A 56,124-nucleotide genomic window follows, 5' to 3' on the forward strand; every position below is an offset into this window, starting at 1 on the left:
CCACCGCATCGCGCTTGAACTCGTCGCTGAAATTAGCCTTACCCATCGTCGCCTCCTGTCCTCAAAATTAGGAAAGAAAGCGTCCACAAATCTAGGGGCTATTCAAACTCAGCCCGATCAAACGGCTCCGAGGCGAGTTGGGTGACGGCTTCTTCGATCTCGACGGGGTTCATACGGACAGGGATAGTCCGCGCTTTCCGAACCGCCAAGAGATGATTGTGGCGACAGGCTGGGCTGGAAATTGATTGTTTCTTAGGCTGTTTTGACGATTGTTCTGCCTGCGTGGTTGACGGAGGGATGGTCTTGTCGCGGTTAGATTGGTCTCGCGCATCACAGAGGTTGCTTGATCCTGCTCGATATCAGCGGGTGACCGACTTTGTTACGCCCGATGAGGTTATGACTTTGGGGGTCAAGAAGCGAAAGCGCACCAGATCAGCCAATGCCGAACGGGCTGCGGCTGCTGCACACAATAAGGCTCTCATAAAGCGAAGACGTCAAAAACAACCTGAGGTCACAACGGTCCTCAAGAAGGCTAAGCGTCGCAGTCCAGAGGAGCGGAGGGCGCTGGCCCGCCAGCAGAAAGCGGCAGCGGCTGAGAAGCAGCGCCGGAAAGGGATTGAGCAGAAGGAAAGGGAGAAAGCCCGCCGCGCTGCCTTTGCGGCATATAGCAGGTCACCCGAATATGCTGAAAAGCTGGCCCTTGAGAAAGCCGCTATCGCCGCCAAAAAGAAGTCGCACCTTCAAGCATGGGTCGAGGAAGAGACTGGGCTGGACACCGATCGGGAAACGCTGCGCCAAAGGTGGCGGGTTCGGCTTTTGAGGCGGTCAACGCAAAGTTGATCCCAACGATCGTCGCCATGATCTCCTCACTGATTTTGAACAAGCCGCCGTCCCTCGCACGCCGTCGCATGATAGGTGGTGATTACCTGAGTAGGAATCTGAGGAACGAGCCTCGCGTCACTCTTTCTCCTGTTTCCGCAGGCGATTGCTCTACCGATAATCGTCAATCGAGAATGGTGAGAGCCTCATGTCCTCGTTGGTGTATGGCTTAATATCTCCTGCCTTCTCGCCGTCGGCGCGGGCCTTCTTGGCCATCATGACCTTCAACTTGATCGCTTGGAACCGCTCACGGCCAAGGGCTGTGCGTGCCTTCTCTATCATCGCGTTGCCGACTTCCCCGCGCAACCGTTCCAGACCGTCCCACGGCGCGATGGCAGGTGGCCGCGTGCGAGGATCAGAAATATCAAGCTGCCTGAGTGTGTATTCCTGCTTGCCGAAATTGCACAACGCACAGCTTACGACGATGTTCTCCTCGTCCGAGCGACCCCCGTGACTGTGAGGGACAACGTGGTCATATTGGAGCCACATGCACGAAAATGCTGAGTGTTGTTGCTCGGGCGCGCTGCTTACCCAAGGCACGGCGTCAGGATAATTCTGATGGACGATCTTGCGGATGTCCGCGTCGATGACAGGGATGCCGCAGTAACGGCAGCAATATCCGTCCCGCGCCAGCACTTGCTGCTTCATCGCCTTGGTCGGTGCCCGCACCAGATCACGATCAGCTTTTGGAATCGAAACAGTGTCATTCTCTGGCTTGGGGAATCTGATGTTCAGGCTAGGCCTTTTCCAGTCAGCCCATGCCCAGTCGTAAACCTCGGGCATGTTGGCTCTGGCAAAGAGGGCACGCGCTGCCGCATATTGGCCGTGAAGGTGTGCGTCGGCTGCTGCTGAGAGCAGATACCATGCTTCGAAGATTTCTGGGATTGGCTCACGGATCGATAGCCGTTCGATAGCTTGGGCATTCTCCACCATCTAAGTCGTCCCTCGGTTAATTGCGTAACATGCTGATCAGTAGCGAAAATAGGTTAACATGTCCGACTTGGCGCAATGGTCGCCGAGGCTTCGCTGAAACGGCCTACTAAGAACGTCGCAGCAGCTTCCGCTTCCCCCGCGCTGTTGCATGATAGGCATTGAGGAGCCGCCCATTCGCCAATGATCCGCACAGGCTGGGACGATAATCAGGCGGGGGTCACGGAAATCGCGCCATGAGCCTGACTGAGACGGACACTGCGTTGGCGATCCTACAGCAGCCTGCCAGATGCTCAGGTTGCGCGCCGAATTCGGTTTTTTGCCTAAATACGACATGACCAATCACCCAACCGACGATCTCCGCAATCGGACCTTCACGCCTTCAAACTCAGTCACACTCACCATCGGACGGAACGAATGCCCTGAGGAATTGGGTGATGAACTTCGCCTTTGGTGCCGCCGCAAATGCAAAGCTCAGTGGAAGCAGACGGTGCGAGGAATCCGGGGCATCATCGTCATGGGGTTTGAGTCAGCGCTCGATGCCGCCATGTTTCGCGCTTCTGCTCTCAGTCATTGCCGCGCCGTGATCGCCGCAAACAATGCGCGCCGCCGCGCTCAGCGCTGAGCAACCCTCCTGTTGCAGACATGAAGGGCCTCAGAATGGGGCCGTGTCCGAACCATTTCTTGACGGATTCCCGAACTCTGACAGTCCACTAGATGGCGGGCACGGTGGGCAATTCCACGGTGTCATCAGCTATTGACCTGCACACTCAGCCGAGGAGGATCGATGATCTATCGCGTCGAATACATGCGCTCGAACAGCACGAACTGGACGCTTTCATCGGACACTGAATCGAAGGATGTCGCAATCCAAAGCGCGCGATCCGTCGCGCGCCAGCCAAACCGCGAGCGGGTGCGCGTCGTTGATGCGAACGGCTCACTGATCTGGATGAGCTAGCACTGAGCAGCGCTCAATCCGTTTCTGAGACCAAGGCTGGCATCATCGAAATCGCTCTCGATGGTGAGTTGATCGTAATCACCTTCAAGCCCGAGGCTGAGCCCTCAGTCGCGTCCCGCATTTCACCTCAGGATGCTGTGGCTCTCGGTTGTTTGATGCTGCGATCATGCACGCTGCGCGAGACCGTCAACATCGAAGTCGCGAACATGGCATTGATGGTCGAGGGCGGAAAGCGTTCGCTGGGCTGGTTCACAATGATGCGTGTCGGCAAGCCCCACGTCATCGCACGCCTCGACGCCACATCGATCCGCGATTTGGGGCGTTGCATCCATAATCAGTATCTTCGCGCAATCGAAGCGACCGGTGATGGCCCAGAGCGATCAATCTTCGTGCGGAAGGTTGCATATCGCCATGGCGTAGCTTGATGTCGTGCCTCCATCAGAATTGACGTTAAATTGATCTAATCCCTGACAAGGTAAGGGGTCGGACGGCAAGCTGGGCAACGACTTCGTTGAGGTGAAGACGATCACCCCGTTCAAACGAAGCGATGTCGTCGAGATCAACCTCGACCGCCATTTCAGCAAGGTCTTCGTTGTCAGGATCAATGAGGATTTTGAGATCAGCGGCAAGCTCATTGATCGGAAGGATTTGCCGAAATCGGCGGGCAAGAAGCTCAAGATATCATGGGCAGCGATCAACGGGAAATAGGGCTGGATGTGGATCACCAAAGTGGCGCGATAGGCGAAGTCCTCGATTAGGCGATGGGGCACCTTCGACCGATGCCCCAGCACCTTACGCAGCCTGATCGATCTGCGTGGTTGTGGCTTCGCGCTCCTGTTTTTTGCGAGCCCGATACCGTCGCTTCCGTTCCCTGTCCTTCGCTGTCTTGATCGCTTTGCGCTCATCAATCTCGTGTGGAGCAAACACCTTCGCTTGCCGACCGCCCTTTTGCTTGGCGGGGATAGCAGGGCCGTCCGTAGCCAGCGACATCGTTGCCGAGGCAAAGCCCAACCCGTCGAAGTATCTCTTGAGGTAAAGCGCCTGATCGCGATCAAAGACCCACAGGCGCACTGGTGAGCAATTGTCGGGGTCACGGACGCTCGTCCGAGTAACAAACTGCAAGATCGCCTCATGCTCGATGCTTCGCTCCCAAGCCCGACGGTTAATGTCGAGCACATCGAGCAAAGCGATCAGATTGGGGGATGCTTTCGCCGAGTAGATTGCCGCCGCATGGCTCACATGGCTGTGGTTGTTGGTGCCTGCCTGTCGCGGGGTGAGATACTTCCCGATATTCATGCCCGCGCCTTCGAGCAGAGCCTTTGGGGTCGGAGCCTTCGCCGAGCCCCGCTTCCGCCCATTCGCTGTCCATATGTGATCCGTCCCGCGTAATTCCTTCGCCAACCGCTTGCCGATCTCACTCAGCATGGCCTGGCCCTCTTTAGATTCGAACAGGTAACGGCTCGCCGGGCGACTTTCCGAGAAGTAGCTGATGTGAACGGGACGAAACTGGAAATGCCGACCCTGTGGTGGAGGTGGCAGCGCCTCCCACTCAATATCATCTTGGCTCAACCGCTGAGAAATGAGCGAACCCACATCCGCTCGAAACCTGTTGCCGAGAAGCGTGACGGAATCGAAGGGTTCAAGCTCCCTGAGCGAAAACGCGCTTGCCCAGCACCATTTAAGCAACCGATCCGACATTTTATCCCAGCTTGGAAGGTTGACCAGCACGCAGCGGTTCGAACTCTCGGGCGTTGCTTCAAGAACTCGGCGATGAAAGACCGCAAGGTGATCGTGAGATTGATCGGCGAGGACATCAGCGACAGATAACGCTGACCTCGTGTCGGTTGCCTTGACGAAGCTCCACCCATCCGCCGCCACTTCCAATTTATAATGAGCTTGGAAGAACGCAGCGTCGAGGTGAGTTCGCTTTTCCTCGAAGTCCAAGAACGGCGGCACCTCATCGACAATGATGTGCCAGCCCCAGAAGCCCGAAAAAGCGCTTCGCAGCATTCCTGCGTGGGTAGCGAGGACGATGACATGATCGTTGAACTGGTGCCGCTCGGGAAGGGCTTCGATCTGCCGTGAGACCGAACCCACGCGGTCGGTCTGGGCGCAATTCACCTTGTCGATGATAGGCGCAGTGCCATATTTGCCCGCACCAAGGTTGATCCGATTTTCAAGTTCTGCGAAGCTTTCGATCCGCTCCGTAATGAATAGAACTTTGCACTGCGATTTTACGATCTCCCGAATGGCTCTTTCGGTTTTTCCTGAGCCCATATGTGAATCATCATAATAGATTTTCATGTTACTCCTTATTTATTGAACACTCCTTCATTCTAACTGATTCGTTTTCGTGATGCATTATTTAACCGTCCTTTGCCCGACTGTCCTGGATTGTCCCACTTATACTTCTATGGAGATATAGGTGATTAGGTGGGACGCAAACTGATCGCGAGGACTGGGTCGAATGGGCGCTTGCGTCCATTGAAGCAGTTCGAAGCGAGCCATGGCTTGCGCGGTGGCGCGAGCCCATGCTGATGGTGCAGCAATATTAAGCGCTGAGCGCCATCGCGATGTCTTCCCCTTCATGTGGTTCGCCGTTTTGGGCTCAGGTCGGGCTTGGGACACGCCAGTGATGATGGCGGGCGTATCGGTATCGCACAGCGATCCCTCCTCGCCCTGCTGAACTGGATCGACGGCGCGACATCGAGATGTCTCGCCTTCTCCCAGTTCGTCAATTAGAGCACGAGATGAGATGACTCGGGGCAATGAACCATTCTCCCCCCCCGCCCCCTCACCCTGCCCAGACGGTCCCCTACCTCAATAGTCGGGCCGTGGACGCGTCTTCCAAAACCTACCCCGAAATCGGGCTCATGGATTTGGCTCAAAGCCTTGGTTTGGAGATGTCGAGTTCGGCTGTTCGCAAACCCGATGAAAATGGATGGGGCATGAGCGTCATGCATCGTTGTTCAAGGTTGTCGGATTATCCGACAACGTATTCCTGCCGATATGCTGTGTGATTATGTGAGAAATTGCTGCTTTTGACTTAATAAAAAGCATGCATATTATGAGAAGCCATCAATGGAGAATCAACCATGCATGGCTTTAATAGGACAAGACACTTCGAGCGGCGTTACCAACAGCGAGGTTTAAACCCTATCGTAGTTGAAACGCTCTTGAGATACGGATCGGCTCGAAGGGTCCGTGGTAAAGCCGAGAGTCTGACCTTTACCAAAGACGTGTTGGCTGAGATCAAAACTGATCTCGGGGATCATGTATTCAAAGCATGCGAACGCCTCAGGAATACTTACATCGTCACATCCGATGATGGCGCTTTGGTCACGGTAGCTCGCAGCTATCGAAAGGTGGCGCAGTGATGGACACCATCAGAATCGAACTTGAGGGCGAGCGGATCGTCCTCAGCTTCCGTCGTGAGGTCGGGGACATCCGCAAGGTGAGATGCCTATCGCGCGAAGAGGCTACGGGACTCGGTCTGTTACTTACAGCGGACCCGCCAGAATGCCGCGCGATCAATCTGGATGTGACGTCAGATGTATCAGTGCAGATCGTCAACGCGCCATATGAAGAGGCATTCTTGTTCCTTCGTGACTTGCGCGGCGGCAGAACCTTAATCGTCTGCATCGAAGGCAGGGTGCTCAAGCAGGTCGGGCAAAGACTATTGCATCTCGGACAATCCACCCCCCGCTCACCAAGGGCGTCGAGCGGTGCCTTCGTTCGCCACGTCTCGCACTGCTATTTTGAAGATGCTGGCGCAGAACAATAATGCGGCCAGGACCGCACCTTTGGTAGAATGGGACATCACCAATGACCAAAGGACATCATGGAATATCCCCCCGACCAGTTCATCTACCACGCCTGCCAAACGATCTACGTCAGCATCATCGGAGACCTGCCCCCATCGCGCCGGGTGGTTGCTTCGTTTAGTCGCCGCGATGCCCTCGATGACCTGATCGCCTATCTCAACATGATGATGACGGAGACAGTCCTCCTCAACGATGCCACCGAGGATCAGATCAAAGATGCTTACGACGAGCATCTCGCCCAACCTGTTGAGATCGTCGAATGCGACTGATCCTGCGCATCATGGATCAGGAAAAAGGTGAACTAAAAGAACTGCTTGACGCATTCCAGAACTGTGAGAATCTTCTGGAATGAGCAAACGAGCAGCCTTATATCTTCGGGTATCTCAGGACACCCAAACAACCGAAAACCAGCGCCGCGAACTCATCGCAGTTGCTGAGCGCAATGGATGGGAGATCGTCGCCGAGTTCTGCGACGAGGGAATCTCAGGTGCCAAAGGTCGGGATCAGCGTCCCGCCTACGATGCATTGCTCAAAGCCGTTGCCCGTCGTGAGATCGATCTGGTCGCAAGCTGGGCAGTGGATCGCCTCGGACGCTCGCTGCAAGACCTTGTTGGCTTCCTCAATGAGATCAACTCAAAGGGCGTAGACCTCTATCTCCACCAACAGGCGCTCGACACCTCAACTCCATCAGGGCGTGCGATGTTCGGCATGCTGAGCGTGTTCGCCGATTTTGAGCGTGAGATGATCCGCAGCCGCATCATGGCTGGGCTCGCCCGCTCGAACAAGAAGGCAGGACGCCCAGCGTTGCCCCCGATCATGGTCGAGAAAATCCAGAAGACGCTCGCCCAAGGGCTCAGCATCAACGCCACCGCCAAGCGTCTCAAGGTCGGCGTCGGCACCGTCCATCGGATCAAGGTGAAGATGGCCAATGCCGCATGAGCAAGACCGTGGAGGTGCGGTTCCTCTTCTGGGACTCGAACCTACCACCACTGAAAACATTGAAGAACTCGACCCCAAACCCGAAGCGGACAGCTTCGAGTCCTCGCTCAATCCTCTTCTGGGCACCAACATACTCAAAACAAACACAAAATCGTCTCAAACACGGTCCTCGGATCGTGTTTGCTACGGTTCACTGCTACGGTTTGGTGCCCAGAGTTCAGGCATAAGTCTCAGAGATAATGAGAGAAACAGTCCGCGCGGCTGCTACGGTTTCAGTCAAAAATCGAGGTCATCATCCTCTTCTTCCTGAGCCTCGTCTTCATCATCATCGTCATCATCATATTGGCTCGTGCGGGTTTCGATCGCGTGTCCTACTGAACCAAAGTCTTCTTCATCAAAATCATCGAAAACAGCGGGTAGCTGTGTGGCGTCGAAAATACTGATTTTGCTCCCGGCGATTTCTTCAATGAGCGGATTATCAGAAACCATAAAGACCCCCTCGGGCCAATCCTTTGCCTGCCATTCCAAGAAGATTGGCCAATAGGCACCAGACGCTGTCTCTGTGATAATAGCGTTTTCGGCGAACGAAAAAATCGCGGCGTCCACCAGTCCGAACTCGGCCATTGATAGCAACGAAACCGTTGAAAGCGCGCCGCAGTTCGTAACAATGGACCGGGCAACTTCCAATGGAACAGGGATTCTAAGCCTGAGGGCGACGTAGAGCGCCCAGCAAACCTCCCCGTCATTTCCGAGTCTTCCGTGCCGTAGCAGGAGATTGACGATGATCGGAGTCCACTCCGCGATTTCTAGATCGCGACGAGCAAGATGACGCCAGACAACAATGCGCGCCACATAGTCCACCGTGTGACCGAAATGCACGGCAGCCCGTTTCAGGAAGGGCTCGATGTGTTCCCAGTGCTCATCCGCAAGCTCCGAGCGATCGAGATATCGCAGCGTGTATTTCAGGATGCCATCGTCACCATCTTTCGCCGCTAATGAGAAGGCGTATTCAAGTGCTGCGCGCAAACGGTCGGGCACCCGCTTCGATGGCGAGTTAATCGCGAACTCGATGCGCGTCGAAATGTCGCTCGGCCAGACATCTGAGAACTGAAATTGCTCGGATGTTATGAGCGTCTTGGACTCGTTTATGTCCAGTTCGTAACTGCGGATTGCCTCTCGATATTTCCAAAGCGCTGCTTCGGCATCAGCGTGGGTGTGCGCTCCGATCCACACATCATCCACATGACGAATGACCTCACAGTTCTCGGCTCCTCCTCGTGCCACGAACTCCAAATCGATAGCGGTCCCCACCAGTTCTGCCACATAGCGGGAGGCATCAGGACCAACTGGAATCCCGATGGTTTGGCCGTCCTGACCTGAGCACAGAACAGCGTCGAGCCTGTTCATGAAGGTAGCTTCGGATGCCGCCCTTCGATCGGCTTTCGCAGCAGCTTTACCGTGGAAGGCCCAAGGAACTGAATGAGTGTAGATCGAGTGATAGAAACGCGAGATGTCGGTTTTTGCTATGAATCTGAAAGGTGCCAGCTTTGCAAGTCGAGCCGCTTCTAGTTCCGAGTGTGATGCTATCTGGACAGCGCGATCACCGTCTTCCATCAATCGAGGAGCAGAAAGGCTGAACGGACTGCGAGCGAAGAACTCGGTGAACGCATCGGCATGCAAATCAATGAAGGCCGCAAGATCATGCGCCGTCTGGGGATGAAGCAACGAAAATGTTCGTCGGGTCATTCCCCGCTTTGAAGCATTGTAATTCGCCGCTCGAACTGGCTTTTTGGAAATCCATCCTTTCTTCGCAGCCAAAAAACCGCCGAGCGCGTCAGTGGTAAATGTCGGCGGAAGGTTTTCTGGAAGATACCCAACCTTGAGAAGGCTCTCCTTCAACGTCAATGCTCTACTCCACGGCTTTGCCTACACATTCGAGACGATCAGCCCTTATCAATGATATGGGACAGATCGATCTTCGCAAAGCTCAACTTAGTGATTGCATCGCAAAGGGAACCCACTCCATGACCGCCCCCGTAGTTCTCGGAAGCGATGCTTGAGTTTCCACCAATCGCCCATCCGCCAAGGACCATCGCAATGTCGTGGTCAATCCGCGCTGCGCGCAACTCATCGCGAAAATTGTGTCGGAAGGAGTGAAAGCTCGTTCGTGGCTGGTAGGCGTCACACGATCGTATGAACTGCGTGAACCACTTAGAAAATGCGACTGCCCGCTTTCCCCGAGGTCCGGGGTCAATGTCGGGAAAAAGCTTCACCCGTTTTGCCCGTCGTTGGGCCTCCACATAGGCTAAAATGCCGCATGCGATGAGGGACGGATGCAAGGGAATTAGCCTCTCACTTGCGCCTGTCTTCAAGCTCTTATCCGTTTCTCCAACGAGCGATGTCTCACTGACGACGAAACATTGGACACCCTCAATTTCGCTTATGTCAGTAGTGTCCAATTGGCAAATTTCATTTAATCTCATGCCAGTATGCAAGGCAATCAATGGAACCCAAAACCGAGCATTTCTCGGACGCTCTGTTCCGGGCTTCGCATATCCGCGCTCGCCATCTTGGCAGCCCCGATAAAGCGGCGCGTTGAAGATCGCCTGCAACTGCTGAGCGCTGAATGGGTGGCGCTTGTCCTTCTTCGCCACGGTATCGGGAAGGCGAAGGCTTCTCATCGGATTGCGGACAATGACTTCCTCATTGACCGCCCAATTTAGAAAGCTCGAAAAATTGGCGAGGTGAGAATTCGCATTGGCGGCGCTGATCAACTCAATGTCCTCTCGCTCGCGGCCTAGGTCTGATGCAGCCTTGAGGCTCAGCTTGGGGAAGCGCTTGGACGCATTGCGAGGCATGTATCGGAGCATGTCGAGGTAATCGCGGCAGTGAGCGCGCGACAGCGCTTCAATTGCGACTTCACCCCCAATGATGCCAACCGCGAATTTGCGGGTGGTTTCGTAAGCTTGTCGCGTGCTTGGCGACCACCGATGGGTCGGATCGTCCATGTAGCGGGCGTATGCCTGCTCAAGCGAAAGAGGTGGAGGTGCGGCGCTCCCCTGAGCCTCAAGTCTGGAAGGCAGCAATGTTGCCCTCAGATCGTCCCCAGACGGTCTCAATATCGTCTCATCAACGGTCAACCCTGCATCATGCCGAATGCGTTCGAACTCAGATTCCAGCGCAGCAGTCATCAGCGGCAGACGCCGCAGTGCGATCTGCAAGCTGTCCGTCTTGAGAGATCGCCACACCTCCGCTCGACGGATGATCGGCTGAATATCGGTAGGAACATGACGGCGAAGGTAGAACCGACCGCCCCGAAGCATCATGCCTCTGGGTAGCAAACCGTGACTGAAACCGTAGCAGCCGCGCGGACTGTTTCTCTCATTATCTCTGAGACTTATGCCTGAACTCTGGGCACCAAACCGTAGCAGTGAACCGTAGCAAACACGATCCGAGGACCGTGTTTGAGACGATTTTGTGTTTGTTTTGAGTATGTTGGTGCCCAGAAGAGGACTCGAACCTCCACGCCCTTGCGAGCGCCGCCACCTGAAGACGGTGCGTCTACCAATTCCGCCATCTGGGCACACAGGCGAGTCGGTCATCGGATGCCGGCTCGCGGTAGGAGCGGGCCACTAGCGAAGCACCGCTACCGCTGTCAACGGCTGTTTCTCGCGCCAGGGCCAGCGGAACGGTTGCTCTCGGCCCCGCGTTGGGGCAAGGCGCGCGCGTAATCCGAAGCGTATCACCGGGACCCTGACGACCATGGCACGAACCCATCCCTTGAGCGGCAAGCTGGTGACCGTCGTCGGCGGCAGCGGGTTCCTCGGGCAATATGTCGCGCAGGCGCTGCTCGAGCGCGGGGCGCGGGTGCGGATCGCGGGGCGCAACCCGGAGAAGGCCTTCAGGCTGAAGCCGCTCGCCAATCTCGGCCAGTTGCAGTTTGCGCGGTGCGACCTCGGCAACGCCGCCAGCCGCAAGGCGGTGGTGGACGGGGCCGATGCGGTAGTGAACCTCGTCGGATCGTTCGAGGGCGATCTGGTCGCACTGATGGGCAAGCAGGCGGGCATGCTGGCCGCAGAGGCCAGGGCGGCGGGGGCGAGCGCCTTCGTCCAGGTCAGCGCGATCGGTGCCGACGAGGCGAGCGCAGTCGACTATGCCAGGGGCAAGGCGATGGGCGAGCGGCTGGTGCTCGAAGCCTTCCCCGGGGCGACGGTGATCCGCCCGTCGATCGTGTTCGGCAAGGACGACAATTTCCTCAACATGTTCGCCGGGTTGATCGCGATGATGCCGGTGCTGCCGGTGTTCGGGCCCGATGCGCCGCTGCAGCCGGTGTTCGTCGACGACGTGGCCGAAGCGGTCGCCGCCGCGCTGGCCGATCCGGCGAAGCATGGCGGCAAGACCTATGAGCTCGGCGGGCCCGAGGTGCTGACCATGATGGAGCTCAACCGCCGCATTGCCGACGCGCAAGAGCGCAAGCGGGGTTTCATCGCGGTGCCCGATGGGGTGAGCGGGGTGTTCGCCGCGCTGCCGGGCACCCCGATGTCGAGCGACCAGTGGGCGCTGCTCAAGGGCGGCAATGTCGTCGCCCCGGGCGCACTCGGGTTCGACAAGCTGGGCATCGCGCCGCGCCCGCTGGGGCTGTTCCTCGACCGCTGGATGGTCCGCTACCGCAAGCACGGCCGGTTCACCGGCCGCGCGGCGGAGCGGGTGATCTCGTAGGCGGTAGCGCCCGCTAGTCCACGCTCTCGACCAGCAGCACCGCGCCGTCGCTGCCGGTGATCCGCACCCGGGTGCCGACCGCCGTATCCGCCCCGCGCGCCAGCCATTCGCTGTCGCCGTGCTTGACCCGGCCCGAACCGCCTTCGATCGCGGCAACGACCACCGCCGTCTCCCCCGCCAGCCGCACGCCGCGGCGGTTCATCTTGGGATCGGCTTCGGCGACCGGATGCTGGCGCAAATATTTGCGCCCCGCGAACACCGCGACCAATGCAAGAACGCCGAAGATCGCAATCTGCAGCGGCAGGCCGATCGGCAGCAGGAAGGCGAGCGCACCGGTGATCAGCGCCGCGCCGGCCAGCCAGATGAGGAACACGCCGGGGATCAGCATCTCGGCCACTGCGAGCAGCAGCCCGATGGTGAACCAGGCCCAGTGCGGTTCGAGCGTGTCGAGCCAGTCCATCACATTTCCCTTCCGCCTGCGCCGCCCGGGCTCGCGCTACGCGGCACGCCGGGTTGCGGGGCGACCCGGCGGGTGGGGGCCTGCGGCGCGGCGGGCGGCGAACGGCCCGAGCCATCGTCCGACAGCGCGTCCTTGACCAGCTCGCCGATCCCGCCGAGCGTGCCGATCAGCTGGGTCGCCTCGATCGGGAACAGGATCGTCTTGGCGTTGGGGCTGGTGGCGAACTTGCCCACCGCATCGGTGTATTTCTGCGCAACGAAGTAGTTGATCGCCTGCACGCCGGAGGTGGCGATCGCGTCGGACACCATCTGCGTGGCCTTGGCCTCGGCCTCCGCCTCGCGCTCGCGCGCCTCGGCATCGCGGAAGGCGGATTCGCGGCGCCCCTCGGCCTCGAGGATGGCGGATTGCTTCTCGCCCTCGGCGCGCAGGATCTTCGACGCGCGGTCGCCCTCGGCCTCAAGGATCTCGGCGCGCTTGAGGCGCTCGGCCTTCATCTGGCGCGCCATCGCCTCGCTGATGTCGATCGGCGGGCGGATGTCCTTGATTTCGACGCGGGTGATCTTGACCCCCCAGGGCGAAGTCGCATGGTCGACCACGCTGAGCAGCCGTGCGTTGATCTCGTCGCGCTTCGACAGGGTTTCGTCGAGGTCCATCGAGCCCATCACGGTGCGCAGGTTGGTGGTGGTGAGCGCCATGATCGCCTGGTAGAGGTTGGACACCTCATAGGCCGCCTTGCCCGCGTCGAGCACCTGGAAGAACACCACCGCATCGACCCCGACCATCGCATTGTCGGCGGTGATGATTTCCTGCCCCGGAATGTCCATCACCTGTTCCATCATGTTGACCTTGCGGCCGACGCGATCGATGAACGGGATGATGACATGCAGTCCCGGCTCGGCAGCGAGGGTGAACTTGCCCAGCCGCTCGATGGTATAGACGAAACCCTGCTTCACCACGCGCACGCCCATGGCGAGGAACACGAACGCCACTACCAGCAGCGCAAAGGCACCTTCAAGCATCGATACAACCCCCTCGATAAATCCAATCGCAGGCAGAGTAACGCGCAGGGGCGCGGGGGCAAGCAAAACCGGACATTATCCGCGCCTGAGGTTGTCCGGTTCGCTGCCGAGGCGACGACTGGGTGTCCGGCAGGTGTTGACCCGGGAGCAGCATTTTATGCACCTTGCGCCTTCACGCCCAGGCATCGCTTTCACGCACGCCGCGACAAGCCCGGTCGTGCCGCGCGAGCAGCTGGAAAAGCGTGGCAGGACAAGGCTTTTGGGCAAAGTTGACCAGTCTCCTGTTGCGCAGGACGGGCCGCCACAGGCCGACCTGCTGGCGCCACGCGAGCTCGTCGAGTGTCACATTGGGTTTCCTACAGGAACGGGCGATTATGCACGCAGGCGCTGCCTCCAGCCCCAGCGCCGCATCCCACGCCGCCGCCAAGCTCCCCGCCCAGGGATGCTGCCGCAGACGATAGGCCCCCTGCCGCGCCATCCCGACCCGCTCCGCCGCCTCCGACACCGACCGCGTTTGCGCGAGAAAGCCGATGAAGGCGACCTGCCGCCTGGGCAGCCACGCGTTGTGGTTCGGCGCGACGGGTACGGGAAAGAACCACGGGATGCGGCGGCGGGTTTTGGGGCGGGGATCGGTCGGAGTGTTCATCCGACAGGATAAGCCAGATTTTCGGCGTGTAGGAAAGTTCTGTATGGTAATTTGGCTAGTTCGCCTTGAGTACCCAGCAAGGTCGCTCAAGCCAATCCTCCGGAAATCCCATAGCAGAGAGGTCTGCATTGGAACGCTTTCTCATAAGCTCGACAACCCGATCAGGATAGGAGCTATCCGGGCTTTGATGCCGAATGAGCCGGGTGAGTGCGACCAATACATTGTAGATGTAGTTGTCGGGCTGTCTTTGTATTCCGCCCTTTGTTACGGTTTCGGTCACCACAAGATCGCTTTGGAATCGCTTGATCAGAGGTAGGCGCTTCGCCGTCTTTCGATTCCACAGCCTCCCATGATGTGCACAAATGTTCCGCACATACGAGAGCAGGTGTAGCGTTCCTATGAGGGTAGTGCTTGATGGAAGGCCTATGTCTTTCGCCAAGTCGGATTGAAGCGAGCGATCCTCGGTATCTGCTATCCATCGCGACAACTCGCCTAGCGTCATCAGCTCGCTCACAATCCACAATGGGGGCAGGAACGGCCGTCGGTATCTTTTCTGATAGTGCTCGACGAAGACTTCTCTGCTGCTTTTGACCCTGCCCGAGAGCTGTGAAACACGCAAAGGGTGATCGAAACCACCACTAAAAACGTCCGCGTCGAGGTAGGCATGCGCACCGCTCGCGAGCGAGAGCCTGTTTGTCCATCTAGACCTCAGCGCAATCTCAATTCGCTCAATCGCCTCCATGACAAGCAAACGCAATTTCCGATCGAACACGTAGATGTCGACTATCTGTTCGAATTCGACACCGTCTCGAAATCTCTTGGTACGTGTTTGTCCAACCGCTGGCGCAGTTTCGAAGGGCAGCCAGTACGCACTCAGGCGATAGTATCCAACGGTTTCTAGCCAACGACGCTGCAGTTCGACATCGCCGCCCATGCCTCGGTCCTTGAGAAACTCGAGTTGTTGTTCGATCGTAGTTGCAGGTTTGCTAAAAAGCATTGAGCCCCCTTGATAAATCAAGGGGGCTCGTATGAAGTAACCTCCCGGTTTGGGCAAGACAGAGCAAGAGGCCTGGGAGGTGTTGTTAAGGTCGAGTTATGCAGCGACCCGGGTTAAGTCAACCTTAATTGCCGAACCGTCGAGCACAGAGCGACGGAGTGTTGCCTATGGGACTCACCCCTAAAGCGCCGCCCCGTACATCGCCAGCAGCTTCGTCCAGGCCTTCTCCGCCTCGACCTCGTTATAGGCGGGCGAATCCGGTACGCACCACCCGTGGTCGGCGGGGAAGACTTCGACCGTGGCGGTGTGGCCGCTCGCGGCGAAGGCTTCGCGCAGTGCGGTCTTGTCCCCCGGCGCTTCGGCGTCGTCGTCCTGTGAGATGGCGACGAGGAAATTTGCCTTCGTTTCGCCCACCAGCTTGTGCGGGCTCATCGCATCGTCGGGCTTGACCAGCCCGCCGCCGTGGAAGCTGCCCGCCGCGCGGACGCGAGCCGGGACCGCCGCCGCGGTCCAGAAAGTGAACGGGCCGCCCATGCAATAGCCCTGGGTGCCGATCCCGCGCCGGGTGTCGACTTCCTTCTGCGCTTCGAGCCAGGCGACCGCCGCCGTGGCATCGCGCATCACCGTTTCCGCATTCAGCTTGCCGCGCATCGCGCGCGCGATGTTCCAGCCGCCATTGCCCGCAAAATCGGCGAAGTCTTCCCAGATCTGGCCCTTGCGATCGCGGTAGTAGGGGTTGACCACCAGCGTGGCATAGCCGCGCCCCGCCAGCCGCCGCGCCATGTCGCGCTTCGCCTCGCGCAGGCCGGCGATATCGGGCCACAGGATGACCGAGGGGACGGGATTGCTCGCCGGGGCAACGAAGAAGCCGTCCATCGTCCCGTCGGGCGTAGCGAATTCGACCATGCGCTCGCTCATCGCCGGGAGGGTGATGGCGTTGTCGGAGGCATCGCCGCTGGCAGGCGCGCAGGCGGCGACGGCCGCCATTCCGCCCAATACGCCGAACTGGCGCCGGTTGAGGCCCTTGCGCGCCCATTCGGTGATTGTCGCTTCATCGCACATGGCAGTCCTCCCGATTGTCTCGCTCTGGCGAGCGAACGCAGACCTACGCTGCATGGTTCCCCGCGAAAGGGCAATGGACAAGGCTTCGCTTAGGCGGCACAAAAGGTTGCAAAGCGCGACCGAAAGAGTCGCGAGTACGAGGGGAGAGGAAATCCGATGAAGCGTTTCGCCATCATGGCTGCGGCGGCACTGGCGCTGGCAGCATGCGACAATGCCGCGATGCCCGAAGGCGGGATCGACAGCGCCAAGCTGCTGGCGGCGAATGAGGACACCGCCAACTGGCTGACCCACGGGCGCACCTATGACGAGCAGCGCTTCTCCCCGCTCGATGCGATCAACACCGATACGGTCGACGGGCTGGGGCTGGCGTGGCACGCCGATATGGACACCGCGCGCGGGCAGGAGGCGACCCCGCTGGTGATCGACGGCAAGCTCTACCTCACCACTGCGTGGAGCAAGGTGAAGGCGTTCAACGCCGTGACCGGCGAGAAGCTGTGGGAATACGATCCCAAGGTGCCGGGAGAGACGGCGGTCAAGGCCTGCTGCGATGTGGTCAATCGGGGCCTCGCGACCTGGGGCGACACGCTGTTCCTCGGCACGCTCGACGGGCGGCTGGTCGCGCTCGACCGCGCGACCGGGGCGGTGAAGTGGGAGAAGCAGACCACCGAGAAGGGCACATCCTACACCATCACCGGCGCGCCGCGGGTGATCGACGGCAAGGTGCTGATCGGCAATGGCGGGGCGGAATTCGGAGTGCGCGGCTATATCGCCGCCTACGACGCTGCCGACGGCGAGGAACTGTGGCGCTTCTACACCGTGCCCGACGAGGATTCCTCGGACGATCCGGAATATCTCCAGAAGGCGGCGGAAACCTGGTTCGGCGATGTTCTGGGCAGCGAGACCGGCATCGGCGGTGGCGGCACGGTGTGGGATTCGATGGCCTACGATCCCGAGCTCGACCTGCTGTATTTCGGAGTCGGCAACGGCAGCCCGTGGAACCGCGCCTATCGCAGCCCCGGCGAGGACGGCAGGGGCAAGGGGGACAACCTCTATCTCTCCAGCATCGTCGCGATCAAGCCGGACACCGGCGAATACGCCTGGCACTACCAGACCACCCCGGGCGAGACGTGGGACTATACCGCGACCCAGCACATCATCCTCGCCGATCTCGAGATCGAGGGGAAGCCGCGCAAGGTGCTGATGCAGGCGCCGAAGAACGGGTTTTTCTACGTCATCGACCGTGCAACCGGCGAGTTCATCAGCGCGGGCGAATACATCCCGCAGAACTGGGCCAAGGGGATCGACGAGAACGGCCGCCCGATCGAAAACCCCGAGGCACGGGTCGACGTCACCGGCAAGCCCGCGATGGTCATGCCCGGCCCGCTCGGCGGCCACAACTGGCACCCGATGGCGTTCAACCCGGAGGAAGGGCTGGTCTATATTCCGGCGTTCGAGGCCGCGTCGATCTATGCCCCCGAAGAGAACTGGAAGCCCGACCGGGCGCGCGGTTTCAACGTCGGCTTCAACCTCGGCGCGGGCGATCTGCCGCCCGATCTGGGCATTCGCAAGCAGGTCTATGGCACGGTCAAGGGCAAGCTGATGGCGTGGGACCCGGTCAAGCAGGAAGCCCGCTGGACGGTCGAGTTTCCGGGGCCGTGGAACGGCGGAATCCTGACCACCGGCGGCGGCCTCGTGTTCCAGGGCAACAGCTCGAGCGAGTTCAGCGCCTACAGTGCCAAGACCGGCGACAAGCTGTGGAGCTTCCCCGCGCAGACCGGCATCGTCGCACCGCCGATCACCTACACGGTGAACGGCGAGCAATATATCGCGGTGCTGGCCGGCTGGGGCGGAGCCTATGCCATCACCGCCGACGGCGATCTGGTCAATTCGCAGGGGCCAGTACGCAACGTCAGCCGCCTGCTGGTGTTCAAGCTCGGCGCGACAGGCAAGCTGCCTGCACCCAAGGCGCTGTCCGAGATCCCGCTCGACCCGCCGCCGAGCCGCGCCGATGCGGCGACGATCGCGGCGGGCGGCAAGCACTACGCCCGCTATTGCGCGGTGTGCCACGCCCCGGCGGCGGTCGGCTCAACCGTGCTGCCCGACCTGCGCCGCAGCGGCACGCTGCAGGCGCGCGATGCCTTCCTCGCGGTGGTCCACGACGGAATGCTGAAGGATAACGGCATGGTCAGCTTCAAGGGTTCGCTGTCGAAGGACGAGATGGACGCGATCCGCGAATACATCATCTTCCGCGCCAACCAGGACAAGGCGGCGGGAGTGAAGTGATCCGGCCTGCACGCGCCCTTACGTTTGCGTAAGGTGCGTGTTAGGTTGCAACCAACAACGCGAGTGAGTCGCCTTGCGGCCGCTCGCACAACAGCCACGCGGGAGAATGCGATGACCAAGACCTATGCCAATCTGATCGACGGCGAACTCGTCACCACCGCGGCGACGATGGAAGTGCTCAACCCGGCGAACGAGCAGGTCGTCGGGCTGGTCCCGTCCTGCGGTGCGGACGAGCTCGACCGTGCGGTCGCCGCCGCGCGCAAGGCGTTCAAGACCTGGTCCAAGCGCCCGATCGACGAGCGCCGCGCGGTGATCCAGGCGATGGCGGGCGTGATCAAGGAAAACGCCGACGAGCTGTTCCGGCTGCTGACCACCGAGCAGGGCAAGCCGCACGAACAGGCGAAGGGCGAAATTTACGGCGCAGCCGGGCTGATGGCCGCGCAATCGACGCTCAGCCTCGAGGAAGAGATCATCGAGGACAGCGACACCCGCCTGCACCGCTCGCGCCGCGTACCGGTGGGCGTGGTCGGCGGCATCGTGCCGTGGAACTTCCCGGTGATGATGGCGATGCAGAAAATCGCCCCCGCCATGCTGTCGGGCTGCACCATCGTGCTCAAGCCTTCGCCCTTCACCCCGCTCACCACGCTGCGGATTGCCGAGCTGATCAAGGATGTGGTGCCCGCCGGCGTGGTCAACGTCATCACCGGCGAGGACAGCCTCGGCCCGCTGATCACCGGCCACCCGGATATCGACAAGATCACCTTCACCGGCTCGACCGCTACGGGGAAGAAGATCATGGAAGGCGCTTCGAAGGACCTCAAGCGCATCACGCTCGAACTCGGCGGCAACGACGCCTCGATCGTGCTGCCCGACGCGAATGTGGCGAAGGTCGCCGAGCAGCTGTTCTGGTCGAGCTTCTCCAACGCCGGGCAGATCTGCGTCGCTGCCAAGCGGGTCTATATCCACGAGGATATCTATGACGAGCTGAGCGCCGCGATCGCCGAATACGCCAAGGGCGTGAAGGTCGGCGACGGGTCCGAACAGGGCACCGGGGTCGGCCCGATCCAGAACAAGAAGCAGTTCGACCGGGTGTGCGAGCTGATCGAGGACGCCAAGGCGAACGGCTACAAGTTCCTCGTCGGCGGCGATGTCGATCCGTCCGGCTCCGGCTACTACGTGCCGATCACCATCCTCGACAATCCGCCCGAAGACGCGCGGATCGTGGCCGAGGAACAGTTCGGCCCGGTCATGCCGCTGATGAAGTTCTCGACCACCGAGGAAGTGATCGAGCGCGCCAACAATTCGGACTACGGCCTCGCCGGCGCGGTGTGGACCGGCGATACCGACAAGGGCGTGGAGATCGCCGAGCAGCTCGAAACCGGCACCGTGTGGGTCAACGAATACCTCCACCTCTCGCCCTTCGCTCCGTTCGGCGGCCACAAGCAGTCGGGCTTCGGCGCGGAGTACGGCGTCGAGGGGCTGAAGGAATTCACCTACTCGCAGGTGATCACGGTCAAGAAGAACGCGATGGCCTGAGGCGGCCCGTCGCATGGTCGCCGCCGATCCGGAGGATATCCGAAACTGGCGGCGGCGACCCGACGGGACCACCACTTCGGGGCGCTTGCAGGCGGGCGATCCTGCGCGCCTCGCCGCGATCGGCGTGCGCCATGTGGTGAACCTGGCGCTGGCAGACCATCCCGAGGCGCTGGCGGACGAAGCGGCGCTGCTTGCGGCGGAGGGGATCGGCTACACCCATATCCCGGTGCCGTTCGACGCGCCGACTGCCGGGCATGTCGATGCGCTGCGCGAGGCGCTCGCCGGGACCGTGGGTCCGGTGCATGTGCACTGCATCATGAACTGGCGCGTCACGGCGTTTTTCTATCTGATCGATCGGCGAGGCGGCGTGCCGGAAGAGGGAGCGCGGGCGCGCATGCTCGATGTGTGGGACCCGTTCGCCTCCGACGATCCGCGATTGTTGCCGTGGCAGGCGCTGCTTCAGTCTCCGGTGTAATCCGCGCCGTAGACCGCCGCGCGGAAATCGTGGTGCAGCGCATTGTCGAACGGGATCTTCTGCGTTGCGAGGATGACAACCATGTCCTGCCGCGGATCGACCCAGAACAGCATTGAGGGGTAGCCGTCCCAGAAGAATTCGCCTTCCGTCCCGCGGTTCTCCTCCGGCGATCGGGGCGGCGCGGTGCGGACGAAAACATCGAGCCCGAACCCGCCGCTGCCCTTGCCGACCAGCCAGGATCGATTCTCCGGACCGATGCGCGGATCGAGCTGGTCGGTCGCCATCAGCCGAACGGTCGAGGGCTGGAGGAGGCGGACGCTTTCAAGCGCGCCTTCGCCGAGCAGCATGCGGGCGAAGCGGGCGTAATCGTCCACCGTGGTGACGATGCCCGAGCCGCCCATCGTCATCGGCTTGCCCGCGAAATTGGCCTCCAGCCACAGGTCGCGCGGCATCGGCGCGAGTGTGCCGCCATCGTCTGCGATGTAGATTTTCGCCAGCCGGGGTAGATCGGCCTGATTGCGCGACCAGCCGCTGTCGGCCATGCCTAGCGGCTGGAAGATGTGCTGCCTGACATAGTCTTCGAAGCGCTGGCCCGACAGCACCTCCACCAGCCGCGCCTGCACATCGACCCCGGCGCTGTAGTGCCAGCGCGCGCCGGGGTCCGAAAGCAGCGGCACCTGCGCCATCGCATCGGCAAACTCGGCGAGCGTCTTGTCCGGGCTGAGCGGCTGGAGTCGCTCCCATGCCCGGTCGCTCGGATTGTCGGGCGCGCCATCGGCCCCATAGGTGAAGCCGGCGGTATGGCGCATCACGTCGCGCACGGTGACCTTGCGGCTGGGCGCGCGCAGCAGCGGATTGCCTTGCGCATCCTCGCCGTCTGCCACCATGAGACCGGCGAACTGCGGCAGGTGCCATTCGAGCGGATCGTCGAGACCGAACTTGCCCTCTTCCCACAGCTGCATCAGCGCAACGCCGGTGACCGGCTTGGTCATCGAGAAGATCTGCACCAGCGTATCGCGGGTAAACGGTTTCTGCGCTTCGCGGTCGGCCATTCCGGCGGCGGTGAAGCAGGTTTCGCTCCCGCCCTGCCACACCAGCGCGGATGCACCCGCCGTCCTTTCCTCAGCGACCGCCCGCTCGAGGAAGGCTGCGATCTGCGCGCAATCGGGGCGGTAGGGTTCCGTCTGCGCAGCGGCAGGCTGGGCCAGCAGGCCGCCGGCGATCAGTGTCACGGCAAAAGCAAGGGTCGAACGCTTCATGGCACCTCTCCAGCAAGGCGAAGCTAGCTGGAATACGGCGCAAGGCAAGCGCTCACCCCCCGAACACCACCGTCCGCTGGCCGTTCAGCAAAACCCGTTCCTGCAGGTGCAGCCGCACCGCTTCGGCGAGGACGCGGCTCTCGATATCGCGGCCCTTGCGCACCAGGTCTTCCGGGCTGTCGGCGTGGCTGATCGCCTCGGCGTCCTGATGGATGATCGGGCCTTCGTCGAGATCGCGGGTGACGTAATGCGCGGTCGCGCCGATCATCTTGACCCCGCGCGCATGCGCCTGGTGATAGGGTTTCGCGCCCTTGAAGCCGGGCAGGAAGCTGTGGTGGATGTTGATGCAGCGCCCGGCGAAATGCGCCGCCTGCTCGTCCGACAGAATCTGCATGTAGCGCGCCAGCACCACCAGCTCGGCCCCCGTTTCCGCCGCGATGGCGCGCACCTGCGCTTCCTGTGCGGCCTTGGTTTCGGCGGTCACCGGCAGGTGGTGGAACGGCAGGTCGCCGATGTCGGTGTGGCGGATGCTCTCGCGCGGGTGGTTGGAGACGATCGCCACCGGGTCCATCGCCAGCTCGCCAATGCGCCAGCGGTAGAGCAGGCTGGCGAGACAGTGGTCGAATTTGCTGACCATGATCATAACCCGCCGCGGCCGGTCGCGCAGTGCGAGCTTCCATTCCATCCCGAACCCGGCGGCGAGCGGGGCGAATTCGGCCTTGAGCACCTCGCGCGAGACCACGCCGGGATCGAACTCGACCCGCATGAAGAAGGCGTCGCTTTCACGGTCGTTGAACTGCTGCGCCTCGAGCACATTGCCGCCGCGCTCGAACATGAAGCCGGTTACCTTCGCGGTGATCCCCGGCCTGTCGGCGCAGGAGAGGGTGAGGACGAGGGGGGCGGTCATTCGGATGGCGCTCTTTTTGCCATCTCCACTACGTCATGCAAAAACTCGCGATAGGCGTCAGCGACTTTCGGATTCAGCAGCAACTCGGCATCGAACCCTGGCTCACCAGCAAGTGAGGAAGTGTGCAGATTTCCGACGATGTCCAACAAGCTCTCATAAAGCATCTGCCGCTCTTGCTCGTTCTCATAAGCCGGACGGTTCTTCAAATACCCAAGCCGCAGGACGACTTTTGCACTCGGATAGACCCCAAACGGATAGCATGATCGACCGTCGTCAGTTTCCCACTCGCCTATGATCGAGCCAGCAGTAGCGGGAACGAAGACCTTGCCGTCCAAGGCTTGGGCAATGGCACAGGCGATCTGTACGCCTTTCAGTTTTTCCTGTCCTTTTGGAGAAATTCGCTCTTCGATCCACTCCTCAAGAGAGTAATGCCTCCGGTCCTTGTCACCCTTCTTTGCCAATGTCTTGGCGCTTGCCCCAATCGTTCTGGGGACAAGGGTGGTGACACCATGCTCGTCAGCATACCAGCTCAGTTCCACGGCCCTGACATCAGCTTGCATCTGGCTGTCCAGCCATTCGACCACGACCGCCAATTCATCTGGAATGCGATCGGCCACAAAAACGAGTTTGATCTGCCCCGACTGGAGGTTGCTCTCGACGCGCTGCCAAAAATCCGAAGCATCTTCCCCGTCGAGGAAGTCTTCCAAAGCAGCTGCGGCCTCGGGTTCCCCCATTCCCGAGCGAAACGCGGCCTCGATTGCTCCCGGCTTCCAATGTGCAGTACCGTTTGCAGCGTAATCGATCAGCTGCCCCACGACTTCACGCCTCAGTCTCGTATCGACTGCCCGCTTGAGCTCAACCATTACCGGAACCCCCCGCCGCGTTACGAAGAGGTGGTCGAGGGACCAGCGATTATCGCTCGTCCCGTCACCTATTGATGCCTCTCTGGCAATGAGGAGAAGTTGGTCCTCTCCGGCAATCAGTTGTGGGTACCGCGCTACAAGATCCTGCATGTGATCTTCATTGGCTGGGGCAGCGGGTTTCATCTCGCGGAGCCCGCTGGTTTCAACGATGTATACCGACTTGTCCATGTCAACGCCGGCTCAGCGCCTCTTCGCTCTGCGTCATCAGCTTCGCGATGATGTCGGCGACCGGTTCCTCTTCCTTGAGCATGCCGACCGACTGGCCAGCCATGACCGATCCGTTCTCGACATCGCCGTCGATCACCGCTCGGCGTAGCGCGCCCGCCCAGAAATGTTCGATCTGCAATTGCGCCTCGCCCATCTCGATTGTGCCTGTGTCGAGCAGCTTGGCGACCTCGATCTGCTTGGCGGTGAACTCCTCGGTGCCCTTGTTCTTGAGTGCGCGGACCGGGATCACCGGCAGGCGCGGGTCGACCTGTACGCTGGTCACGGCATCGCGCGCATTGGCGCGGAAGAAGGCCTGCTTGAAATTCGGGTGCGCGATGCTTTCGGTGGCGCAGGCAAAGCGGGTGCCAAGCTGCACCCCGACCGCGCCCATTTCCAGATAGCCCGCAATCGCCTGCCCGCGCCCGATCCCCCCGGCGACGAACACCAGGTGGTCCTCGGCCAGTTCGGGCAGGAATTCCTGCGCCAGCACGCTGGTCGAGACCGGGCCGATATGCCCGCCCGCTTCCATCCCCTCGATCACCAGCGCATCGCCGCCGCTGCGCAGCAGCTTCTTCGCCAGCGCCAGCGTGGGGGCGAAGACGATCACCTTGGCACCGAACGCCTTGATCGCCTCGACGCTGCCCTTGGGCGGGATGCCGCCGGCGAGCACGACGTGGCCGACCCCGTGCTTCGCGCAAACGTCGATCAGCTCGAACAGCTGCGGGTGCATGGTGATGAGGTTGACGCCGAACGGCTTCGCGGTCAGCGCCCTGGTTGCCGCGATTTCGCCGTCGAGCAGCTCGGGGGTCATCGCGCCGCAGGCGATCACCCCGAAGCCGCCTGCATTGCTGATCGCGGAGACGAGGTTGCGCTCGCTCACCCAGCTCATCGCGCCGCACAGGATGGCGGTTTCGGAACCCAGGAAGTCGATCCCGCGTTGCATTAGCGCGGTGGTTTTCGGATAGGCTGTCATGGCAGCCGCGCTTAAGCGCGCGCGCGGCCCATCGCAAGCCCTGCACGATGCGGCGCGCGCGTCATCGATATGCAACTCAACCGATTACTATCTGACAATTAATCGATTGGACTAATCACCGGCCACGGGCCATCTGATCACCATAGAACCAATTTCCAGGAGGATTCGACATGGATATGAAAACCGGCGAGATGAGCGGCGGATGCCCGTTCAACGGCGACGGCGGCACCCGCGGCCTGCTCGGCCGCACCAACCGCGACTGGTGGCCCGATGCACTCAATCTCGAAATCCTCGTCTCCGGCGGCAAGAGCGCCGACCCTTACGGGGAAGATTTCAACTATGCCGAAGCGTTCAACGCGATCGACTACAACGCGCTGAAGGCCGACCTGACCGCGCTGATGACCGACAGCCAGGACTGGTGGCCGGCAGACTACGGCCACTACGGCCCGTTCTTCATCCGCATGGCGTGGCACGCGGCCGGCACCTATCGCACCGGTGACGGGCGCGGCGGTGCATCGAGCGGGCAGCAACGCTTCGCCCCGCTCAACAGCTGGCCCGACAACGGCAACCTCGACAAGGCTCGCCGCCTGCTGTGGCCGATCAAGCAGAAATACGGCAAGCACATCAGCTGGGCCGACCTGTTCATCCTCACCGGCAATGTCGCGATCGAATCGATGGGCGGCCCGGTGTTCGGCTTCGGCGGCGGCCGCAAGGACGTGTTCGAGCCCGAGACCGTCTACTGGGGCACCGAAGAGCAGTGGGTCAACGAAGGCGTTGCCACCCGCATCCTGCCCGATGAAGGCAAGGCGCTCGAAAACCCGCTAGCCGCGATCCAGATGGGTCTGATCTACGTCAATCCCGAAGGGCCGGGCGGCAACCCGCACGACCCCGAAGGCATGGCGCGCGACATGCGCGAAACCTTCGCCCGGATGGCGATGAACGACGAGGAAACCGTCGCGCTGACCGCCGGTGGCCATGCCTTCGGCAAGGCGCATGGCGCCAAGCCGGCGGACAATTTCGGCGGCGCGCCCGAGAGCGAGCATCTGGCGCTGATGGGCTTTGGCTGGCTGACCGACAAGGACGAGATCGGCAAGGGCCACATTACCACTTCGGGCATCGAAGGCGCGTGGACCCCGAACCCGACCCAGTGGGGCAATGATTACTTCCGCCTGCTGTTCAAATACGAGTTCGAACTGGTCCAGAGCCCGGCGGGCGCGAACCAGTGGCAGCCGATCGATCAGGAAGAGGCCGACATGGCACCCGACGCTCGCGACCCGAGCAAGAAGGTGCCGACCATGATGACCACCGCCGACATGGCGCTGAAGCGTGACCCCGAGTATCGCAAGATTTCGGAGCGCTTCCTCAACGATCAGGCCGCGCTCGACGATGCCTTCGCCCGCGCATGGTTCAAGCTGACCCACCGCGACATGGGGCCCAAGGCGCGTTACCTCGGCCCCGAAGTCCCGTCGGAAACGCTGATCTGGCAGGATCCTGTCCCCGCCGGCACCACACCGTCGGACGCTGCGGTCGCCGAGTTCAAGACCAAGGTTCTCGCCAGCGGGCTGACCGTCGGCGAGCTGGTCAAGGCGGCGTGGGCTTCGGCCTCGACCTACCGCAATTCGGACCATCGCGGCGGTGCCAATGGCGCGCGCGTCCGTCTCGCCCCGCAGAAGGACTGGAAGGTCAACGATCCGGCGGAACTGGCCAAGGTGCTCGCCAAGCTCGACGAACTGCGCGGCGGGCTGTCGATGGCCGACGCGATCGTGCTGGCAGGGGCCGCAGCGATCGAGAAGGCGGCCAAGGACGGCGGCTATGACATCAGCGTCAAGGTGACCACCGGCCGCGGCGACGCCACCGAGGAGCACACCGACGCCACGAGCTTCGAGCCGCTCGAACCGCTGGCCGACGGCTTCCGCAACTACCTCAAGACCAAGGCGAGCGTGAAGACCGAAGACCTGCTGATCGACCGCGCCCACCTGCTCGGCCTGTCGATCCCCGAACTGACCGCACTGGTCGGCGGGATGCGCGCGCTGGGGGCGGTCAGCACCCATACCCAGCACGGCAACCGCATCGGTGTCCTGACCGACCGCCCGGGCGTGCTGTCGAACGATTTCTTCGTCAACCTGCTGTCGATGAACACCGAATGGTCGGTGGTCGACGACAGCGGCGACGAGGAATTCCTCGGCAAGGACCGCAAGACCGGTGAGGAGCTGTACCGCGCGACCCGTACCGACCTGGTGTTCGGTTCGAACTCGCAGCTGCGCGCGCAGGCCGAAGCCTTCGCCGAAGGCGGCGGCGACAAGACCTTCGTCGAGACCTTCGTCCGCGCCTGGACCAAGGTAATGGACGCGGACCGGTTCGACATCGCCTGACCCGATCCTGCGGGCAGCAGTCCGCAGGCCAGACCACGAAGGCTCATCCCCCCCGAGCCCTTCGGGTCGCAGGAAGCCCCCGGTTTAACGCCGGGGGCTTTTTGCTGGGCGAAGCTTGCAGCGGAAGCTAAGTCGCCGCCATGACCCTGCCCTTCTCCGGACCGGCCCGCACGCTCGCAGCGATCATCGCCATCGCAGTGTTCGTCACCCTGGCGCTGCAGACGTCGATCAACCTCGAACGCGACGGCAGCCCGCTCTTCGCTTTCGCGCTGTTGCTGCGGTTCTTCACCATCTGGACCAATTTCGCCGCCGGGCTGATCCTCGGCTGGGTGGCGCTGCGCGGCCGGGCCGACGAACGGGTGCTGTTCGCCCTTGCCACGGCCATCGCGATCGTCGCGCTGGTCTATCACGGGGTGCTCGCGGCGGACCACCATCCGGTCGGGCTCGACCGGTGGACCAACCAGATGTTCCACAGCGCGATCCCCGCCGCCACAATCCTGTGGTGGCTCGCCTTCTCGCGGCCGTCACAGATGGGCTGGCGCTCGCTGCCGTGGGTGATGGTGGTGCCGGTGGTCTACACCGTCTTCGCCCAGATCGTCGGCGCAGCGAGCGGCTTCTATCCCTATTTCTTCCTCGACCTGCCGAAACTCGGCTGGGCCATGCTGCTCGCCAACCTCGCCGGATTGTCGCTGTGTTTCCTGCTGATTGCAGCGCTGCTGCTGGCGGTGCGGAGCTCCGCTACGCGCCTGACGGGCACACAGTCAGATCCAGCCCGCATCCCTTAACACCGCAACATTCGCCCGGCTGACCGGCGCTTCGATCCCGGTGTCGAGCAGCAGGCGCACATTTCGCCCCTCGCGCGCGACATCCTTTACCGCGTGCCGCGCGACCCACCAGCTGCGATGCACCTGCATGCCCTCGATCCCGTCGAGTTCGCCCAGTGCATCGCGCAGCCGCAGCAGAACGAGGTCCGACCCGAGCGCGGTATGCGCGCGGACGTAATGGTCCTCCATTTCGAGCGCGATCAGGTCGCTGCCCAGTTCGGGCGGCAGCCGATCGAGGAAGGGTATGGCGCGAGGTACAGCCGGCGGCTCTGGCTCTGGCGCCGAACGCGGTACTGTAGTCGGGCGATTGGCCAATGCCGGCTGTGCCGTCTTGCCCGATTGCAGCGCATAGAAGAGCGCGGTGACTGCCGCGCCGATTACGAACACCGAGGCATAGGTTGCGAGAATTACCTGTGCGCCGGGCAAAGAGATAGGCCCGGGCAGCGAACCGAGCAGCAGCACGACGGCGGTCATCGGCACGGTGGCGACCACTACCGCCGCAACCCAAAGCCCGGCCGAAGGCAGGGCGAGCGAATGTTCGAGCCGCCCGATTAGCCCGCCGATCGGGCGGTAGATCGCGTAACCGGCATAGGCGAGGCCGAGCCAATAAACCAATCGCCAGGCGAGCGGCATCTCGAAACTGCCGAACGGGCCGATGATCGCCAGCACCACACCGATCAGCGTCATCAGCGAAAGGTCGATCAGGACGCGGCGCATCGGAAGGTCGCTATCGGGCGGGGCCGGCTGGGTCATACTCGCTGAAACTAGCGCCCGTTCGCGCTTCGTAAAGTGGCAAGCCTGTGCCTATCCGCGCATTCCGCGAATTGCAGGACCCGGCCGCGCAAGCGGCGTTGCGGGCGAACGGGCCGGTGGCAGGAAACGGGCATCACCGCTTCGACAGGAGACCTGCCATGACTGCTTCCGCCCTAACTGCCACTGCTCCCTATGCCGCCCGCCCGCGCAACGCCGGGTTTGATATCGGCCCCGCGACACGCGCGATCATTACTGCCGCCGCGATCGCGATGAGCGCCGCCTGCCTTTTTGCGCTGATGCGATTTGCCCTTGGCCTCGCACCCGCCCATCCCGCAATGCGCAACATCGCGGTCGTGCTGCATGTTGTTACCGTGCTGCCCGCCGTCCCGCTAGGTGCCTATCTGCTCCTCTCTCGCAAGGGCACACCGCGCCACCGCCAGCTCGGCAAGCTGTGGGTCGGCCTGATGGTGGTGACCGCGCTGGCGATCACCTTCATCCGTGGCGGGACCGATTTCAGCTGGATCCACATTTTCGTGCCGCTGACGCTGCACGGCGCATGGAAGACGATCGTCACCGCGCGCGCCGGCAAGATCGCCGAGCACAAGCGCCATCTCGTCGGCATGTATCTCGGCGCGCTGATGATACCGGGGATTTTCAGCTTCCTGCCCGACCGGATGATGGGGACCTGGCTGTTCGGTTGACGGGAGTCTGCCCTTCAGCCCTCCGCATCGAGACCGTAGGCGGTGTGCAGCACGCGCACCGCCAGTTCGGTTTCGTCCTCGTCGATCATCACGCTGATCTTGATTTCCGAGGTGGAGATCGCCTGGATGTTGATCCCGCGTTCGCTCAAGGCGCGGAACATGCTGCTGGCGACACCGGCATGGCTCTTCATCCCGACCCCGACTACGCTGATCTTGGCGATCCGGCTGTCGGTGATGATGCGGTTGAAACCGATCACGTCGCGCTTGTCCTCCAGCAGCGCCTGCGCGCGGGCCAGGTCGGCCTGCGGCACGGTGAAGGTCACGTCGGTCTCGCCCTTGTCGCGGCCGACGTTCTGGATGATCATGTCGACATTGATCGAGGCCGCAGCGAGCGGTTCGAAGATATTCGCCACCGCGCCCGGCTTGTCGGGCACGCGGGTTAGGATGACCTTCGCCTCGTTCTTGTCATGCGCGATACCGGTCACGTGCTGGCGTTCCATTTCGCCATCCTCCAACAGTTGTTCCATCTCCTCTTCGGAGACGATCATGGTTCCGGGCAATTCGTCGGCAGGGGTCGCATCGTCGTCGATGAAACTGGAAAGGACCTGCACCCGCACCCCTTCCTTCATCGCGAGGCCGACCGAGCGGGTCTGTAGCACCTTGGCCCCGACGCTCGCCAGTTCGAGCATTTCCTCGTAGGTCACCGCCTTGAGCTTGCGCGCTTTGGCGACGATGCGCGGGTCGGTGGTGTAAACCCCGTCGACATCGGTGTAGATATCGCACCGGTCGGCATCGATCGCCGCCGCCACTGCCACCGCCGAGGTGTCCGACCCGCCGCGCCCGAGTGTCGAGATGCGGCCGTCCTCGGTCACCCCCTGGAATCCGGGGATCACAGCGATCTCGCCCGCTTCCATCGCGGCAACCATCGCGGGAGCATCGACAGTTTCGATCCGTGCCTTGGCGTGCGCATCCGAGGTCTTCATCGGCATCTGCCAGCCGAGCCAGCTGCGCGCCTTGCACCCCAGCCCTTGTAGCGTCAGCGCGAGCAGCCCGCTGGTGACCTGCTCGCCGCTCGAAACCACAACATCGTATTCCGCCGGATCGTAGAGCGCATGCGCCTCGCGGCAGAAATTGACCAGCCGGTCGGTCTCCCCCGCCATGGCGGAGACGACCACCGCGACCTGGTGCCCGGCAGCCTGCTGGCGGCGCACGATATTCGCCACGCGCCGGATGCGCTCGGTCCCGGCCATCGAGGTGCCGCCGAATTTCATCACGATCCGCGCCAAAACCCGCTTCTCCTGCCGTATCACCCGGTCGCAGCGGGTTAGGGGCGGCTCGGCGCAATGACAAGCAGGCTTGCGGTTTGGCCGGCGATAGCGTTGATTGCGCAGGACTGTAGCGAGGGAGGGTGACGATGGCAGAACTGGTCCATGTCCTGCGCGATGCAGCGCCGGAAGAGATCGCCGCCCTGCTCCGGCGCGACGGTGCCTGCATCGTCGATGATGCCATGGCACCCGGATTGCTCGAAGGGCTCAAGGCCGAGATCATGCCCTATGTCGAGGCGACATCAATGGGGATGGATGATTTCACCGGTCGCCAGACCAGCCGCACCGGGGCGCTGGTCGCCCGCTCAGCCACCTGCCGCGAGCTGGTGATGGACCCCCGGATCACCGGGGCCTGCGATGCCTTCCTCAAGGCCTATTGCGACACCTACCAGCTCCACCTGACCCAGCTGATCCGGATCTTTCCCGGGCAAGGCGAACAGGTGCTGCACCGCGACCGGCTCGCCTGGGGCGGGTTCTTGCCGCGCGAACTCGAACCGCAGCTCAACACCATCTGGGCGGTGACCGACTTCACCCGCGCGAACGGCGCGACCCGCGTGGTCCCCGGCTCGAACCAGTGGGATCCCGAGCGGCGCGCCGAGGATCGAGAGATCGCTTACGCCGAGATGCGTGCCGGATCGGTGCTGGTCTATTCGGGATCGGTCATCCATTCGGGCGGGCGCAACAGCAGCGATACCGACCGCATGGGTCTCAACATCACCTATTGCCTCGGCTGGTTGCGGCAGGAGGAGAACCAGTATCTCTCGTGCCCGCCCGAAATCGCACAGGAATTCAGCCCGCAATTGCGCGCGCTGCTCGGTTACGCCATGGGCAGCTACGCGCTGGGTTATTTCACCCCGCCGCTGCCGCCGGGCGAGGGGCCGGAGATCACTCCGCCCGACTGGCTGTTCGGCGAAGCGGCGGCGGACTGGGGCAGCGATCTATACGCCAGCGTGTCGCAACGCGCAGACAAGGGAGCGCTTTAGGCGCGCATCAGCATGACCGATTCGAGCGTTACGATCCGTCCCGAGGAAGCCGCGCATTTCGGCCAGCTGGCGCGCGAATGGTGGGACCCCAAGGGGTCCTCCGCCATGCTCCACCGGCTCAATCCGGTGCGGCTGGCCTTCGTGCGCGAGGCGATCGACCGGCACTGGGGCGGCGATCCCGCAGCAGTGCGCCCGTTGGCGGGCAAGAGCGCGCTCGATGTCGGTTGCGGCGCGGGGCTGCTCTGCGAGCCGCTGGCGCGGCTGGGCGCAGCGGTTACCGGGGTCGATGCCGCGCCCGAGAATGTACAGGCCGCTGCCGCCCATGCCGAGGGGGCCGGGCTCGACATCCGCTATATGGCGGGAGAGGTCGTGTCGCTCGACATCGGCCGGTTCGACCTCGTCACCAGCATGGAAGTGATCGAGCATGTCGCGGACAAGGCGGCGTTCGTGGCCGCGCTGGCGGATCGTCTCGCGCCGGGCGGGCTGATGGTGCTCTCCACCCCCAACCGGACTGCCGCCAGCCGTCTTCTGCTGGTCGGCGCAGCGGAGGCAGTGGGCATAGTGCCGCGCGGAACGCATCACTGGGACGATTTCATCATTCCCGATGAGCTTGGTGAACTGCTGGCAGGGGCCGGGCTGTCCGTCTCCGCCCGCAAGGGAATCGCCTTTTCGCTGTCGAAAGGCCTACATCTGTCCGACGACGAGAGCCTGAATTACATCCTCAGCGCGCGCCGCACCTGAGGGCTGTCAGCAGTTGGCGATCGTCACCGGGGACTGGACCTTGCCGGTGTTGGAGATCATCTCGATGCGGAACTTGCCGCCTGCATCGATCACGCTGCGGTTGCCCGCCTCGTCGCATACATTCGGGCGAAGCAGCTTGCGCATGGTGCCCGGATCGAAGATCTCGTTGCCCGTGGGCACGTTTTCGATCGTCATGACCAGCGTATCACCCCCTTCGGCTGTCGCAGTTAGCTTCGCGCCATCCATCGTATCGGCCAACATGGCCTGACCGTCGGTGTTCAGGAACTTCGCCGCCCCCTCCAGCCTGCTGGCGAGATTGTCTTCGGTGACGCCTGCGCCGCAGCCGGCGAGCGGGATGGCGGCGGCGAGGCCGATGGCAGACAGATAACGCATGATGTGAATCCCCGGGATATGTCGGACTTCCGTAGCCCGCCAATGCTTAAGCGAGCGTTCGCGAGGTCCGGCTTTCCCGAAAGATTGCGAATTGCGTCACCCACCTGCCACGGGGCAGCGCCGGTCGTTCTCGTTTGGCCAGGCCCGCACCCGTGCCGGATCGTCCGTGAACACACCGTCGACGCCGGCTGCAACGAGCATTCCGAACAGCGATCCGTCGCACCCCGTCCCCGGAGGTGCGCCATCGAGTTGCAGCGCTGCGGGCAGGAAGGCGTTCTCCTTGCGCAGCGTCCAGGCGTGAACCAGCAGGCCCGCCGACTGCGCGTCCGCCACGAGCGGGGTGGCCTGTCCGGTCTCGTCGAGCAGCAAACCGATGTTCGCGCCAATCGCATCGGCGTAGGCCGCAATCTCCGCCAGCCCGCTGGGGGTGATCATCTCGGCGTAGCGCATCGCGGGTTCGTCGGCCGGCCCGCCCTCGGCGGCGACCAGCTGGACCAGCTTGAACGCGCTGCGCTGGTCGAGCCGTTGCAGCGGACCGACCTCAAAACTTTGGATGAACAGCGGATCTTCCTCCGTGACGCCCAGCCGCTTCAGTTCGAGCAACAGCAGGTCGACCGTGTCGATCCCTTCTTCCTGCAGCAGAAACTCGGAATGCTTGAGTTCGGGGTAGATGCCGATTTGCCGTTCGACCTCGATTTCCTTCGCACGAACCAGCCGGACGATCTCCTCCAGCGTCGGGATCTGGTACAGCCCGTCGTAGCGCGCGTTCTGCGGGCGGAGGCCGGGGATGCGCTCCTTCGCGCGCAGGGTGCGCAGTTCGGCGAGAGTGAAATCCTCGGCGAAGAACCCGTTGACCAGCTGTCCATCGACCGTCTTAGAGCGGCGGCGATCGGCAAATTCCTCGCGGGTCGCGACATCGGTGGTCTCGGAGATTTCGGTTTCGTGCCGCGCGACGAGGACGCCGTCCTTGGTCACCACCAGGTCCGGCTCGATATAGTCTGCACCCTGATCGATCCCCAGTTCGTAGGCCGCGAGCGTGTGCTCGGGCCGCTCCCCGCTCGCGCCGCGATGCGCGATGATGATCGGGGTGTCGGCCAAGGCGGGCGTGGCCACTGCAAGCGCCAGCGCGGCAAGGAAAATCCTGGTCAAAAGGCTGCGTCCCATTCTTCCGGTTTGAAGCCGACCAGCAGGCCGCCCTCATGCTCCACGATCGGCCGCTTGATCGTCGAGGGATGCTGAACCAGCACTGACACGGCCTTTCCGCCATCGATATCGGCCTTCTCGGCATCCGACAGCCTGCGATAGGTCGTTCCGCGCCGGTTGAGCACCGTATCGAGCCCGGCGGCGTCGATCCACGTGGCCAGCTTCGCCAGATCCGCGCCTTCCTTTTTGTAGTCATGGAAGGTGTAGTCCAGCCCTCGATCGTCGAGCCAGACGCGCGCCTTCTTGACGGTGTCGCAATTGGGGATGCCATAGAGATGGATCATCACAGCAGGTCTCTCGCAGTGAAGTGGTGGCTACGCGGGTTGTCGCAACCATAGAATGTATAGCTCGCGTAATAGCGATCCCGCCCATGGGCCTGCGCCAGGCGATGCTCCGCCACACGGCCCCACGCGCGGGCAGCTGATTCGCTCTCCCATTCCGACAAGGCGATGACTTCGCCATCGTCCGCCGCGTAGCTCTTGAACGACAGGAAGCCTTTCTGCGTCTTGGCCATGTCGAGCATGTGATCCGCTTCGGCATCATAGGCTTCCATATCGATATCCGGGCGCTTGCGGTTGCGAAACACAACCAGATACATCAGCGTTCTCCCTTCAAATGAGCGTCGGCAATCGCCACCGCGAGAGCGTCGGCGGCATCCGCGCCTTCGATTGTCGCGCCCGGCAGCAGCACCTTGAGCATCGCCTGCACCTGTGCCTTGTCCGCCCCGCCGGTGCCGACCACCGCCTTCTTGACCAGTCGCGCCGCGTGTTCGTTGACCGTCAGTCCTCCGGCAGCGCAGGCCGCGAGCACCGCGCCGCGCGCCTGCGCCAGCTTGAGCGTCGACTGCGGGTTCTTGTTGACGAAGATTTCCTCCGCCGCCGCGCGGTCGGGCGCGTACGCCGCGATCACCGCGCGGATTGCGTCGTGAAGGTGATGCAGCCGCTCGGCAATCGGGGCCTTGGCGTCGGTCTTCACCTCGCCATTGGCGATGTGGCTCAGGCGCGAACCCTCTGCCCGGATCAGGCCCCAGCCGGTGCAGCTGAGCGAGGGATCAAGGCCGAGGATCAGCATCCTTCGAGACGCTCGGACCGTCGTCCTCGCTCCTCAGGATGAGCGGGAGTTTCTAGCAGTCCGCTCGTCCTGAGGAGGCGAAGCCTTCGGCTGAGCCGTCTCGAAGGACAGCCCGCCAACCTCACCCCAGCTTCTCCATCACCTCGTCGCTGATCTCGTAATTGCCCCACACCATCTGCACATCGTCATCGTCGTCGAGCACATCGACCAGCTTGAGCAGCGTGCCGGCGCTCGACTCGTCCATGTCGACGGTGATGCTAGGCTTCCACGCCAGCTTGACGCCATCGGCTGCGCCCAGCACCGCCTCCAGCGCGGTGGCGACGGCATGGAGATTCTCGGCTGCGGTCCAGATGGTGTGGCCGTCCTCGCCGCTCTCGATGTCTTCCGCCCCGGCCTCCATCGCCGCTTCGAGCACCTTGTCCTCATCGCCCGCGCTCGCCGGATATTCGATCAGGCCGAGCCGTTCGAAACCGTGGCTGACCGAACCTTCGGAACCGAGGTTGCCGCCGTTCTTGCTGAAGGCGGTGCGGACATTTGTGGCGGTGCGGTTGCGGTTATCGGTCAGCGCCTCGACGATCAGCGCGACGCCGCCCGGGCCGTAGCCTTCGTAGCGCACTTCCTCGTAATCCTCGCCGCCCGCCGCGCTCGCCTTGTCGATCGCGCGCTGGATATTGTCCTTCGGCATCGACTGCGCCTTGGCCGCATTGACCGCCAGGCGCAGTCGCGGGTTCATATCCGGATCTGGCATGCCCATCTTCGCCGCCACGGTAATCTCGCGGCTGAGCTTGGAGAACAGGTTCGAGCGTTTCTTGTCCTGAGCACCCTTGCGGTGCATGATATTCTTGAACTTGGAATGGCCTGCCATTTGTATGCCCGGATTTTTAAGGTTTGGATGGCAGGCGCATTAGCCGCATGAACGGCGTAACCACAACCCCCGAAGCGGCCCCCGCGCCGCACCCCGAAACCCCGTCCGGCCGGACGATCCCCGCCGCCGGTTCGGTACGCGGCGAATGGCGGCGCTACTTCGCCTTCCTGCGCCGCCCTGCCCTGCCCGACAAGGCAGCGCCCGTCAGCGGTGCGACGCTGGCGGCGACCTTGCGATTGTATACGCTCGACCTGCTGCTTGTCGGCACGTTGCTGTCGCTCGCGCTAATGGCGGTCGCTGCAGGGTTCGTGCCGCCGGATAATGCGCTGGCAGAGCTCGAGTTCAATGCCCTGACGCTGTTCGCCATCGTTGTCTTTGCCCCTGTGCTGGAAGAGATCGGCTTTCGCGGCTGGCTATCGGGCCGCGCGGGGGCAGTGCTGCCGATCCTGTTGCTGGGGGCCGGGTTCACCGCGGTCATGTTGGCCGGGCAGAGCAATGCGATGCTCGGCGCGGGGCTGTTCCTGCTGGCCGCGATGGCGGCGCTGGTGCTCGCCATCGTGCTGCGCAAGCGACCGGCGTGGACCTGGTTCCAGCGGTTCTTCCCGCTGTTCTTCTGGCTCAGCACCGTTGCCTTCGCGCTGGTGCATATCTTCAACTACACCGAGGGATCGTTCCTCGCTCTGCTGCCGCTGGTGCTGCCGCAGTTTATCGCAGGTTCGATCTTCGGCTATGCGCGGGTGAACTACGGCCTGTGGTCCGCCATGCTGCTTCACATCCTGCACAACGGAACGCTGATCGGGCTGGTGCTGCTGGCGATCAACACAGCGGGTGGGTAAGGCGCCAATATCAACAATGACGACAATAGGGACATTCGCAATAATCGCGCCAACAATCACATCTCGTCTCTAGAGAGGCATTTTCGCGGGACGAAAATGAAGTCACTTTGCGAATTTTAAATTTAGGGTTAAGGTGCAAAGTATTCAGTGTTTCGGGGGGAAACTATGAAGAGTTTTTCAGTCGCCTTTATCCTTTCGGTTTCGATCGCCTTGTCAGGATGTCAAACGGTTGGACGCGCATCGCGTGCCGATCCGGTAGGTATCTCCGCACGTCCGCAATCGAACGATAATTCACAATGCTCGCTGACTGCCATGATCGATGGTGACCGCAAATTTGCGATCGATCTTGGGTGTTTCGCGTTCGACCCAAAGAACGACACTGAAACCGCATATCGTATGGCTACGTCGGGCAATATCGAGACTCAGAGGATTGCTCGCAATCGGCTTGAGGCCGTTTTGATCAACCAAGCAAACTTGGTCTGCGAGCAGGAAAAGGGCGCGATCTACGGCAACAAGGCGGCAACGTCGGGAATTCTGGATTTCCTCGCATCAGGTTTCTCAATCACGAGCACGATCGTCGGCGGAGATCAGGCCAAATCGATCCTTTCAGGCCTGGCCGGCCTGTCAACCGCGACCCGGACCAACATCGACGCCAATGTCTACCAGAACCAACTGGTGTCGGCCATTACCAAGGTCATGGACGCCGAACGCGCCCGAATCCTCACCACTATGGAGGCAAAACGCGGCAGTAGCGTCGCGGATTATTCCACAGACGACATGATCCGCCGGGCCAATGAGTATCACCAAGGATGCTCGTTCCAGAAAGGCGTTCAGCTCTTGCTAGATGCCGCCGTGAACAAAGAAGGTGTGGACCGAATCATCGAGGGCATTAATCTCCGCACTGCAGTTAAGACCTTGCGCGAACAAAGGGATGGGCTTGCTGGGCTACGAACCGCAGAAGCCGATGCAAAAGTGAAGGAACTCGACACCAAGCTAGGCGAATTGATCTTACAACAGGCGCAAAACGCCGAAGGCGCAAGTTCTGTGACGGTTGACACTGGCGAGGATGTCGACGGAAATTGATCCGCCATCATCCAAATCGGAATATGCTCACCCCAGCCCGAGCGCCGCCTTGTAGGTGTCGAGCACCATTTCCATTTCATTGCGGTCGTCGGGCTTCATTTTCCGCAGACGGACGATCTGGCGCATGATCTTGGGATCATAACCCACTGCCTTGGCCTCCGCATAGACGTCGCGGATATCGTCGGCGATGCCCTTCTTTTCTTCCTCAAGGCGTTCGATGCGCTCGATCAGCAGGCGCAGGCGGTCGTCGGTGGCTTCGGCCATCGTGGGGTGCTCCATGAATTGGTGAATCGCTTTGGCGCTCGCATAGCGATAGAGTCGGGCGGGCAAAAGAGTGCGGCGCAGGTTTTCCTGCCCTTGAGCACTCTTGCGCGGGCGGATAGCTGGATTATCGTGCTGCCGGTTGGGGGGAAGCAATGGCCGACGTGTTCATTTCCTATTCGCGGGCCGACCAGGAGCAGGTCTCCCGGCTTGCCATGGCGATCCAGCGCGAAGGCTACAGCGTGTGGTGGGACAAGGAATTGCCCCCGCATCTGAGCTATGGCGACGTCATCACCGAGAAGATCGCGCAGGCCAAGGCTGCGGTGGTGGTGTGGTCCCCGACCGCCGCGAAGAGCGAGTGGGTCCGCGCCGAGGCCGACATGGCGCGCAACCAGAAGAAGCTGGTCCAGACCGCACTGGGCGACGTGATGCCGCCGCTGCCGTTCAACCAGATCCAGTATGCGGATATCGGCGACTGGCGCGGCGAAGCCGACCATTCGGGCTGGAGCAAGGTCAAGGTCAGCCTGGCCGACCTGTGCGGCCCGCGCGACGGTGCAACCCCGCAACCATCGGTGACTTCGGCCCCCGTGCCACCGCCTCCGCCCCCGCCGCGTCAGGCCGAACCCGCTTCCGCCTACGCCCAACCCGCGCCCTCGCCCAAGTGGCCGTTCTTTGTCGCGGGCGGAGCGGTGCTGCTGGTTGTGGCGGCTGCCGGTGCCTTCATGGCCGGCCAGACGGGGCAGTCGGATGATGTCGAGACGGAGGAGACGGAAGCGGAACCCGCAGATAGCGGTACCGGCGACTTCAACGAAAGCGCGACAATCAGCGATCCGGACGGCTACACCAATGTGCGCTCCTCTGGCTCGACCTCGGCGTCTATCGTCGGCACTTTGCAGGACGGCGAGCGGTTCCGCACCTTCCGCCAGCCGGGCAACTGGTGGCGCGTGCAATTGTCCGACGGGACGATCGGCTATGTCGCGCGGTCGCGGATCGTCCTTGCAGGCGAGCAGGCTGCACCGGCCGCTGCGGCACCGGCCGCGGCGGCACCGCCCGCGCCCGAGCCTGCCGCTGCTCGCGCCGATATGACTTTCCCCGATTCGAGCACGCGCCGCCTGACCGAGGCGGAGGTGTACCCGCTCGGCCCGGCGACGCTGCGCTATGCCCGCAACGAGATCTACGCGCGCAAGGGGCGGCGGTTCAAGGACCCGGAACTGCGAGCCTATTTCGGCCAGTTCGCATGGTATCGCCCGGTCACCGACGAGGTGTCGCTGAACCCGGTCGAGCAAGCCAATGTCGCGCTGCTGCAGCAGGCCGAAGACCGCTATGGCCAGTAGCTCGGGGCCGCATGTCGTGGTCTATTGCGGACATATGTTCACTGCCGGGAGCGGCGGGCCCGAAGCCGCGCTGGCAGAGCGGGTGGCCGCCGAGCTCGATGCGCTCGACGCCCGTCACGGATACGGTCCGCTGGCGTGCGGGGCGGATATCGTGATTGCCGAAGCGCTGCTGGCGCGCGGGGCCGAGCTCAACGTCGTGCTGCCGTTTGCCGAAGAGGACTTCATCCCCGAGTCGGTGCTGTGCGGCGGGGCAGGCTGGCTGCCGCGCTACGAGGCCTGCCGCGATGCCGCAGCCGCGGTCCATTTCGCTACCCCCGGGGCCTATGTCGGAGACGACAACCAGTTTGCCTACAACACGCGGCTGGCGATGGGGCTGGCTGCGCTGCGGGCGGGCGAATTGGGCTGCGAAGCGGTCCAGGTCGCGGTGGTGTCGGACAAGTTTGCCAGTTTTTCGACCACCGGGATCGCCGGGACGGTGGCCGATATCGGACTGTGGCGGGGGCTCGGGCGCGAGACGCGGGTAATCCCCGCCGGACCGGTTCCGCGCGATCTGACTTTCCCGCCCAAAAAGGCTATCGGGGACGGGACCAAGCGCGAAATCCGCTCGATCCTGTTCGCCGACTACAAGGGCTTCTCGCGGCTGGGCGAGCGCGAGTTGCCGCTGTTCATGGCCGAGGTCATGGGGCGGATCGCGGAGGTGCTCAACGGCTTCGGCGACCATGTCGAGTTTCGCAACACCTGGGGCGATGCGATCTATGCCGTGGTCGACGAGCCGGGCACCGCAGCGGCGATCGCCATGGCGCTGCAGGCGCGGCTGACGGACCTGCCGGATGCGCTGACCCCGCCCGGCGATTTCGCGGGTATGCGGATCGGGGTGCATTACGGCCCGATCTGGGTCGGGACCGACCGGATCACCGGCAACCGGCTGTGGTACGGCGGCGAGGTCAACCGAACCGCGCGGATCGAGCCGGTCACGCCGGTGGGCGGGGTATATTGCACCGAGAGTTTCGCCGCCGCGCTGCTGATCGACGGCTGCACCGACTGCCGCTTTCGCTCGGTAGGCAAGAGCGAACTGGCGAAGAATTTCGGCGAGGTCGAGCTCTACCTGCTCGAGAGCATCTAGCGCGCGTTCTTAGCGATGCTCGCTTCCATCGCGGCGAGCTGCTGCTCGGTCGCCGGGGTCTGGCGGGTCGCCTTCCATTCTTCCTGCGGCATGCCGTGGATCAGTTCGCGCGCCGCTGCCTTGTCGCCTCCAAAGCCCGCGTCCCCGATCCAGTCGGCGAGGCAGTTGCGGCAGAATCCCGCCAGCCCCATCAGCTCGATGTTCTGCGCATCGTGGCGATGCCGCAGGTGTCGCACCAGCCGCCGGAAGGCCGCCGCCGCTACGTCATCGGGCAATTCATCGAGGGGATCGGGTGAATTCGTATCCATGGGCGCTTTTCCTTGTCTTGCAATCAAGCTGTGCCATAGCTCGGGCCCATGGAGAAGCTCGACTACACCCAGATCAATCCCCGGGGGCGCAAGGTGAAAATCCTCGCCACTACCGGACCCGCCAGCCGCGAACCGGAGATGCTGCGCAAGCTGTTCAAGGCCGGGGTCGACGCGTTCCGGGTGAACATGAGCCACGGCGACCACGCGACCCATGCGCAAACGATTGCTTCGATCCGCGCGCTCGAAAAAGAATTCCTGCGGCCCATCGCGATCTTCTGCGATCTTCAAGGCCCGAAGCTGCGCGTCGGCACGTTCAAGGACGGCAAGGCGGTGATCCGCCATTCGGGCCATTTCACGCTCGACCGCAATCCCGAACCGGGCGATGAGACCCGGGTCGAACTGCCGCATCCCGAACTGTTCGGCTTGCTGGAGAAAGGCCAACGACTGCTGATCAACGACGGCAAGATTCGCCTGCGGGTGATCAGCGCCGATGACGACAAGATCCTCTGCTCGGCCGAAGTCGGCGGGGTGATTTCGGACCGCAAGGGGGTGAATGTGCCCGATGCGGAAATCCCCATCCCCGCGATGACCGAGAAAGACCGCAAGGATCTCGCCTTCGCGGTCGAGCAGGGTGCCGACTGGATCGGCCTCAGCTTCGTCCAGCGGCCGGAAGACCTTGCCGAGGCACGCCGTCTGATGGGCGGCAAGGGCGCGCTGTGCGCCAAGATCGAGAAGCCGATGGCGGTGCGCCGGCTCGACGAGATCATCGAGATGTCCGACGGGGTGATGGTCGCCCGCGGCGATCTGGGCGTGGAGCTCGAGCCGCAGGAAGTGCCGCCGCTGCAAAAGCGCATCGTCAACAAGACCCGGCTGATGGGCAAGCCGGTGATCGTCGCGACGCAGATGCTCGAAAGCATGATCGAAAGCCCTGCGCCCACGCGGGCCGAAGTGTCCGACGTGGCCAATGCGGTGTATGACGGGGCCGATGCGGTGATGCTGTCCGCCGAAACCGCGGCGGGCGACTGGCCCGAGGAAGCGGTCACGATCATGGACAAGATCGCGGTGCAGGTTGAGCAGGACGAAGCCTATTTGGAACGGGTGCGGATGCTCGACACTCCGGCCGATCCGACCACCGCCGACGCATTGAGCCACGCCTGCATGACCATCGCCGACACCGTCCCGATCAGCGCGATCACCGTGTTCACCGGCAGCGGGTCGACCGCGCGGCGGGTCGCGCGCGAACGGCCGAGCGTCCCGATGCTGGTGCTCACCCCATCGATGCGCACCGCGCGGCGGCTGGCGCTGCTGTGGGGCACCCACGCGGTCGCGACCAAGGATATCGGCAGCTTCGAGGAGATGATCGCCAAGGGCAAGCGCATGGCGCTGCGCCACGGCTTCGGCAAGGCGGGCAGCAAGATGATCGCCCTGGCGGGGGTTCCGTTCGGGACGCCGGGCAGCACCAACCTGCTGCATGTCGTGACACTGGTTGGTGACGAGTTGGACCGGCACGAAGGCGCATAGCCGCGCGACCTTCGCTACCCATGCAGACCAAACGCGATTCCCGCCCGTTGCTGTGGCTGTTGCTCGCATTGCCGGGTCTTTGGATCCTCGGGCAATGGGCCTTGACCCCGCAGGACTATGGCTATGGCCATGCGATCGCAGACAGCGGGAAGTGGGCCGCGTGGCTGTTGATGGCGACGCTGGCGGTCACTCCGCTGCGTCTCGCATTCCGGCGGCAGGCGTGGACCCTGTGGCTGATGCGCCGGCGGCGCGATCTGGGCGTGGCGAGCTTCACCTATGCCGCAGGTCACACTTTGGTGTACCTGTGGCGCAAGGGCTCGCTCGATATCGTGCTAGGCGAGTTGGCGAGCGATTATATTCTTGTCGGTTGGTTCGCGCTCGCGCTGTTCCTGCCGCTCGCGATCACCTCGAACGATGTGTCGGTGCGGCGGCTCAAGCGGTCATGGAAACTGCTGCACCGGCTGGTCTATCCGGCGGCGATCCTGACCTTCCTGCACTGGGTATGGTCGGCGTTCGATCCGACCACGGCATGGATCCATGTCGGGATCCTCGCCGCGATCGAGATCGTCAGGCTCGCCCTGCAGCGGCGTCAGAGAGTAACGTAGTTCTTGAACCGCGCGACTTCGGCTTCGTCGACATATTTGCCGATCTCGCGGTCGAACACGCCCATATCGGCATAGGGGCGATATTCCTCGAATTCATGCACCATCTTGTCGGTCATGCCGGGGATCAGGCGGATTTCTTCCTCGGTGCCGCTGTTGAGGTTTACCGGCACGAACACGCCGGTGAGGATCTTCGCGGCTTCTTCCGCCGAAACGGCTTCGAGCAGCTTTTTATTGAGCGCGGTCACGCTGGCATAGGGCTTGCCGGCGACGACGGCGGCGGCGAGTTCGGGGGTCATGCCGTCCACGCCGGCCAGCTGTTCGGCGGTCGCGCTATTGGGATCGAGCACGGTGGTTGCGGTCGCCGCGGTGTCGGTGGCGGTATCGGTTGACCCGGCCTCTTCGGTGGTGTCGGCGGCGTCTTCGCTGCCCGAGTTGCAGGCTGCAAGAGCAAGCATGGAACCGGAGAGCGCAGCGGCGGCAAGGAATTTACGCATAGGATAATCGTCCTTCTTGATAAAGGTTCTCAATAGCAGAAAGTGCGCCGATGCGAAGCGCTTTCTCCAATGCCCCATCATTCGCCGGCGGCGCGCGCCAGTCGCTCCCGCGCCCGGACCTCGCCAATCAGCGGCAGGAGTTCGCCCATATCGGGGCCGTGGTCGAGTCCGGTCAGCGCCTGGCGCAGCGGAAGGAACAGCGGCTTGCCCTTGCGCCCGGTCGATTCTTTCAACGCATCGGTCAAACCGCGCCACGGATCATCCCCCCAACTGAGCGCACCCACCGCTTCGGAAAGGTAGGCGCGGTCTTCTTGCGAGAATTCGGGTGGCTCGACCGGGCCGGTGACCAGCCGCCACCATTCGCCCGCTTCGGCAACCTGCGACAGGTTCGGGCGGATCGCGTGCCAGCCGGCTTCGTCCATCCCTTCGGGCAGGCGGTGGGCGACTTCGGCGAAGGCCATCTGATGCACGATCGCGGTGTTGAGCCGGTCGAGCTCGGCATCGTCGAATTTCGCCGGCGCGCGGCCGAAGGTTGCGAGGTCGAAGCTTTCCACCAGCCTTGCGCGATCCGCAATCGGCTCGACCGGCAGCGAGGTGCCGAGCCGTGCGAGCAGCGCAATAACTGCTTCGGGCTCGATCCTTCGCTCGCGAAACGCATCGCAGCCGAGCGAGCCGAGCCGTTTCGACAGCTTGCCCTCGCGGCCCACCAGCAGCGCCTCATGCGCGAAATCCGGATGCGTTTTTGCTGCACCTTTTGCTGCGGCGAAACCTGCAGCATGAAGTGCGGTAAACATCTGTATTTGCACCGCTGTGTTGGACACATGGTCTTCCCCGCGCAGCACGTGGCTCACGCCCATGTCGATGTCATCTACCGCACTCGGCAGCATATAGAGCCACGAACCATCGGCGCGGCGGACTACCGGATCGCTGAGGGTGGCCGCGTCGAATTTCTGCGCGCCGCGCACACCGTCGTCCCATGCGATCGGTTCGCTGTGGTCGAGCATGAAGCGCCAGTGCGGGGCAATGCCTTCGGCCTCCTTCGCATTGCGCGCCGCATCGGTCATGTCCAGCGCAGCACGATCGTAGATCGGCGGCAGCCCGCGCCCGAGCTGGATCTTGCGTTTGAGGTCGAGTTCCTGCGCGGTTTCGTAACAGGGATAAACCCGCCCCGCCGCGCGCAGCGTTTCGAACGCCGCCTCGTAGAGATTGAGCCGCGCCGATTGCCGTTGCTCGCCATCCGGCTCCAAACCGAGCCATGCGAGGTCGGCGCGGATCGCGTCGACATATTCCTCCCGGCTGCGCTCGGCATCGGTGTCGTCGATCCGCAGCAGGAAGCGGCCGCCGTTCTTGCGGGCGAGCATCCAATTGTGCAGCGCGGTGCGGATATTGCCGACGTGGAGCCGCCCGGTGGGCGAAGGGGCGAAACGGGTTGTTGTCATGGCGCGCCGATAGCGCCTGTGGCGCGCTATTGCGAGTAGAGTGTGACCGAATGCCCTCCGCCCGAGAATTCGATGCCATTGGATTGGGTTCGCCCGGCGCGGGTCGCCGCGTCGATGGCAGCGGGAAGGCGAAGCACCACCGGATGAACGCGCACCGTCGCCAAGCATGCGGGATCGGGGCTTCGCGTCCGCGTCAGCTCCAGTTTCGTCCCTTCGAGCCGGTAGTCCCACGCATCGCCGCCGCACACGCCTTCGTTGACGATCGACCGCTCGTCGATCGAGAGGGTCAAGGCGAAGGGGAGATCGAGCGCTTCGCCATCGATCCCCGCCACGCGATACTCGCCGACGAGCGAACCGACCGGAGTCGGCGCAGCAGTCGGCGCGGCGCTACCCCCGCCTTGCGCGCGCTCGATCGGCGCGGGGCTGCACGCGGCGAACGCCGCCGAAACTGCCAGCCATGGCAATCTGCGGGTCATCCTATTTCGGCCGGATCACGAAGTTGTGCTTGATGTAGAGGAACACCTCGGTCTCGCTCGCCTGCTGCCAGAACAGTTCGGAATCGAGCCCGCGGATCTCGATCCCGTAGTCGTTGCCGAACAGCGCGGCGTAGCGGCGCGATTCCTCCGCCACTGCGCGCACCACGTCGACCCGGTACTGATCGGGATTGTTGAGCGCGAGACTGGTCTGGCCGGTCTCGATGAACGAACGCCCGGTCACCGGCACGGCCTTGGTGAAGGCGGCGATTCGCGCCATTGCGGCATCGGCGCGCGAGGTCGTGCCCTGCACCGGGACGCGGGCATAGAAGGTCACCCGGCTGGTGTCCGGCCTACCGCCGCCAAGGACGGGAAGATCCTGCATGTTTTCGGCTGTCAGGGGCATCAGCTCGTAGTCGCCCGCCACCAGCGAAATTCCCTCGCGCTCGGCCCGCTCGATGGTGGCGCGCAGCATGGCGAAGAGCTCCTCGCGGCGCAGTTCGTCGCTGCGCGAGTCCGAATTCACGAAGATCGGCGTGACGAAATAGTCGGCCTTGCGGGTGTAGCCAATCGCCGCCTGGTTGTTGTCGTAATACTGGAAATTGCTCGCGCGGGCCGAGCGCGATCCGGTGACGACAACGGTGTTTTCGCTCTGTGCCGTTGCGACCGTCGGGACCGTCGCTCCCACCGAGGCGACAAGGCCGATGGCGAATTTCAGGCTGTTCATGGCGTGGTACCTCCCCGGGCAGAAATGCCCCTGCTTGCGATAAGGCCGCAAGCCGCAGCCGGGGGCAAGAAAAAACCCCGCCGGATCGCTCCGGCGGGGTCTTCAAATGGATTGCCCGGGCGGCTTATTCGCCGTCGGCAGCATCCTGGTTCAGATACTCGCCGGCATCCGCGTCGGTGCCGTGGGTTTCCCCCTCGACCGCCGCAAGCGGATCGTCGCCGATCGCCGCTTCCGGGCCCTGGGCGAGCTCGGCGGCGTGCTCTTCGGCTGCCGTGTTCGCCATGATCAGCGCGTCCTGCTGCTTCTTCCACGCGGCACGCAGCGCGGCGTCGCGGCTGGAGGCGGTGACGCGCATCCGGTTCATGCCCGCGCCGGTACCGGCGGGGATGAGACGGCCGACGATCACGTTTTCCTTGAGGCCGATCAGCGTGTCCTTCTTCCCTTCGACCGCCGCCTGCGTCAGCACGCGGGTGGTTTCCTGGAACGAGGCCGCCGAAATGAACGAACGCGTCTGCAGCGAGGCTTTGGTGATCCCGAGCAGCACCGGAGTGCCCTGTGCCGGGGTCTTGCCCTTGCCGAGCTTGGCGTTGGCTTCGTTCATTTCGTCGAGGTCGACCTGTTCGCCCGGCAGCAGCACGGTGTCGCCACCGTCGGTGATCTCGACCTTCTGCAGCATCTGGCGAACGATCACCTCGATGTGCTTGTCGTTGATCTTCACGCCCTGCAAGCGATAGACTTCCTGGATTTCCGTGCAGAGATACTCGGCGAGCGCCTCGACCCCGAGCACTTCGAGGATGTCGTGCGGATTGGGCGAGCCTGCGATGAGCGTGTCGCCCTTCTTGACGAAGTCGCCTTCCTGCACGTCGATCACCTTGGTCTTGGGGATCAGGTACTCGACGGTATCGCCTTCCTCGGGAACGATCGCGATCTTGCGCTTCGCCTTGTACTCGCGGACGAATTCGATCTTGCCCGAAATCTTGGCGATGACCGAAACATCCTTGGGTATGCGGGCTTCGAACAGCTCGGCAACCCGCGGCAGACCGCCGGTGATGTCGCGCGTCTTGGCGGCTTCGCGGCTGGCGCGCGCAAGGATATCGCCCGCTTCGACGTTCTGGCCGTCCTCGACCGAGAGCGAGGTGCCCGGAGCGAGCATATAGCGCGCCGCTTCGGTTTCCTCGCCTTTCTTACCCGAAGCCTCGCCCAGCAGAGTGAGGCGCGGACGCAGGTCTTCCTTCTTGCGGCCGCTGGCGCGCAGCTCGGTGACGACACGCTGGGCGATGCCCGTCGCATCGTCGACGCGCTCTTCCATCGTCGTGCCGTCGACCAGGTCCTGATAGCGGACCACGCCCGACTGTTCGGTGATGATCGGCAGCGAGAACGGATCCCACTCTGCCAGGCGGTCGCCTTCCTTCACCTTCGCGCCGTCCTTGAACATCAGCACGGTACCGTAAGGCACCTTGTGCATCTCGCGTTCGCGGCCTTCGGCGTCGATCACCGCGATCTCGCCGTTGCGGGCGAGCGACAGGATGCGGCCGCGCTTGTCGACGATGGTCGGCATATCGCGGTATTCGATCTTGCCGTCCGAGATCGACTCGAGGTGGCTCGTTTCGTTGAGCTGCGCCGCGCCGCCGATGTGGAAGGTCCGCATCGTCAGCTGGGTGCCCGGCTCGCCGATCGACTGCGCCGCGATGACGCCCACCGCTTCGCCGATGTTGACCGGCGTACCGCGTGCGAGATCGCGCCCGTAGCAGGTCGCGCAAACGCCCTGCTCGGCTTCGCAGATCAGCGGGCTGCGGATCCGGGCCGACTGGACTTCGGCTTCCTCGATCGCCTTGACCATCGGCTCGTCGAGCAAGGTGCCCGCCTTGACGATGACTTCTTCGGTCTTGGCATTGACGAGGTCTTCCGCGACCGTGCGGCCGAGGATACGCTCGCCGAGCGAGGCGATCACCGAACCGCCCTGCACGATGGCCCGCATTTCCAGCGCGTTGTCGGTCTTGCAGTCTTCCTCGACGATGACGCAGTCCTGCGACACGTCGACCAGGCGGCGGGTGAGGTAACCCGAGTTCGCCGTCTTGAGCGCGGTGTCCGCGAGGCCCTTGCGGGCGCCGTGGGTCGAGTTGAAGTATTCAAGAACGGTCAGGCCTTCCTTGAAGTTCGAGATGATCGGCTGTTCGATGATCTCGCCCGACGGCTTGGCCATCAGGCCGCGCATGCCGGCGAGCTGCTTCATCTGCGCGGGGCTGCCACGCGCACCGGAGTGGCTCATCATGTAGATCGAGTTGATCTGCGATTCCTTGCCGTCTTCGTCGAAGCTCTGCGACTTGATCTTGTCCATCATCGCGTTGGCGACTTCGTCACCGCACTTCGACCACGCGTCGATCACCTTGTTGTACTTTTCCTGCTGGGTGATCAGGCCGTCCTGGTACTGCTGCTCGTAATCCGACACCAGCGCCTTGGTCTCTTCGACCAGCCCGTCCTTTTCGTGCGGGATGATCATGTCGTCCTTGCCGAACGAGATGCCGGCCTTGAACGCGTGGCGGAAGCCCAGCGCCATGATCGCGTCGGCGAACAGCACCGTGTCCTTCTGGCCGGTGTGACGGTACACCTCGTCGATCACGTCGCCGATGTCCTTCTTGGTCAGAAGGCGGTTGATGATGTCGAACGGAACCTTGTGGTTCTTCGGCAGGCACTCGCCGATCAGCATGCGGCCCGGGGTGGTGACGAAGCGCTGCATCGAAATCTTGCCCGCTTCATCGGCCTGCGGGACGCGGGCGATGATGCGGGTGTGCAGCGTGACCGCCTTGGTTTCGAGCGCCTGGTGCACTTCGGCCATGTCGGCGAAACGCGGCAGACGTTCGATCTTCGTGCCGTCCTTCTCCTCGATATACTCGGGTGTCTTTTCCTGCCGTTCCATCGACAGGTAATAGAGACCCAGCACCATGTCCTGCGAGGGCACGATGATCGGCTTGCCATTGGCGGGCGAGAGGATGTTGTTGGTCGACATCATCAGCACGCGCGCTTCGAGCTGGGCTTCGAGGCTGAGCGGCACGTGGACCGCCATCTGGTCACCGTCGAAGTCGGCGTTGAAGGCCGAGCAGACCAGCGGATGGAGCTGGATCGCCTTGCCTTCGATCAGCACCGGCTCGAACGCCTGGATGCCCAGGCGGTGCAGCGTCGGCGCACGGTTGAGCAGCACCGGGTGTTCGCGGATCACCTCATCCAGGATATCCCAGACTTCCTTGCGCTCCTTCTCGACCCACTTCTTGGCCTGCTTGAGGGTCATCGAAAGACCCTTGGCATCCAGACGCGCGTAGATGAACGGCTTGAACAGCTCGAGCGCCATCTTCTTCGGCAGGCCGCACTGGTGCAGCTTCAATTCCGGCCCGGTCACGATCACCGAACGGCCCGAATAGTCGACGCGCTTGCCGAGCAGGTTCTGGCGGAAGCGGCCCTGCTTGCCCTTGAGCATGTCGGAGAGGGACTTCAGCGGACGCTTGTTGGCGCCGGTGATCACGCGGCCGCGGCGACCGTTGTCGAACAGCGCATCGACCGATTCCTGCAGCATGCGCTTTTCGTTGCGGACGATAATGTCGGGCGCGCGCAGCTCGATCAGGCGCTTCAATCGGTTGTTGCGGTTGATCACGCGGCGGTAGAGGTCGTTCAGGTCCGAGGTCGCGAAGCGGCCACCGTCCAGCGGGACGAGCGGGCGAAGCTCAGGCGGGATGACCGGCACCACCTCAAGGATCATCCATTCCGGGCGGTTGCCCGAATCGATGAAGCTTTCGACCACTTTCAGCCGCTTGATGATCTTCTTCGGCTTCAATGCGGACTTGGTGGTCGCGAGCTCTTCCAGCAGGTCTTCACGTTCCTGCACCAGATCGAGATCCATCAGCATGGCCTTGACCGCCTCGGCACCGATCCCGGCGCTGAAGGCGTCTTCGCCATATTCGTCCTGCGCTTCGAGCAGCTCGTCCTCGGTCAGGAGCTGGAACTTCTCCATCGGGGTCAGGCCCGGCTCGGTGACGACGTAGCTTTCGAAATAGAGGATCCGCTCGAGCTGCTTCAATTGCATGTCGAGCAGCAGGCCGATGCGGCTCGGCAGCGACTTGAGGAACCAGATATGCGCAACCGGCGCGGCCAGTTCGATGTGGCCCATGCGTTCGCGGCGGACCTTGGTCACGGTCACTTCGACACCGCACTTTTCGCACACGACGCCCTTGTACTTCATGCGCTTGTACTTGCCGCACAGGCATTCGTAGTCCTTCACCGGACCGAAGATGCGCGCGCAGAACAAGCCGTCACGTTCGGGCTTGAACGTGCGGTAGTTGATCGTCTCGGGCTTCTTGATCTCGCCGAACGACCACGAGCGGATACGCTCGGGCGAGGCGATGCCGATCTGGATCGTGTCGAAGGTTTCCGGCTTTGCGAGCTGGTTGGTGAATTTGGTCAGTTCGTTCATGTTGTTTGTCCTCGAGTGAGGTGAAGATCAGGGCCGATCAATCGGGCCCTCAATCTCCGAAAACCATTACTACGGCGGAGACCAACGCTATCGCGAGAAGGGATGCGGGCAGCAAAACTGCAAACAGTGCAGCTCCGATTTTCTTGCCTACTCCGAGACCGCGATAGCCGTCGTTCACTGCCCCTTACTCCGCCGCGATCTGCATGGCGTCGCCGTCCTCGTCGTCTTCGGCGAGCGTCTTGAGCTCGACGTTGAGGCCGAGGCTGCGCATTTCCTTGACGAGCACGTTGAAGCTCTCCGGAATGCCGGCCTCGAAGGTGTCGTCGCCCTTGACGATCGCTTCATAGACCTTGGTGCGCCCGACCACGTCGTCGGACTTCACCGTGAGCATTTCCTGCAAGGTATACGCGGCACCGTAGGCCTGGAGCGCCCAGACCTCCATTTCGCCGAAGCGCTGGCCGCCGAACTGCGCCTTGCCGCCCAGCGGCTGCTGGGTGACGAGCGAGTACGGCCCGATCGAACGCGCGTGGATCTTGTCGTCGACCAAGTGGTGCAGCTTGAGCATGTAGATGATGCCCACGGTGACCTTGCGGTCGAACGCCTCGCCGGTGCGGCCGTCATACAGCGTCGACTGGCCCGACGAATCGATGCCCGCCTGGATCAGCATGTCGGTCACGTCGCCTTCACGCGCACCGTCGAACACCGGGGTGCCCATCGGGACGCCGGTAACGAGGTTGCCCGCCAGCTCGACGATTTCCTCGGTCGAGCGGCTTTCGATCTCGGCGTGATACTGCTCGCCGTAAACGCTCTTCAGCGTGTCGACCAGCTGCGCCGGCTTGCCCGCCTTGGCATAGTCTTCCACCGCGTTCGGATTGGCGGCACGCCATTCCGCCAGCGCGCCGGCGACCTGCTGGCCGAGACCGCGTGCGGCAAAGCCGAGGTGCGTTTCGAAGATCTGCCCGACGTTCATGCGGCTCGGCACGCCCAGCGGGTTGAGCACGATGTCGACCGGGGTGCCGTCTTCGAGGAACGGCATGTCTTCCGCCGGGAGGATACGCGAAATCACGCCCTTGTTCCCGTGGCGGCCGGCCATCTTGTCGCCCGGCTGCAGCTTGCGCTTCACCGCGACGAAGACCTTGACCATCTTGAGCACGCCCGGAGCGAGTTCGTCGCCGCGTTCGAGCTTTTCCTTCCGGTCTTCGAACTTCTCGTCGATGATCTTGACGCTCTCGTCGTACTGGCTCTTGACCGCTTCGATCTGCGCCTGCCGGCCATCCTCGGCCACCGCGAACTTGAACCATTCGTGGCGATCGATGTTGTCGAGCAGCTCCTCGTCGATGGTGACGCCCTTCTTCACGCCCTTCGGAGCCGCCGAGGCAGTCTGGCCGAGTAGCATGTCGTGCAGGCGGTTGTAGGTCGCCCGGTTGAGGATCGCCCGCTCGTCTTGGCTGTCCTTCTTGAGGCGTTCGATTTCCTCGTTCTGGATCGCGCGGGTACGGTCGTCGATCTCGATCCCGTGACGGTTGAACACGCGCACTTCGACCACTGTACCCGCAACGCCCGGCGGCAGGCGGAGCGAGGTGTCGCGCACGTCGCTGGCCTTTTCACCGAAGATTGCCCGCAGCAGCTTTTCTTCCGGCGTCATCGGACTTTCGCCCTTGGGCGTGATCTTGCCCGCCAGAATATCGCCCGGGTGCACTTCGGCACCGATGTAGACGATGCCCGCCTCGTCGAGGTTCCGCAGCGCTTCCTCGCCGACGTTGGGAATGTCGCGGGTGATGTCTTCCGGCCCTAGCTTGGTGTCGCGCGCCATGACTTCGAATTCCTCGATGTGGATCGAGGTGAACACGTCGTCCTTCACGATGCGTTCGCTGATCAGGATCGAGTCTTCGTAGTTGTAGCCGTTCCACGGCATGAAGGCGACGAGGCTATTGCGGCCCAGCGCCAGTTCGCCGAGATCGGTCGAGGGACCGTCGGCGATGATGTCGCCCTGTTCGACGATGTCACCCACCTTCACCAGCGGGCGCTGGTTGATGCAGGTGTTCTGGTTCGAACGCTGGAATTTCTGCAGGCGGTAGATGTCCACGCCCGACTGGCCGGCTTCGACATCGCCGATCGCGCGGATCACGATACGCGTGGCGTCGACCTGGTCGACCACGCCGCCGCGAGTGGCGGAAATCGCCGCGCCGCTGTCACGCGCGACGGTTTCTTCCATCCCGGTGCCGACGAATGGTGCCTCGGCCTTGACCAGCGGCACCGCCTGGCGCTGCATGTTCGAGCCCATCAGCGCGCGGTTGGCGTCGTCGTTCTCGAGGAACGGGATCAGCGAGGCGGCGACCGAGACGAGCTGCTTGGGCGAGACGTCCATCAGCGTGATCTGGTCGCGCGGCAGCATGACGAACTCGCCTTCCTGGCGGGCCGAGACCATGTCCTCGACGAACTTGCTGTCCGCGTCGAGTTCGGCCGAAGCCTGCGCGACGGCGTTCTTCTGCTCTTCCATCGCCGAAAGATAGACGACCTCGTCGGTCACCTTGCCGCCGCTCACCTTGCGGTAGGGGGTTTCGATGAAGCCGTACTTGTTCACCCGGCTGAACGAGGCGAGCGAGTTGATCAGACCGATGTTCGGGCCTTCCGGCGTTTCGATCGGGCAGATCCGGCCATAGTGGGTCGGGTGAACGTCGCGGACTTCGAAGCCCGCACGCTCACGCGTGAGACCACCTGGCCCGAGCGCCGAAACGCGGCGCTTGTGGGTGACTTCGGACAGCGGGTTGGTCTGGTCCATGAACTGCGAGAGCTGGCTCGAACCGAAGAATTCGCGCACCGCGGCCACCGCCGGCTTGGCGTTGATCAGGTCGTTCGGCATCACGGTCGACACGTCGACACTGCTCATCCGTTCCTTCACCGCGCGTTCCATGCGCAGCAGACCGACGCGGTACTGGTTTTCCAGCAGCTCGCCGACCGAGCGCACGCGGCGGTTGCCAAGGTTGTCGATATCGTCGACCTCGCCCTTGCCGTCCTTCAGGTCGACCATCTCCTTGACCACCGCGAGGATGTCTTCCTTGCGCAGGGTGGTCACCGTGTCTTCGGCGTCGAGGCCGAGACGCATGTTGAGCTTGACCCGGCCCACCGCCGAAAGGTCATAACGCTCGCCGTCGAAGAACAGGCCTTCGAACAGCGCTTCGGCGGTTTCCTTGGTCGGCGGTTCGCCCGGGCGCATCACCTTGTAGATCGCCTCGAGACCTTCGTCGCGGTTCTCGGCCTTGTCGACCGCCAGCGTGTTGCGGATCCACGGGCCAGTGCTGATGTGGTCGATGTCGAGCAGTTCGAGCCGGTCGACGCCCGCCTTGTCGAGCACTTCGAGATTGTCCGGCGAAACTTCTTCGCCCGCTTCGATATAGATGCGGCCGGTCTTCTCGTCGATCAGGTCCTTCGCCGAATAGCGGCCGAAGATTTCCTCGGTCGGGATCAGCAGGTCCTTGAGGCCGTCCTTCTGCGCCTTGTTGGCGGCGCGAGGGCTGATCTTCTGGCCGGCAGGGAACACTTCCTCTCCGGTGGCTGCATCGACCAGCGCGAAGGCCGGCTTCTGGTTGCGCCACTGTTCGGGGTTGAACGGCATCTTCCAGCCGTCACCCTTCTTGCCCGACACGCGTTCCCAGGTGACGGTGTTGTAGAAGTAGTCGAGAATGTCTTCGGCATCGAGGCCGAGCGCGAACAGCAGGCTGGTGACCGGCAGCTTGCGCTTGCGGTCGATGCGGACATTGACGATGTCCTTGGCGTCGAATTCGAAGTCGAGCCACGAACCGCGATAGGGGATCACGCGGGCGGCGAACAGCAGCTTGCCCGAGCTGTGGGTCTTGCCGCGGTCATGGTCGAACAGCACACCGGGCGAACGGTGCATCTGCGACACGATCACGCGTTCGGTGCCGTTGATGATGAAGGTGCCGTTCTCGGTCATGAGCGGCATGTCGCCCATGTAGACGTCCTGCTCCTTGATATCGAGCACCGAACGGGTTTCGGTTTCAGTATCGACCTCGAACACAATCAGGCGCAGCGTGACCTTCATCGGCGCGGCGTAGGTGATCCCGCGCTGGCGGCATTCGGTGGTGTCGTACTTGGGCGGCTCGAGTTCGTAATGCACGAAGTCGAGTTCGGCGGTGCCGGCGAAGTCGCGGATCGGGAACACGCTGCGCAGCGTCTTTTCGAGGCCCGAGACATAGGCGATCGAGGGATCGGAGCGGAGAAATTGTTCGTAGCTCTCACGCTGCACCTCGATCAGGTTCGGCATCTGCACCACTTCGTGGATGTCGCCGAAAATCTTGCGGATGCGCTTCTTCGCGGTGCCGGTGTTGCCGGAACGCGGTGCCTTCGCCTTGGTCGCCATAGGAGGGTTGTGCCTCTGTCATTGTGGTGCCGGCCGCGCGGTGGCCGACATGCATTGCTGTCCTGCGCGGGTGGACACCACATTCGCCGGGACGCAAAAAGGCCGCAGCGATACCTGCACCTTTCCCGGTGCTGCTGCAGCATATGCGTCGCGAATATGGAAACGCCGCTTCCGTCCTGTGGCTGATTCCCGCGCATGAATCGGCCTTGCTCGAAGCGAGCGATTGCGCGCCATATAGGGAGCGCACCCTTGCGGGTCAAGCGCAGTCGGCAGCGCCCCCGCCGAGCCCGAAGGTGTGCGCCACGACGGAGCGAATGACCTGCGGATCGTCGTCGATCTGCCCCGCCAGGATGAGGTTGGCAAGCCCGTGGACCAGCGACCATGCGTGCATCGCCGCGCTGGCCCGGTCGGCACTTGGCGCCATTGCGGGCAGGACGCTGGAAATGCCGGCCTGCAACTGACGAAACGCTTCGTTTTCATCCCCGTCCGCATCGGACATCGCCAGATTGGGGCGTGTCTTGCCGGCAAATGTGAGCGCGAACAGCGCAGGGTTGGCGACCGCCCACTCGACATAGGCCACGCCTGTGGCCTGGAACGCCGCCGTTCCGCCACCCGCCCGCTGCGCGGCTGCCTTCTGCGAGGCGCCGAGCTGGCGGATGCCTTCGGCAGCCAATGCTTCGAGCAGTGCCTCCTTGCCGGCGAAATGGCGATAGAGCGCGGTGGCGCTGACGCCCAGCTCGCGGGCGATTGCGCGCAGGCCGAGATCGGGCACTTCCTGCGAGGCGAGCTTCTCCAGCCCCAGCGCGATTGCTGCCGCGCGCAGGTCACCATGATGATAGGCCTCGTCCGA

53 protein-coding genes and 1 tRNA gene (1 of these 54 only partly in view) are annotated in these 56,124 nt (G+C 62.7%); 23 read left to right on the forward strand and 31 right to left on the reverse strand.

All coding sequences use genetic code 11. The features are described 5' to 3' along the window. The first annotated feature begins 339 nt into the window (after positions 1-339). Complete coding sequence (locus tag NSO95_RS09190; protein WP_257595920.1) at positions 340-840, forward strand: hypothetical protein; 501 nt, start codon at positions 340-342, stop codon at positions 838-840. Positions 841-990: 150 nt separating this feature from the next. Here NSO95_RS09190 and NSO95_RS09195 read toward each other — a convergent pair whose 3' ends face one another. Further along, the gene (locus NSO95_RS09195; RefSeq protein WP_257595921.1) at positions 991-1,812 is read right to left on the reverse strand and encodes an HNH endonuclease; all 822 of its coding nucleotides are present in this window, start codon (positions 1,810-1,812) and stop codon (positions 991-993) included. Positions 1,813-2,107: 295 nt separating this feature from the next. Here NSO95_RS09195 and NSO95_RS09200 point away from each other — a divergent pair, with 295 nt between their 5' ends. The 4 genes from NSO95_RS09200 to NSO95_RS09215 all read left to right on the forward strand — a co-directional run bounded on the left by NSO95_RS09200 (position 2,108) and on the right by NSO95_RS09215 (position 3,475). Then, positions 2,108-2,434 (forward strand): hypothetical protein, encoded by a 327-nt coding sequence (locus tag NSO95_RS09200; protein ID WP_257595922.1) that lies wholly within the window; start codon positions 2,108-2,110, stop codon positions 2,432-2,434. Positions 2,435-2,596: 162 nt separating this feature from the next. After that, entirely contained in the window at positions 2,597-2,767 is a 171-nt protein-coding gene (locus NSO95_RS09205; protein WP_257595923.1) for a hypothetical protein, read from the forward strand. 68 nt (positions 2,768-2,835) lie between these two features. Continuing rightward, positions 2,836-3,192: a hypothetical protein gene (locus NSO95_RS09210; protein WP_257595924.1), complete on the forward strand. Its 357-nt coding sequence runs from the start codon at positions 2,836-2,838 to the stop codon at positions 3,190-3,192. Between the two features lie 91 nt (positions 3,193-3,283). Further along, complete coding sequence (locus tag NSO95_RS09215) at positions 3,284-3,475, forward strand: hypothetical protein (protein ID WP_257595925.1); 192 nt, start codon at positions 3,284-3,286, stop codon at positions 3,473-3,475. Between the two features lie 84 nt (positions 3,476-3,559). Here the strand turns inward: NSO95_RS09215 and NSO95_RS09220 are convergent, their stop codons facing one another. Further along, positions 3,560-5,071 (reverse strand): hypothetical protein, encoded by a 1,512-nt coding sequence (locus NSO95_RS09220; RefSeq protein ID WP_257595926.1) that lies wholly within the window; start codon positions 5,069-5,071, stop codon positions 3,560-3,562. A 1,072-nt stretch (positions 5,072-6,143) separates the two neighbouring features. Between NSO95_RS09220 and NSO95_RS09225 the strand changes: the two genes are divergently transcribed. The 3 genes from NSO95_RS09225 (at position 6,144) to NSO95_RS09235 (ending at position 7,530) form a co-directional block, all read left to right on the forward strand. Next, a complete protein-coding gene (locus NSO95_RS09225) occupies positions 6,144-6,551 on the forward strand; it encodes a hypothetical protein (protein ID WP_257595928.1) in 408 nt (135 codons plus the stop codon). A 57-nt stretch (positions 6,552-6,608) separates the two neighbouring features. Next, positions 6,609-6,860: a hypothetical protein gene (locus NSO95_RS09230; protein WP_257595929.1), complete on the forward strand. Its 252-nt coding sequence runs from the start codon at positions 6,609-6,611 to the stop codon at positions 6,858-6,860. Between the two features lie 79 nt (positions 6,861-6,939). Continuing rightward, entirely contained in the window at positions 6,940-7,530 is a 591-nt protein-coding gene (locus NSO95_RS09235) for a recombinase family protein (protein ID WP_257595930.1), read from the forward strand. A 276-nt stretch (positions 7,531-7,806) separates the two neighbouring features. Here NSO95_RS09235 and NSO95_RS09240 read toward each other — a convergent pair whose 3' ends face one another. The 3 genes from NSO95_RS09240 to NSO95_RS09250 all read right to left on the reverse strand — a co-directional run bounded on the left by NSO95_RS09240 (position 7,807) and on the right by NSO95_RS09250 (position 11,113). Further along, positions 7,807-9,435, reverse strand: coding sequence for an RNA-directed DNA polymerase (locus NSO95_RS09240; protein WP_257595931.1), 1,629 nt, complete (start codon positions 9,433-9,435; stop codon positions 7,807-7,809). Between the two features lie 38 nt (positions 9,436-9,473). Further along, positions 9,474-10,856, reverse strand: coding sequence for a DUF6538 domain-containing protein (locus tag NSO95_RS09245; RefSeq protein WP_366519005.1), 1,383 nt, complete (start codon positions 10,854-10,856; stop codon positions 9,474-9,476). Positions 10,857-11,026: 170 nt separating this feature from the next. Continuing rightward, positions 11,027-11,113, reverse strand: a tRNA-Leu gene (locus NSO95_RS09250). A gap of 179 nt (positions 11,114-11,292) precedes the next feature. Between NSO95_RS09250 and NSO95_RS09255 the strand changes: the two genes are divergently transcribed. Continuing rightward, complete coding sequence (locus NSO95_RS09255) at positions 11,293-12,249, forward strand: NAD-dependent epimerase/dehydratase family protein (RefSeq protein WP_257595933.1); 957 nt, start codon at positions 11,293-11,295, stop codon at positions 12,247-12,249. A gap of 13 nt (positions 12,250-12,262) precedes the next feature. Here NSO95_RS09255 and NSO95_RS09260 read toward each other — a convergent pair whose 3' ends face one another. The 5 genes from NSO95_RS09260 to NSO95_RS09280 all read right to left on the reverse strand — a co-directional run bounded on the left by NSO95_RS09260 (position 12,263) and on the right by NSO95_RS09280 (position 16,433). Continuing rightward, positions 12,263-12,709 (reverse strand): NfeD family protein, encoded by a 447-nt coding sequence (locus NSO95_RS09260; protein ID WP_257595934.1) that lies wholly within the window; start codon positions 12,707-12,709, stop codon positions 12,263-12,265. Then, positions 12,709-13,728: an SPFH domain-containing protein gene (locus NSO95_RS09265; protein ID WP_257595935.1), complete on the reverse strand. Its 1,020-nt coding sequence runs from the start codon at positions 13,726-13,728 to the stop codon at positions 12,709-12,711. Before NSO95_RS09265 ends, NSO95_RS09260 begins: the two co-directional genes overlap by 1 nt. Before the next feature lie 172 nt (positions 13,729-13,900). Continuing rightward, positions 13,901-14,374: a hypothetical protein gene (locus NSO95_RS09270; protein WP_257595936.1), complete on the reverse strand. Its 474-nt coding sequence runs from the start codon at positions 14,372-14,374 to the stop codon at positions 13,901-13,903. A 55-nt stretch (positions 14,375-14,429) separates the two neighbouring features. Continuing rightward, entirely contained in the window at positions 14,430-15,392 is a 963-nt protein-coding gene (locus NSO95_RS09275; protein WP_257595937.1) for an Abi family protein, read from the reverse strand. Between the two features lie 159 nt (positions 15,393-15,551). Beyond that, positions 15,552-16,433 (reverse strand): dienelactone hydrolase family protein, encoded by an 882-nt coding sequence (locus NSO95_RS09280; RefSeq protein ID WP_257595938.1) that lies wholly within the window; start codon positions 16,431-16,433, stop codon positions 15,552-15,554. A 219-nt stretch (positions 16,434-16,652) separates the two neighbouring features. Between NSO95_RS09280 and NSO95_RS09285 the strand changes: the two genes are divergently transcribed. From NSO95_RS09285 to NSO95_RS09295, 3 genes are all read left to right on the forward strand, one after another. Then, positions 16,653-18,716, forward strand: coding sequence for a PQQ-dependent dehydrogenase, methanol/ethanol family (locus NSO95_RS09285; protein WP_257596314.1), 2,064 nt, complete (start codon positions 16,653-16,655; stop codon positions 18,714-18,716). 111 nt (positions 18,717-18,827) lie between these two features. Then, positions 18,828-20,252: an aldehyde dehydrogenase family protein gene (locus tag NSO95_RS09290; RefSeq protein WP_257595939.1), complete on the forward strand. Its 1,425-nt coding sequence runs from the start codon at positions 18,828-18,830 to the stop codon at positions 20,250-20,252. A gap of 13 nt (positions 20,253-20,265) precedes the next feature. Then, positions 20,266-20,727, forward strand: coding sequence for a protein tyrosine phosphatase family protein (locus tag NSO95_RS09295; RefSeq protein ID WP_257595940.1), 462 nt, complete (start codon positions 20,266-20,268; stop codon positions 20,725-20,727). Here NSO95_RS09295 and NSO95_RS09300 read toward each other — a convergent pair. From NSO95_RS09300 to NSO95_RS09315, 4 genes are read right to left on the reverse strand one after another with little or no spacing between them, the layout of a single operon-like run. Further along, positions 20,712-21,986: a serine hydrolase domain-containing protein gene (locus NSO95_RS09300; protein ID WP_257595941.1), complete on the reverse strand. Its 1,275-nt coding sequence runs from the start codon at positions 21,984-21,986 to the stop codon at positions 20,712-20,714. The genes NSO95_RS09295 and NSO95_RS09300 overlap by 16 nt on opposite strands. Positions 21,987-22,038: 52 nt before the next feature. Next, positions 22,039-22,893, reverse strand: coding sequence for a formyltetrahydrofolate deformylase (gene purU / locus NSO95_RS09305; protein ID WP_257595942.1), 855 nt, complete (start codon positions 22,891-22,893; stop codon positions 22,039-22,041). After that, positions 22,890-23,984 (reverse strand): PDDEXK family nuclease, encoded by a 1,095-nt coding sequence (locus NSO95_RS09310; RefSeq protein WP_257595943.1) that lies wholly within the window; start codon positions 23,982-23,984, stop codon positions 22,890-22,892. Before NSO95_RS09310 ends, purU begins: the two co-directional genes overlap by 4 nt. Position 23,985: 1 nt before the next feature. Beyond that, positions 23,986-24,996 carry an NAD(P)H-dependent flavin oxidoreductase gene (locus NSO95_RS09315; RefSeq protein WP_257595944.1) on the reverse strand — a complete coding sequence of 337 codons (1,011 nt, stop codon included), beginning with the start codon at positions 24,994-24,996 and terminating at the stop codon, positions 23,986-23,988. A 170-nt stretch (positions 24,997-25,166) separates the two neighbouring features. Between NSO95_RS09315 and katG the strand changes: the two genes are divergently transcribed. Further along, the gene (katG, locus tag NSO95_RS09320) at positions 25,167-27,368 is read left to right on the forward strand and encodes a catalase/peroxidase HPI (RefSeq protein ID WP_257595945.1); all 2,202 of its coding nucleotides are present in this window, start codon (positions 25,167-25,169) and stop codon (positions 27,366-27,368) included. 140 nt (positions 27,369-27,508) lie between these two features. After that, complete coding sequence (locus NSO95_RS09325; RefSeq protein WP_257595946.1) at positions 27,509-28,153, forward strand: Pr6Pr family membrane protein; 645 nt, start codon at positions 27,509-27,511, stop codon at positions 28,151-28,153. Here the strand turns inward: NSO95_RS09325 and NSO95_RS09330 are convergent. Next, on the reverse strand, positions 28,130-28,945 hold the full coding sequence (locus NSO95_RS09330; protein WP_257595947.1) for a LytTR family DNA-binding domain-containing protein: 816 nt from the start codon (positions 28,943-28,945) through the stop codon (positions 28,130-28,132). The genes NSO95_RS09325 and NSO95_RS09330 overlap by 24 nt on opposite strands. 158 nt (positions 28,946-29,103) lie before the next feature. On the opposite strand from NSO95_RS09330, the gene NSO95_RS09335 reads away from it, so the two are divergent. Then, a complete protein-coding gene (locus NSO95_RS09335; protein ID WP_257595948.1) occupies positions 29,104-29,646 on the forward strand; it encodes a DUF2306 domain-containing protein in 543 nt (180 codons plus the stop codon). Between the two features lie 14 nt (positions 29,647-29,660). Here the strand turns inward: NSO95_RS09335 and NSO95_RS09340 are convergent, their stop codons facing one another. After that, entirely contained in the window at positions 29,661-30,932 is a 1,272-nt protein-coding gene (locus NSO95_RS09340) for an aspartate kinase (RefSeq protein ID WP_436278035.1), read from the reverse strand. 128 nt (positions 30,933-31,060) lie between these two features. Here NSO95_RS09340 and NSO95_RS09345 point away from each other — a divergent pair, with 128 nt between their 5' ends. Next, positions 31,061-31,954 carry a phytanoyl-CoA dioxygenase family protein gene (locus NSO95_RS09345; RefSeq protein ID WP_257595949.1) on the forward strand — a complete coding sequence of 298 codons (894 nt, stop codon included), beginning with the start codon at positions 31,061-31,063 and terminating at the stop codon, positions 31,952-31,954. Positions 31,955-31,966: 12 nt separating this feature from the next. Next, the gene (gene ubiG / locus NSO95_RS09350; protein ID WP_257595950.1) at positions 31,967-32,695 is read left to right on the forward strand and encodes a bifunctional 2-polyprenyl-6-hydroxyphenol methylase/3-demethylubiquinol 3-O-methyltransferase UbiG; all 729 of its coding nucleotides are present in this window, start codon (positions 31,967-31,969) and stop codon (positions 32,693-32,695) included. A 6-nt stretch (positions 32,696-32,701) separates the two neighbouring features. Here ubiG and NSO95_RS09355 read toward each other — a convergent pair whose 3' ends face one another. From NSO95_RS09355 to NSO95_RS09380, 6 genes are all read right to left on the reverse strand, one after another. Beyond that, positions 32,702-33,088 (reverse strand): hypothetical protein, encoded by a 387-nt coding sequence (locus tag NSO95_RS09355; RefSeq protein ID WP_257595951.1) that lies wholly within the window; start codon positions 33,086-33,088, stop codon positions 32,702-32,704. A 96-nt stretch (positions 33,089-33,184) separates the two neighbouring features. Further along, on the reverse strand, positions 33,185-34,237 hold the full coding sequence (locus tag NSO95_RS09360) for a glycerophosphodiester phosphodiesterase family protein (protein ID WP_257595952.1): 1,053 nt from the start codon (positions 34,235-34,237) through the stop codon (positions 33,185-33,187). Further along, the gene (locus NSO95_RS09365; protein ID WP_257595953.1) at positions 34,234-34,578 is read right to left on the reverse strand and encodes an arsenate reductase; all 345 of its coding nucleotides are present in this window, start codon (positions 34,576-34,578) and stop codon (positions 34,234-34,236) included. The genes NSO95_RS09360 and NSO95_RS09365 overlap by 4 nt, the downstream gene beginning before the upstream one ends. Next, on the reverse strand, positions 34,575-34,889 hold the full coding sequence (locus NSO95_RS09370) for an antibiotic biosynthesis monooxygenase family protein (protein WP_257595954.1): 315 nt from the start codon (positions 34,887-34,889) through the stop codon (positions 34,575-34,577). Before NSO95_RS09370 ends, NSO95_RS09365 begins: the two co-directional genes overlap by 4 nt. After that, positions 34,889-35,362, reverse strand: a complete 474-nt coding sequence (ruvC, locus tag NSO95_RS09375; RefSeq protein ID WP_257595955.1) for a crossover junction endodeoxyribonuclease RuvC — start codon at positions 35,360-35,362, stop codon at positions 34,889-34,891. The genes NSO95_RS09370 and ruvC overlap by 1 nt, the downstream gene beginning before the upstream one ends. A gap of 121 nt (positions 35,363-35,483) precedes the next feature. Next, complete coding sequence (locus tag NSO95_RS09380; RefSeq protein WP_257595956.1) at positions 35,484-36,227, reverse strand: YebC/PmpR family DNA-binding transcriptional regulator; 744 nt, start codon at positions 36,225-36,227, stop codon at positions 35,484-35,486. 47 nt (positions 36,228-36,274) lie between these two features. Between NSO95_RS09380 and NSO95_RS09385 the strand changes: the two genes are divergently transcribed. Both NSO95_RS09385 and NSO95_RS09390 read left to right on the forward strand, forming a co-directional pair. Continuing rightward, positions 36,275-37,063: a CPBP family glutamic-type intramembrane protease gene (locus tag NSO95_RS09385; RefSeq protein WP_257595957.1), complete on the forward strand. Its 789-nt coding sequence runs from the start codon at positions 36,275-36,277 to the stop codon at positions 37,061-37,063. Between the two features lie 165 nt (positions 37,064-37,228). Beyond that, positions 37,229-38,146, forward strand: a complete 918-nt coding sequence (locus tag NSO95_RS09390) for a hypothetical protein (protein ID WP_257595958.1) — start codon at positions 37,229-37,231, stop codon at positions 38,144-38,146. 27 nt (positions 38,147-38,173) lie between these two features. Here NSO95_RS09390 and NSO95_RS09395 read toward each other — a convergent pair whose 3' ends face one another. Then, complete coding sequence (locus NSO95_RS09395; RefSeq protein ID WP_257595959.1) at positions 38,174-38,410, reverse strand: DUF2312 domain-containing protein; 237 nt, start codon at positions 38,408-38,410, stop codon at positions 38,174-38,176. 152 nt (positions 38,411-38,562) lie between these two features. Here NSO95_RS09395 and NSO95_RS09400 point away from each other — a divergent pair, with 152 nt between their 5' ends. Together NSO95_RS09400 and NSO95_RS09405 are read left to right on the forward strand one after the other, a co-directional pair. After that, positions 38,563-39,741, forward strand: a complete 1,179-nt coding sequence (locus NSO95_RS09400; protein WP_257595960.1) for a YARHG domain-containing protein — start codon at positions 38,563-38,565, stop codon at positions 39,739-39,741. After that, positions 39,731-40,864, forward strand: coding sequence for an adenylate/guanylate cyclase domain-containing protein (locus tag NSO95_RS09405; protein ID WP_257595962.1), 1,134 nt, complete (start codon positions 39,731-39,733; stop codon positions 40,862-40,864). Before NSO95_RS09400 ends, NSO95_RS09405 begins: the two co-directional genes overlap by 11 nt. Here NSO95_RS09405 and NSO95_RS09410 read toward each other — a convergent pair. Next, positions 40,861-41,172, reverse strand: coding sequence for a DUF1244 domain-containing protein (locus NSO95_RS09410; protein WP_257595963.1), 312 nt, complete (start codon positions 41,170-41,172; stop codon positions 40,861-40,863). The two genes, NSO95_RS09405 and NSO95_RS09410, sit on opposite strands and share 4 nt — an antisense overlap. A gap of 48 nt (positions 41,173-41,220) precedes the next feature. Here NSO95_RS09410 and pyk point away from each other — a divergent pair, with 48 nt between their 5' ends. Together pyk and NSO95_RS09420 are read left to right on the forward strand one after the other, a co-directional pair. Beyond that, the gene (gene pyk, locus NSO95_RS09415; RefSeq protein ID WP_257595964.1) at positions 41,221-42,693 is read left to right on the forward strand and encodes a pyruvate kinase; all 1,473 of its coding nucleotides are present in this window, start codon (positions 41,221-41,223) and stop codon (positions 42,691-42,693) included. Positions 42,694-42,713: 20 nt separating this feature from the next. After that, complete coding sequence (locus NSO95_RS09420) at positions 42,714-43,298, forward strand: protein-methionine-sulfoxide reductase heme-binding subunit MsrQ (RefSeq protein ID WP_257595965.1); 585 nt, start codon at positions 42,714-42,716, stop codon at positions 43,296-43,298. Here the strand turns inward: NSO95_RS09420 and NSO95_RS09425 are convergent. From NSO95_RS09425 to NSO95_RS09455, 7 genes are all read right to left on the reverse strand, one after another. Further along, the gene (locus NSO95_RS09425) at positions 43,283-43,792 is read right to left on the reverse strand and encodes a ComEA family DNA-binding protein (protein ID WP_257595966.1); all 510 of its coding nucleotides are present in this window, start codon (positions 43,790-43,792) and stop codon (positions 43,283-43,285) included. The genes NSO95_RS09420 and NSO95_RS09425 overlap by 16 nt on opposite strands. 77 nt (positions 43,793-43,869) lie before the next feature. Beyond that, positions 43,870-45,231 (reverse strand): glutamate--tRNA ligase, encoded by a 1,362-nt coding sequence (locus tag NSO95_RS09430; protein ID WP_257595967.1) that lies wholly within the window; start codon positions 45,229-45,231, stop codon positions 43,870-43,872. 26 nt (positions 45,232-45,257) lie between these two features. After that, positions 45,258-45,707, reverse strand: a complete 450-nt coding sequence (locus tag NSO95_RS09435; RefSeq protein WP_257595968.1) for a hypothetical protein — start codon at positions 45,705-45,707, stop codon at positions 45,258-45,260. Between the two features lies 1 nt (position 45,708). After that, positions 45,709-46,431, reverse strand: a complete 723-nt coding sequence (locus NSO95_RS09440; RefSeq protein WP_257595969.1) for a hypothetical protein — start codon at positions 46,429-46,431, stop codon at positions 45,709-45,711. A 124-nt stretch (positions 46,432-46,555) separates the two neighbouring features. Continuing rightward, entirely contained in the window at positions 46,556-50,893 is a 4,338-nt protein-coding gene (gene rpoC / locus NSO95_RS09445; RefSeq protein WP_257595970.1) for a DNA-directed RNA polymerase subunit beta', read from the reverse strand. 184 nt (positions 50,894-51,077) lie between these two features. Next, the gene (rpoB, locus tag NSO95_RS09450) at positions 51,078-55,274 is read right to left on the reverse strand and encodes a DNA-directed RNA polymerase subunit beta (RefSeq protein ID WP_257595971.1); all 4,197 of its coding nucleotides are present in this window, start codon (positions 55,272-55,274) and stop codon (positions 51,078-51,080) included. Between the two features lie 256 nt (positions 55,275-55,530). Further along, positions 55,531-56,124 carry the 3' portion of a TetR/AcrR family transcriptional regulator gene (locus NSO95_RS09455; protein ID WP_257595972.1) on the reverse strand. 33 nt of this gene lie beyond the right edge of the window, so only the last 594 of its 627 coding nucleotides appear in the window; its start codon lies off the right edge, out of view — the gene reads right to left on this strand; its stop codon occupies positions 55,531-55,533.

The sequence above is a fragment of the Parerythrobacter lacustris genome (genome assembly GCF_024626475.1).
Taxonomy (GTDB): domain Bacteria; phylum Pseudomonadota; class Alphaproteobacteria; order Sphingomonadales; family Sphingomonadaceae; genus Parerythrobacter_A; species Parerythrobacter_A lacustris.

Bases quoted from the DNA above. Each gene is read 5' to 3' on its own strand.
- NSO95_RS09195 (WP_257595921.1), bottom strand. From the start codon at position 1,812: ATGGTGGAGAATGCCCAAGCTATCGAACGGCTATCGATCCGTGAGCCA.
- NSO95_RS09205 (WP_257595923.1), top strand. From the start codon at position 2,597: ATGATCTATCGCGTCGAATACATGCGCTCGAACAGCACGAACTGGACG.
- NSO95_RS09220 (WP_257595926.1), bottom strand. From the start codon at position 5,071: ATGAAAATCTATTATGATGATTCACATATGGGCTCAGGAAAAACCGAA.
- NSO95_RS09225 (WP_257595928.1), top strand. From the start codon at position 6,144: ATGGACACCATCAGAATCGAACTTGAGGGCGAGCGGATCGTCCTCAGC.
- NSO95_RS09230 (WP_257595929.1), top strand. From the start codon at position 6,609: ATGGAATATCCCCCCGACCAGTTCATCTACCACGCCTGCCAAACGATC.
- NSO95_RS09235 (WP_257595930.1), top strand. From the start codon at position 6,940: ATGAGCAAACGAGCAGCCTTATATCTTCGGGTATCTCAGGACACCCAA.
- NSO95_RS09245 (WP_366519005.1), bottom strand. From the start codon at position 10,856: ATGATGCTTCGGGGCGGTCGGTTCTACCTTCGCCGTCATGTTCCTACC.
- NSO95_RS09255 (WP_257595933.1), top strand. From the start codon at position 11,293: ATGGCACGAACCCATCCCTTGAGCGGCAAGCTGGTGACCGTCGTCGGC.
- NSO95_RS09260 (WP_257595934.1), bottom strand. From the start codon at position 12,709: ATGGACTGGCTCGACACGCTCGAACCGCACTGGGCCTGGTTCACCATC.
- NSO95_RS09265 (WP_257595935.1), bottom strand. From the start codon at position 13,728: ATGCTTGAAGGTGCCTTTGCGCTGCTGGTAGTGGCGTTCGTGTTCCTC.
- NSO95_RS09270 (WP_257595936.1), bottom strand. From the start codon at position 14,374: ATGAACACTCCGACCGATCCCCGCCCCAAAACCCGCCGCCGCATCCCG.
- NSO95_RS09280 (WP_257595938.1), bottom strand. From the start codon at position 16,433: ATGTGCGATGAAGCGACAATCACCGAATGGGCGCGCAAGGGCCTCAAC.
- NSO95_RS09285 (WP_257596314.1), top strand. From the start codon at position 16,653: ATGCCCGAAGGCGGGATCGACAGCGCCAAGCTGCTGGCGGCGAATGAG.
- NSO95_RS09290 (WP_257595939.1), top strand. From the start codon at position 18,828: ATGACCAAGACCTATGCCAATCTGATCGACGGCGAACTCGTCACCACC.
- NSO95_RS09295 (WP_257595940.1), top strand. From the start codon at position 20,266: ATGGTCGCCGCCGATCCGGAGGATATCCGAAACTGGCGGCGGCGACCC.
- NSO95_RS09300 (WP_257595941.1), bottom strand. From the start codon at position 21,986: ATGAAGCGTTCGACCCTTGCTTTTGCCGTGACACTGATCGCCGGCGGC.
- purU (WP_257595942.1), bottom strand. From the start codon at position 22,893: ATGACCGCCCCCCTCGTCCTCACCCTCTCCTGCGCCGACAGGCCGGGG.
- NSO95_RS09310 (WP_257595943.1), bottom strand. From the start codon at position 23,984: ATGGACAAGTCGGTATACATCGTTGAAACCAGCGGGCTCCGCGAGATG.
- NSO95_RS09315 (WP_257595944.1), bottom strand. From the start codon at position 24,996: ATGACAGCCTATCCGAAAACCACCGCGCTAATGCAACGCGGGATCGAC.
- katG (WP_257595945.1), top strand. From the start codon at position 25,167: ATGGATATGAAAACCGGCGAGATGAGCGGCGGATGCCCGTTCAACGGC.
- NSO95_RS09325 (WP_257595946.1), top strand. From the start codon at position 27,509: ATGACCCTGCCCTTCTCCGGACCGGCCCGCACGCTCGCAGCGATCATC.
- NSO95_RS09330 (WP_257595947.1), bottom strand. From the start codon at position 28,945: ATGACCCAGCCGGCCCCGCCCGATAGCGACCTTCCGATGCGCCGCGTC.
- NSO95_RS09335 (WP_257595948.1), top strand. From the start codon at position 29,104: ATGACTGCTTCCGCCCTAACTGCCACTGCTCCCTATGCCGCCCGCCCG.
- NSO95_RS09345 (WP_257595949.1), top strand. From the start codon at position 31,061: ATGGCAGAACTGGTCCATGTCCTGCGCGATGCAGCGCCGGAAGAGATC.
- ubiG (WP_257595950.1), top strand. From the start codon at position 31,967: ATGACCGATTCGAGCGTTACGATCCGTCCCGAGGAAGCCGCGCATTTC.
- NSO95_RS09355 (WP_257595951.1), bottom strand. From the start codon at position 33,088: ATGCGTTATCTGTCTGCCATCGGCCTCGCCGCCGCCATCCCGCTCGCC.
- NSO95_RS09370 (WP_257595954.1), bottom strand. From the start codon at position 34,889: ATGTATCTGGTTGTGTTTCGCAACCGCAAGCGCCCGGATATCGATATG.
- ruvC (WP_257595955.1), bottom strand. From the start codon at position 35,362: ATGCTGATCCTCGGCCTTGATCCCTCGCTCAGCTGCACCGGCTGGGGC.
- NSO95_RS09380 (WP_257595956.1), bottom strand. From the start codon at position 36,227: ATGGCAGGCCATTCCAAGTTCAAGAATATCATGCACCGCAAGGGTGCT.
- NSO95_RS09385 (WP_257595957.1), top strand. From the start codon at position 36,275: ATGAACGGCGTAACCACAACCCCCGAAGCGGCCCCCGCGCCGCACCCC.
- NSO95_RS09390 (WP_257595958.1), top strand. From the start codon at position 37,229: ATGAAGAGTTTTTCAGTCGCCTTTATCCTTTCGGTTTCGATCGCCTTG.
- NSO95_RS09395 (WP_257595959.1), bottom strand. From the start codon at position 38,410: ATGGCCGAAGCCACCGACGACCGCCTGCGCCTGCTGATCGAGCGCATC.
- NSO95_RS09400 (WP_257595960.1), top strand. From the start codon at position 38,563: ATGGCCGACGTGTTCATTTCCTATTCGCGGGCCGACCAGGAGCAGGTC.
- NSO95_RS09405 (WP_257595962.1), top strand. From the start codon at position 39,731: ATGGCCAGTAGCTCGGGGCCGCATGTCGTGGTCTATTGCGGACATATG.
- NSO95_RS09410 (WP_257595963.1), bottom strand. From the start codon at position 41,172: ATGGATACGAATTCACCCGATCCCCTCGATGAATTGCCCGATGACGTA.
- pyk (WP_257595964.1), top strand. From the start codon at position 41,221: ATGGAGAAGCTCGACTACACCCAGATCAATCCCCGGGGGCGCAAGGTG.
- NSO95_RS09420 (WP_257595965.1), top strand. From the start codon at position 42,714: ATGCAGACCAAACGCGATTCCCGCCCGTTGCTGTGGCTGTTGCTCGCA.
- NSO95_RS09425 (WP_257595966.1), bottom strand. From the start codon at position 43,792: ATGCGTAAATTCCTTGCCGCCGCTGCGCTCTCCGGTTCCATGCTTGCT.
- NSO95_RS09430 (WP_257595967.1), bottom strand. From the start codon at position 45,231: ATGACAACAACCCGTTTCGCCCCTTCGCCCACCGGGCGGCTCCACGTC.
- NSO95_RS09435 (WP_257595968.1), bottom strand. From the start codon at position 45,707: ATGACCCGCAGATTGCCATGGCTGGCAGTTTCGGCGGCGTTCGCCGCG.
- NSO95_RS09440 (WP_257595969.1), bottom strand. From the start codon at position 46,431: ATGAACAGCCTGAAATTCGCCATCGGCCTTGTCGCCTCGGTGGGAGCG.
- rpoC (WP_257595970.1), bottom strand. From the start codon at position 50,893: ATGAACGAACTGACCAAATTCACCAACCAGCTCGCAAAGCCGGAAACC.
- rpoB (WP_257595971.1), bottom strand. From the start codon at position 55,274: ATGGCGACCAAGGCGAAGGCACCGCGTTCCGGCAACACCGGCACCGCG.